The 54,948-nt window shown below is 53.7% G+C and carries 64 protein-coding genes and 2 pseudogenes (2 of these 66 cut by a window edge); 33 read left to right on the top strand and 33 right to left on the bottom strand.

The window, feature by feature from the left end; genetic code table 11:
* From J9253_RS18630 to J9253_RS18615, 4 genes and pseudogenes are all read left to right on the top strand, one after another.
* Positions 1-814: pseudogene (locus J9253_RS18630) on the top strand (ISNCY family transposase) (it extends 660 nt beyond the left edge of the window).
* Positions 815-1,113: 299 nt separating this feature from the next.
* Positions 1,114-1,908, top strand: coding sequence for a metallophosphoesterase family protein (locus J9253_RS18625; RefSeq protein WP_210222349.1), 795 nt, complete (start codon positions 1,114-1,116; stop codon positions 1,906-1,908).
* 39 nt (positions 1,909-1,947) lie between these two features.
* Complete coding sequence (locus tag J9253_RS18620; protein ID WP_210222348.1) at positions 1,948-2,520, top strand: DUF1415 domain-containing protein; 573 nt, start codon at positions 1,948-1,950, stop codon at positions 2,518-2,520.
* Positions 2,517-3,086, top strand: a complete 570-nt coding sequence (locus tag J9253_RS18615; protein ID WP_210222347.1) for a rhomboid family intramembrane serine protease — start codon at positions 2,517-2,519, stop codon at positions 3,084-3,086. The genes J9253_RS18620 and J9253_RS18615 overlap by 4 nt, the downstream gene beginning before the upstream one ends.
* On the opposite strand, the gene J9253_RS18610 is transcribed toward J9253_RS18615, so the two are convergent.
* The 8 genes from J9253_RS18610 to J9253_RS18575 all read right to left on the bottom strand — a co-directional run bounded on the left by J9253_RS18610 (position 3,058) and on the right by J9253_RS18575 (position 9,739).
* A complete protein-coding gene (locus tag J9253_RS18610; protein WP_210222346.1) occupies positions 3,058-3,474 on the bottom strand; it encodes a CBS domain-containing protein in 417 nt (138 codons plus the stop codon). The genes J9253_RS18615 and J9253_RS18610 overlap by 29 nt on opposite strands.
* Positions 3,475-3,503: 29 nt before the next feature.
* Positions 3,504-3,695, bottom strand: a complete 192-nt coding sequence (nqrM, locus tag J9253_RS18605) for a (Na+)-NQR maturation NqrM (protein ID WP_084260462.1) — start codon at positions 3,693-3,695, stop codon at positions 3,504-3,506.
* 177 nt (positions 3,696-3,872) lie between these two features.
* On the bottom strand, positions 3,873-5,093 hold the full coding sequence (nqrF, locus tag J9253_RS18600; RefSeq protein WP_210222345.1) for an NADH:ubiquinone reductase (Na(+)-transporting) subunit F: 1,221 nt from the start codon (positions 5,091-5,093) through the stop codon (positions 3,873-3,875).
* 10 nt (positions 5,094-5,103) lie between these two features.
* Positions 5,104-5,700 (bottom strand): NADH:ubiquinone reductase (Na(+)-transporting) subunit E, encoded by a 597-nt coding sequence (nqrE, locus tag J9253_RS18595; protein ID WP_210222344.1) that lies wholly within the window; start codon positions 5,698-5,700, stop codon positions 5,104-5,106.
* 1 nt (position 5,701) lies between these two features.
* A complete protein-coding gene (locus J9253_RS18590; protein ID WP_210222343.1) occupies positions 5,702-6,364 on the bottom strand; it encodes an NADH:ubiquinone reductase (Na(+)-transporting) subunit D in 663 nt (220 codons plus the stop codon).
* Positions 6,361-7,173, bottom strand: coding sequence for a Na(+)-translocating NADH-quinone reductase subunit C (locus J9253_RS18585; RefSeq protein WP_210222342.1), 813 nt, complete (start codon positions 7,171-7,173; stop codon positions 6,361-6,363). Before J9253_RS18585 ends, J9253_RS18590 begins: the two co-directional genes overlap by 4 nt.
* Positions 7,170-8,396: an NADH:ubiquinone reductase (Na(+)-transporting) subunit B gene (locus J9253_RS18580; RefSeq protein WP_210222341.1), complete on the bottom strand. Its 1,227-nt coding sequence runs from the start codon at positions 8,394-8,396 to the stop codon at positions 7,170-7,172. The genes J9253_RS18585 and J9253_RS18580 overlap by 4 nt, the downstream gene beginning before the upstream one ends.
* 2 nt (positions 8,397-8,398) lie before the next feature.
* Complete coding sequence (locus J9253_RS18575; RefSeq protein WP_210222340.1) at positions 8,399-9,739, bottom strand: Na(+)-translocating NADH-quinone reductase subunit A; 1,341 nt, start codon at positions 9,737-9,739, stop codon at positions 8,399-8,401.
* Positions 9,740-10,000: 261 nt separating this feature from the next.
* Here J9253_RS18575 and J9253_RS18570 point away from each other — a divergent pair, with 261 nt between their 5' ends.
* The 3 genes from J9253_RS18570 to J9253_RS18560 are packed head-to-tail and all read left to right on the top strand — an operon-like array spanning position 10,001 to position 12,146.
* Entirely contained in the window at positions 10,001-10,441 is a 441-nt protein-coding gene (locus J9253_RS18570) for a bacteriohemerythrin (RefSeq protein ID WP_210222339.1), read from the top strand.
* Between the two features lie 3 nt (positions 10,442-10,444).
* Positions 10,445-10,960, top strand: coding sequence for a DOMON-like domain-containing protein (locus tag J9253_RS18565; protein ID WP_210222338.1), 516 nt, complete (start codon positions 10,445-10,447; stop codon positions 10,958-10,960).
* A complete protein-coding gene (locus J9253_RS18560) occupies positions 10,944-12,146 on the top strand; it encodes an exo-beta-N-acetylmuramidase NamZ family protein (RefSeq protein ID WP_210222337.1) in 1,203 nt (400 codons plus the stop codon). Before J9253_RS18565 ends, J9253_RS18560 begins: the two co-directional genes overlap by 17 nt.
* 11 nt (positions 12,147-12,157) lie before the next feature.
* Here J9253_RS18560 and J9253_RS18555 read toward each other — a convergent pair whose 3' ends face one another.
* The gene (locus tag J9253_RS18555) at positions 12,158-13,015 is read right to left on the bottom strand and encodes a transglycosylase SLT domain-containing protein (protein ID WP_228291430.1); all 858 of its coding nucleotides are present in this window, start codon (positions 13,013-13,015) and stop codon (positions 12,158-12,160) included.
* A pseudogene (locus J9253_RS21450) lies at positions 12,996-13,187 on the bottom strand (IS1 family transposase); the annotation flags it as partial. The gene J9253_RS18555 and the pseudogene J9253_RS21450, both read right to left, overlap by 20 nt.
* 147 nt (positions 13,188-13,334) lie before the next feature.
* On the opposite strand from J9253_RS21450, the gene J9253_RS18550 reads away from it, so the two are divergent.
* Positions 13,335-13,829: a hypothetical protein gene (locus J9253_RS18550; RefSeq protein WP_210222336.1), complete on the top strand. Its 495-nt coding sequence runs from the start codon at positions 13,335-13,337 to the stop codon at positions 13,827-13,829.
* Positions 13,830-13,855: 26 nt separating this feature from the next.
* Here the strand turns inward: J9253_RS18550 and J9253_RS18545 are convergent, their stop codons facing one another.
* Genes J9253_RS18545 through cysD form a run of 4 tightly spaced genes read right to left on the bottom strand, consistent with a single transcriptional unit; the run spans position 13,856 to position 18,005 of the window.
* Positions 13,856-14,008 carry a hypothetical protein gene (locus J9253_RS18545; protein ID WP_210222335.1) on the bottom strand — a complete coding sequence of 51 codons (153 nt, stop codon included), beginning with the start codon at positions 14,006-14,008 and terminating at the stop codon, positions 13,856-13,858.
* A gap of 23 nt (positions 14,009-14,031) precedes the next feature.
* Positions 14,032-15,798 (bottom strand): SLC13 family permease, encoded by a 1,767-nt coding sequence (locus J9253_RS18540; protein WP_210222334.1) that lies wholly within the window; start codon positions 15,796-15,798, stop codon positions 14,032-14,034.
* A 12-nt stretch (positions 15,799-15,810) separates the two neighbouring features.
* The gene (cysN, locus tag J9253_RS18535) at positions 15,811-17,079 is read right to left on the bottom strand and encodes a sulfate adenylyltransferase subunit CysN (protein WP_210222333.1); all 1,269 of its coding nucleotides are present in this window, start codon (positions 17,077-17,079) and stop codon (positions 15,811-15,813) included.
* Positions 17,079-18,005, bottom strand: a complete 927-nt coding sequence (gene cysD / locus J9253_RS18530) for a sulfate adenylyltransferase subunit CysD (protein WP_210222332.1) — start codon at positions 18,003-18,005, stop codon at positions 17,079-17,081. The genes cysN and cysD overlap by 1 nt, the downstream gene beginning before the upstream one ends.
* 114 nt (positions 18,006-18,119) lie before the next feature.
* Between cysD and J9253_RS18525 the strand changes: the two genes are divergently transcribed.
* The gene (locus tag J9253_RS18525; RefSeq protein WP_210222331.1) at positions 18,120-18,632 is read left to right on the top strand and encodes a hypothetical protein; all 513 of its coding nucleotides are present in this window, start codon (positions 18,120-18,122) and stop codon (positions 18,630-18,632) included.
* On the opposite strand, the gene J9253_RS18520 is transcribed toward J9253_RS18525, so the two are convergent.
* On the bottom strand, positions 18,615-20,342 hold the full coding sequence (locus J9253_RS18520) for an NADPH-dependent assimilatory sulfite reductase hemoprotein subunit (RefSeq protein ID WP_210222330.1): 1,728 nt from the start codon (positions 20,340-20,342) through the stop codon (positions 18,615-18,617). The genes J9253_RS18525 and J9253_RS18520 overlap by 18 nt on opposite strands.
* Positions 20,342-21,076, bottom strand: a complete 735-nt coding sequence (locus J9253_RS18515) for a phosphoadenylyl-sulfate reductase (protein WP_210222329.1) — start codon at positions 21,074-21,076, stop codon at positions 20,342-20,344. The genes J9253_RS18520 and J9253_RS18515 overlap by 1 nt, the downstream gene beginning before the upstream one ends.
* A 190-nt stretch (positions 21,077-21,266) precedes the next feature.
* Between J9253_RS18515 and J9253_RS18510 the strand changes: the two genes are divergently transcribed.
* From J9253_RS18510 to J9253_RS18500, 3 genes are all read left to right on the top strand, one after another.
* Entirely contained in the window at positions 21,267-21,599 is a 333-nt protein-coding gene (locus J9253_RS18510) for a helix-turn-helix transcriptional regulator (protein WP_210222328.1), read from the top strand.
* Positions 21,586-22,827 (top strand): type II toxin-antitoxin system HipA family toxin, encoded by a 1,242-nt coding sequence (locus tag J9253_RS18505; RefSeq protein ID WP_228291429.1) that lies wholly within the window; start codon positions 21,586-21,588, stop codon positions 22,825-22,827. The genes J9253_RS18510 and J9253_RS18505 overlap by 14 nt, the downstream gene beginning before the upstream one ends.
* Before the next feature lie 98 nt (positions 22,828-22,925).
* Positions 22,926-24,689: an assimilatory sulfite reductase (NADPH) flavoprotein subunit gene (locus tag J9253_RS18500; RefSeq protein ID WP_210222327.1), complete on the top strand. Its 1,764-nt coding sequence runs from the start codon at positions 22,926-22,928 to the stop codon at positions 24,687-24,689.
* A 10-nt stretch (positions 24,690-24,699) separates the two neighbouring features.
* On the opposite strand, the gene purU is transcribed toward J9253_RS18500, so the two are convergent.
* Genes purU through gpmI form a run of 5 tightly spaced genes read right to left on the bottom strand, consistent with a single transcriptional unit; the run spans position 24,700 to position 28,853 of the window.
* Complete coding sequence (gene purU / locus J9253_RS18495) at positions 24,700-25,560, bottom strand: formyltetrahydrofolate deformylase (protein ID WP_210222326.1); 861 nt, start codon at positions 25,558-25,560, stop codon at positions 24,700-24,702.
* Between the two features lie 13 nt (positions 25,561-25,573).
* Positions 25,574-26,263 carry a tRNA (guanosine(46)-N7)-methyltransferase TrmB gene (gene trmB / locus J9253_RS18490; protein WP_210222325.1) on the bottom strand — a complete coding sequence of 230 codons (690 nt, stop codon included), beginning with the start codon at positions 26,261-26,263 and terminating at the stop codon, positions 25,574-25,576.
* A gap of 15 nt (positions 26,264-26,278) precedes the next feature.
* Entirely contained in the window at positions 26,279-27,061 is a 783-nt protein-coding gene (locus tag J9253_RS18485) for a thiazole synthase (protein ID WP_028488302.1), read from the bottom strand.
* A gap of 17 nt (positions 27,062-27,078) precedes the next feature.
* Positions 27,079-27,279 (bottom strand): sulfur carrier protein ThiS, encoded by a 201-nt coding sequence (gene thiS, locus J9253_RS18480; RefSeq protein WP_028488303.1) that lies wholly within the window; start codon positions 27,277-27,279, stop codon positions 27,079-27,081.
* Between the two features lie 2 nt (positions 27,280-27,281).
* Positions 27,282-28,853 (bottom strand): 2,3-bisphosphoglycerate-independent phosphoglycerate mutase, encoded by a 1,572-nt coding sequence (gene gpmI / locus J9253_RS18475; RefSeq protein WP_210222324.1) that lies wholly within the window; start codon positions 28,851-28,853, stop codon positions 27,282-27,284.
* Between the two features lie 168 nt (positions 28,854-29,021).
* Between gpmI and J9253_RS18470 the strand changes: the two genes are divergently transcribed.
* Positions 29,022-29,780 carry a BPSS1780 family membrane protein gene (locus tag J9253_RS18470; RefSeq protein WP_210222323.1) on the top strand — a complete coding sequence of 253 codons (759 nt, stop codon included), beginning with the start codon at positions 29,022-29,024 and terminating at the stop codon, positions 29,778-29,780.
* Here J9253_RS18470 and tatC read toward each other — a convergent pair.
* From tatC to J9253_RS18430, 8 genes are all read right to left on the bottom strand, one after another.
* Positions 29,772-30,839, bottom strand: a complete 1,068-nt coding sequence (tatC, locus tag J9253_RS18465) for a twin-arginine translocase subunit TatC (protein ID WP_210222322.1) — start codon at positions 30,837-30,839, stop codon at positions 29,772-29,774. The two genes, J9253_RS18470 and tatC, sit on opposite strands and share 9 nt — an antisense overlap.
* Positions 30,823-31,122 (bottom strand): Sec-independent protein translocase protein TatB, encoded by a 300-nt coding sequence (gene tatB / locus J9253_RS18460; RefSeq protein ID WP_210222321.1) that lies wholly within the window; start codon positions 31,120-31,122, stop codon positions 30,823-30,825. Before tatB ends, tatC begins: the two co-directional genes overlap by 17 nt.
* Positions 31,123-31,145: 23 nt before the next feature.
* Positions 31,146-31,385: a Sec-independent protein translocase subunit TatA gene (locus J9253_RS18455; RefSeq protein WP_210222320.1), complete on the bottom strand. Its 240-nt coding sequence runs from the start codon at positions 31,383-31,385 to the stop codon at positions 31,146-31,148.
* Positions 31,386-31,402: 17 nt separating this feature from the next.
* Positions 31,403-31,723 carry a phosphoribosyl-ATP diphosphatase gene (locus J9253_RS18450; protein ID WP_210224665.1) on the bottom strand — a complete coding sequence of 107 codons (321 nt, stop codon included), beginning with the start codon at positions 31,721-31,723 and terminating at the stop codon, positions 31,403-31,405.
* Between the two features lie 16 nt (positions 31,724-31,739).
* Positions 31,740-32,261: a hypothetical protein gene (locus tag J9253_RS18445; RefSeq protein WP_210222319.1), complete on the bottom strand. Its 522-nt coding sequence runs from the start codon at positions 32,259-32,261 to the stop codon at positions 31,740-31,742.
* 17 nt (positions 32,262-32,278) lie between these two features.
* Positions 32,279-33,052 (bottom strand): imidazole glycerol phosphate synthase subunit HisF, encoded by a 774-nt coding sequence (gene hisF, locus J9253_RS18440; RefSeq protein ID WP_210222318.1) that lies wholly within the window; start codon positions 33,050-33,052, stop codon positions 32,279-32,281.
* Positions 33,052-33,447 (bottom strand): site-specific DNA-methyltransferase, encoded by a 396-nt coding sequence (locus J9253_RS18435; RefSeq protein WP_210222317.1) that lies wholly within the window; start codon positions 33,445-33,447, stop codon positions 33,052-33,054. The genes hisF and J9253_RS18435 overlap by 1 nt, the downstream gene beginning before the upstream one ends.
* Before the next feature lie 140 nt (positions 33,448-33,587).
* On the bottom strand, positions 33,588-34,688 hold the full coding sequence (locus tag J9253_RS18430; protein ID WP_210222316.1) for an RNA-guided endonuclease InsQ/TnpB family protein: 1,101 nt from the start codon (positions 34,686-34,688) through the stop codon (positions 33,588-33,590).
* 6 nt (positions 34,689-34,694) lie between these two features.
* On the opposite strand from J9253_RS18430, the gene J9253_RS18425 reads away from it, so the two are divergent.
* Positions 34,695-34,838 carry a hypothetical protein gene (locus J9253_RS18425; RefSeq protein ID WP_210222315.1) on the top strand — a complete coding sequence of 48 codons (144 nt, stop codon included), beginning with the start codon at positions 34,695-34,697 and terminating at the stop codon, positions 34,836-34,838.
* Positions 34,839-35,020: 182 nt separating this feature from the next.
* On the opposite strand, the gene J9253_RS18420 is transcribed toward J9253_RS18425, so the two are convergent.
* Positions 35,021-35,365 carry a hypothetical protein gene (locus J9253_RS18420; RefSeq protein ID WP_210222314.1) on the bottom strand — a complete coding sequence of 115 codons (345 nt, stop codon included), beginning with the start codon at positions 35,363-35,365 and terminating at the stop codon, positions 35,021-35,023.
* 64 nt (positions 35,366-35,429) lie between these two features.
* On the opposite strand from J9253_RS18420, the gene J9253_RS18415 reads away from it, so the two are divergent.
* The 7 genes from J9253_RS18415 to J9253_RS18385 all read left to right on the top strand — a co-directional run bounded on the left by J9253_RS18415 (position 35,430) and on the right by J9253_RS18385 (position 40,460).
* Positions 35,430-36,575 carry a protein kinase family protein gene (locus J9253_RS18415; RefSeq protein WP_210222313.1) on the top strand — a complete coding sequence of 382 codons (1,146 nt, stop codon included), beginning with the start codon at positions 35,430-35,432 and terminating at the stop codon, positions 36,573-36,575.
* 70 nt (positions 36,576-36,645) lie between these two features.
* Positions 36,646-37,476, top strand: coding sequence for a DNA/RNA non-specific endonuclease (locus J9253_RS18410; protein WP_210222312.1), 831 nt, complete (start codon positions 36,646-36,648; stop codon positions 37,474-37,476).
* 10 nt (positions 37,477-37,486) lie between these two features.
* Positions 37,487-37,738: a hypothetical protein gene (locus J9253_RS18405; protein WP_210222311.1), complete on the top strand. Its 252-nt coding sequence runs from the start codon at positions 37,487-37,489 to the stop codon at positions 37,736-37,738.
* 180 nt (positions 37,739-37,918) lie between these two features.
* Complete coding sequence (locus J9253_RS18400; RefSeq protein WP_210222310.1) at positions 37,919-38,914, top strand: IS481 family transposase; 996 nt, start codon at positions 37,919-37,921, stop codon at positions 38,912-38,914.
* Positions 38,883-39,290: an RNA-guided endonuclease TnpB family protein gene (locus J9253_RS18395; RefSeq protein ID WP_266097353.1), complete on the top strand. Its 408-nt coding sequence runs from the start codon at positions 38,883-38,885 to the stop codon at positions 39,288-39,290. Before J9253_RS18400 ends, J9253_RS18395 begins: the two co-directional genes overlap by 32 nt.
* A 40-nt stretch (positions 39,291-39,330) precedes the next feature.
* Positions 39,331-39,927: an FMN-binding negative transcriptional regulator gene (locus J9253_RS18390; RefSeq protein WP_210222309.1), complete on the top strand. Its 597-nt coding sequence runs from the start codon at positions 39,331-39,333 to the stop codon at positions 39,925-39,927.
* Between the two features lie 77 nt (positions 39,928-40,004).
* On the top strand, positions 40,005-40,460 hold the full coding sequence (locus J9253_RS18385; protein WP_028488322.1) for a DUF695 domain-containing protein: 456 nt from the start codon (positions 40,005-40,007) through the stop codon (positions 40,458-40,460).
* On the opposite strand, the gene J9253_RS18380 is transcribed toward J9253_RS18385, so the two are convergent.
* Complete coding sequence (locus tag J9253_RS18380; RefSeq protein WP_323128852.1) at positions 40,435-41,070, bottom strand: alpha-isopropylmalate synthase regulatory domain-containing protein; 636 nt, start codon at positions 41,068-41,070, stop codon at positions 40,435-40,437. The two genes, J9253_RS18385 and J9253_RS18380, sit on opposite strands and share 26 nt — an antisense overlap.
* Here J9253_RS18380 and J9253_RS21050 point away from each other — a divergent pair.
* The 7 genes from J9253_RS21050 to J9253_RS18345 all read left to right on the top strand — a co-directional run bounded on the left by J9253_RS21050 (position 41,026) and on the right by J9253_RS18345 (position 45,204).
* Complete coding sequence (locus J9253_RS21050; RefSeq protein WP_308898114.1) at positions 41,026-41,121, top strand: hypothetical protein; 96 nt, start codon at positions 41,026-41,028, stop codon at positions 41,119-41,121. The two genes, J9253_RS18380 and J9253_RS21050, sit on opposite strands and share 45 nt — an antisense overlap.
* A 35-nt stretch (positions 41,122-41,156) precedes the next feature.
* Entirely contained in the window at positions 41,157-41,411 is a 255-nt protein-coding gene (locus tag J9253_RS18370; protein WP_210222306.1) for a UPF0175 family protein, read from the top strand.
* Positions 41,411-41,884 (top strand): DUF3368 domain-containing protein, encoded by a 474-nt coding sequence (locus J9253_RS18365; RefSeq protein WP_210222305.1) that lies wholly within the window; start codon positions 41,411-41,413, stop codon positions 41,882-41,884. The genes J9253_RS18370 and J9253_RS18365 overlap by 1 nt, the downstream gene beginning before the upstream one ends.
* 103 nt (positions 41,885-41,987) lie before the next feature.
* Complete coding sequence (locus tag J9253_RS18360) at positions 41,988-42,290, top strand: hypothetical protein (protein ID WP_210222304.1); 303 nt, start codon at positions 41,988-41,990, stop codon at positions 42,288-42,290.
* A gap of 3 nt (positions 42,291-42,293) precedes the next feature.
* Positions 42,294-44,414, top strand: coding sequence for a tetratricopeptide repeat protein (locus J9253_RS18355; protein ID WP_210222303.1), 2,121 nt, complete (start codon positions 42,294-42,296; stop codon positions 44,412-44,414).
* 206 nt (positions 44,415-44,620) lie between these two features.
* Complete coding sequence (locus tag J9253_RS18350; RefSeq protein WP_210222302.1) at positions 44,621-44,854, top strand: DUF433 domain-containing protein; 234 nt, start codon at positions 44,621-44,623, stop codon at positions 44,852-44,854.
* Entirely contained in the window at positions 44,851-45,204 is a 354-nt protein-coding gene (locus tag J9253_RS18345) for a DUF5615 family PIN-like protein (protein WP_210222301.1), read from the top strand. Before J9253_RS18350 ends, J9253_RS18345 begins: the two co-directional genes overlap by 4 nt.
* A 34-nt stretch (positions 45,205-45,238) precedes the next feature.
* Here the strand turns inward: J9253_RS18345 and J9253_RS18340 are convergent, their stop codons facing one another.
* Both J9253_RS18340 and leuA read right to left on the bottom strand, forming a co-directional pair.
* Positions 45,239-45,964 carry an ATP-binding protein gene (locus J9253_RS18340; protein ID WP_210222300.1) on the bottom strand — a complete coding sequence of 242 codons (726 nt, stop codon included), beginning with the start codon at positions 45,962-45,964 and terminating at the stop codon, positions 45,239-45,241.
* Positions 45,965-46,040: 76 nt separating this feature from the next.
* Positions 46,041-47,711: a 2-isopropylmalate synthase gene (gene leuA, locus J9253_RS18335; protein WP_210222299.1), complete on the bottom strand. Its 1,671-nt coding sequence runs from the start codon at positions 47,709-47,711 to the stop codon at positions 46,041-46,043.
* Between the two features lie 238 nt (positions 47,712-47,949).
* Here leuA and hsdR point away from each other — a divergent pair, with 238 nt between their 5' ends.
* The 5 genes in view from hsdR to J9253_RS18310 are tightly spaced (at most 46 nt apart) and all read left to right on the top strand, a layout consistent with a single transcriptional unit that may run on beyond the window.
* Positions 47,950-51,309 (top strand): type I restriction-modification system endonuclease, encoded by a 3,360-nt coding sequence (hsdR, locus tag J9253_RS18330; RefSeq protein WP_210222298.1) that lies wholly within the window; start codon positions 47,950-47,952, stop codon positions 51,307-51,309.
* A 46-nt stretch (positions 51,310-51,355) separates the two neighbouring features.
* Positions 51,356-51,592: an AbrB/MazE/SpoVT family DNA-binding domain-containing protein gene (locus J9253_RS18325; protein ID WP_210222297.1), complete on the top strand. Its 237-nt coding sequence runs from the start codon at positions 51,356-51,358 to the stop codon at positions 51,590-51,592.
* A complete protein-coding gene (locus J9253_RS18320; protein WP_210222296.1) occupies positions 51,589-52,005 on the top strand; it encodes a type II toxin-antitoxin system VapC family toxin in 417 nt (138 codons plus the stop codon). The genes J9253_RS18325 and J9253_RS18320 overlap by 4 nt, the downstream gene beginning before the upstream one ends.
* Positions 52,006-52,026: 21 nt before the next feature.
* Entirely contained in the window at positions 52,027-53,520 is a 1,494-nt protein-coding gene (locus tag J9253_RS18315) for a class I SAM-dependent DNA methyltransferase (RefSeq protein ID WP_210222295.1), read from the top strand.
* A 1-nt stretch (position 53,521) separates the two neighbouring features.
* Positions 53,522-54,948 carry the 5' portion of a restriction endonuclease subunit S gene (locus J9253_RS18310; protein ID WP_210222294.1) on the top strand. The gene runs 193 nt beyond the window's last position, so 1,427 of the gene's 1,620 nt are visible here — the first part of the coding sequence; the start codon lies at positions 53,522-53,524; its stop codon lies beyond the right edge, outside the window.

Below are 54,948 nucleotides of genomic sequence, written 5' to 3'. Positions count from 1 at the left end.
TCAAGCACTCCAGCTCCCAAGACCCGGACAAGCAGGCCACCCGGCAACAGGCCATCCGTGACGCCCACCACACCTACCTGGGCCTGTGCGCCGCGCTGTTGTCGAAAGTGGAGGAAACGGTGGCTGACCTGCCCCTCAGCCTGCTGGACAGCCGGTCGGGCAACGACCTCCAGCGCTGGCTGGGGTACGGGTGGCATCAGGTTGACCTGGTGCGGCGGCGGGTGCTGGACGGGGAAACCATCCCCACGGCGACAAGATCTTCTCCCTCTTCGAGGATTACAGCGAATGGCTCAGCAAGGGCAAAGCCGGTGTGCCGGTGGAGCTGGGCCTGAACGTGTGCGTGATGGAATCGGCTGACGGCTTCATCCTCCACCACCAAGTGATGCAACACTGCCCCGACAGTGAGATTGCCGTGACCATGGTTAAGCAAGCCAAAGCGCTGTTCCCCTCCCTGAGCGCGTGCAGCTTTGACAAGGGGTTCCACTCACCGGCCAACCAGCGCGAACTGGCCGAACTGCTCGACCGGGTGGTGTTGCCGAAAAAGGGCCGCTGGAGCCAGGCGGACACTGCCCGTGAAACCGACCCGGCGTTTGTCCAGGCCAGACGCCAGCACTCAGCGGTGGAATCCGGCATCAACGCACTGGAAGTCCATGGGCTGGACTATTGCCCCGACCGGGGGCTGGAACGCTTCAAGCGCTATGTGGCACTGGCGGTGGTGGGCAGGAACCTGCAAAAGGTCGGGGCCATTTTACAGGCCAGGGCGTTGGAGGCCTTGCAGAAGGATGAACGCCGACGACAGCGCCAAGCCGCCTGAACCACCCCACAACGCCGACCGATGAGGGAAAATGCCGGGAAGGCAGGGCAGCCCCTGCACCGAAGGCAAGCCTGCGCTGCCAGCCATGCCTTGAAACCCAGCGTTTTACCCTCGTGCTTGCCAGAAGGTGGCGGGGAAAACGGCTGCATGGACTAAAATTGGGCACTCGTGGCGGCAGGAAGGCTTTTTCGGTCAGACACTATCTAGTTAATTTTTAAGGCATCAATTCTAAAAATTTCCTGTTTGCCAATATTTGGTTGATGATAAGCCTTATCAAAATCAATAACCAAATTGGTACTATGACAACCATTGCCCATATTTCCGACCTGCATTTTGGCTGTGAAGCACCCATGGTGCGCGAAGGCTTGCTGGAAGCGTTACACCAAGTCAACCCGGACTTGGTGGTGATCAGCGGCGATGTGACCCAACAGGCCAAACGCCGCGAGTTTCAGGCTGCTCATGCCTTTCTCGCAGCACTGCCCTACCCCCATCTGATCGTACCCGGCAACCACGATCTTGTCGAAAACAACTTGCCGGAACGTTTGCTGTTCCCGTGGAAAAAATGGCGGCACTACATTTCCCGCGAACTCGAACCGGTGAAGCAGGATGAAGACTATGTTGCGATAGGGATCAATACTGCCCGCCGTGTCAGTTTGCACCCTGACTGGTCGCGCGGCAGCATCAGCCGTCTGCAAGTGGCACGCATCCAGCGACAACTGCGCACCACCCCGGAAACTAGCCTACGCTTGCTCACCGCACACCACCCGTTCTGGTTACCGCCACTGTTTGCTCATCGCGAACTGGTTAAACGCAGCCAACCGGCTTTACAAGCCTTTCAGTCGCAAGTCGACATTATTCTCAGTGGACATGTACATCTAGCCTACGCGCAAGTGACGCAAGGGGTGATTGTCTCACACGCGGGAACCACACTGTCAAACCGCTTGCTACTGCATCACACCAACAGCTTCAACGTGATTCGGGGTGATCGCGAACGCCTCAGCTTAGAATTGATGGAATGGGGCAACCAACGCTTCCGACTATCACGCCAACAAGTATTTCAGCGGCTGGATGATGGCTGGCATCAGCAGCAGTAGTGGTATGATAATCACCCGATTACCACGACCCTTAAGCGCATGAAACACACCAACGCCACTTACATCGCCCAGACCCGTTGCTGGCTGGAAAACGTCGTCCTCAAGCACAACCTATGCCCGTTTGCCCATAAGCCGTTCAAGGGCGGACAAATCCGTTTCGTTGTCACCGATTCCGCCCGCCCGGAATTCCTGCTGGAAGATTTGCAACACGAACTCGAACAGCTCCGCGCTACCCCAGTGGAAGAAGTGGAAACCACCCTGCTGATCCACCCCGGTACGCTGGAAGATTTCCATGATTATAACGACTTCCTCGATCTGGTGGATGCGCTGCTGGTAGAAGGTGGGTTTGAAGGCGAATTTCAGGTGGCCAGTTTCCACCCCGACTACCAGTTTGACGGCACACGCCCGAAGGATGCGGAAAACTACACCAACCGTTCACCCTGGCCGATGCTGCACCTGATCCGTGAAGACAGTTTAGAGCAAGCTGTTGCCAGTTATCCTGATGTGGATGCTATTCCCGAGCGTAATATCGACACCATGAATACGCTGGGGACAGCACACCACCGCAAGGTGCTGGAAACTTGTTTGCAAACTGGAAAAGCGACTGAATGAAAGACCACATCCACCGTATTCGTGACGAATTACCCGCTGTCCTGCTGTTTCTTGCGGCTATTTGGGGCGTATTCCTGCTGGATCGCGTCCTACCACTGGAACGTTTCGGGCTAATTCCACGTGACTGGGGTGGTTTGATGGGCGTGGTAACCATGCCCTTTTTGCACGCCGATTTCACCCATTTGCTCAACAATACCGTGCCGCTGGCGGTATTGCTGACCTTGCTGGCAGGCTCACGCGCCAATTCACGCACGGCAGTGTTACTGGTCACGGTGTTGGGTGGCGTGTTGCTGTGGCTGTTCGGGCGGGGGCATTCGCTGCACATTGGCGCCAGCGGGCTGGTCTTCGGGCTGGCAGTTTTTCTGATCGTCTCGGGAATTCTGGAAAAGCGCACCGTGCCGCTGCTGGTGAGTATCTTCGTAGCATTTACTTACGGCACGACCTTGCTGGCAGGCATACTACCGTGGCAGCAAGGCGTCTCGTGGGATGGGCATCTGTTCGGGGGTATCGCAGGCGGCTTGGTCGCCTGGTTACTGTTTAGACCGGTACGCCCGACGCGCCAATAGTACGCAAGGCTTTCAGCACATCCAAGCGGGTAATCACCCCAATCACGCGGTTATCATCCAGCACCGGGTAACGGCGGTAGTGGTCATCCATGAACATTTTCGCCACATCAAGGATGTTTTCGTCAGCATCCACGGTGCGGATGTCACGCGACATGCGTTCCCCCACCGTACCGCGCCAACCGGAGTGATAACCAGAACGCAAAGCCACATCAATACAGTCAGTGACAGAAAGGATTCCCACCAGATTCCCAAGGTTATCCACCACCGCGCCACCGAACAAATTACGTTCAGTGAAAATTTTCACGGCTTCACGCATATCCTGCTTCTCATTCAGGGTTGCGAGACGGTTTGACATATAGTCCCGTACCGACAGCGACACATTTGGCATAAATCCTCTCCTCCAAGGTTATTTTGGCATTATTGCTTGAGCATTTGTTTTCTACGCTTCTCACAAGGATTAGAACAGGAACAGTCGCTCTTTGCTATACCGGGAATACTGGAAAGGCCTCCGCAACTGCCTTTTAACACTTTACTGTTAAACAACCAGCCGATAGCCAATCCCAAGACTGCCAACAAAAAAATCAAAAAGGTTAAAAGGAAAATTTCCATTACTATTTACCGTTAATCTTAGTAAATCCGAATATTATCATGCTGCACTGCAAAAATATTTCATCTTGGTGACTTTTAAGATACTATTGCGCTGGGTCATATCTTTGACCCATTTCCTCCTAGCGGTTCGGGGTGGGTATTCCACCCCGCTCTTTACAAGAGAATCAATCACTTGTACTAACCGCCGAAATCATCCAGCAAAATATTTTCACGCTCTACACCAAGATCCAACAAAGTGCGCACCACTGCTGCGTTCATCATTGGCGGGCCACACAAATAATATTCACACTCTTCTGGAGCCGGGTGATCCTTTAAATAATGCTGATAAAGTACGTCATGGATAAACCCAACATACCCTTTCCAATTATCTTCCGGCTGTGGTTCCGATAAGCCCATATGCCAAGTAAAGTTCGGGTTTTCTGCGGCTAACTGGTCAAACTCGTCGACGTAAAACGCTTCACGCAAACTCCGTGCACCATACCAAAATGACATTTTACGGGTACTTTTCAAGCGGCGTAATTGGTCATAAATATGTGAACGCATGGGCGCCATTCCCGCACCACCACCAATGAATACCATTTCATTATCGGTCTTACGGGCGAAAAATTCCCCGAATGGTCCAGAAACCGTCACCTTGTCACCCGGCTTCAGGTTGAAAATATACGACGACATTTTGCCTGCTGGCACATCGTTCTTGCCCGGTGGTGGTGTCGCAATCCGCACATTGAGCATCACAATGTCATCTTCTTCCGGGTAACTGGCCATCGAATAGGCACGCAACACGGGTTCTGTCACATGCGACTCAATATCCCACAGCTTGTACTTGTCCCAGTCATCGCGGAATTTTGGCGGAATATCAAAGCTGGAATACTTCAGGTCATACGGTGGGCATTCGATCTGGATATAACCACCCGCGCGGAAGTCGATCTTCTCGCCCTTGGGCAATTCCACCACCAGTTCCTTGATGAAGGTCGCCTTGTTATCGTTGGAACGCACCGTGCATTCCCACTTTTTCACGCCGAACACATCTTCAGGGACTTCGATCTTCATGTCCTGCTTGACCGACACCTGACACGCCAAACGCTCACCTTCTGCTGCCTGACGACGGTTAATGTGGCCTTCTTCGGTCGGCAGCAACGTACCGCCCCCTTCCAGCACCTTGACACGGCATTGTGCGCACGTACCGCCGCCGCCACAGGCCGACGACACGAACAGCCCTTTTTCCGCCAGCGCCCCCAGTAATTTGCTACCGGGTTTCACCACCAGATCCTTTTCGCCATTCACCAAAATGTGAATATCACCAGTAGCCACCAGCTTGGAACGTGCAAATAAAATGCCGTACACCAAACCAATGATCATCAGGGTAAACAACATTACCCCTAATAAAACGGTTGTCATTGCCCCACTCCTACAACTGGATGCCTGAGAAGGACATGAAGCCCAACGACATCAGCCCTACGGTAATGAAAATAATGCCCAAGCCTTGTAAACCGACTGGGACATCGCTGTATTTGAGGCGTTCACGCACACCTGCGAGCACCACGATAGCCAACATCCAGCTAAAGCCGCTGCCGAAACCGTAGACCACACTTTCGACGAAGGTGTAATCACGTTCCACCATGAACAGCGTACCGCCCAGAATCGCGCAGTTCACTGTAATCAAGGGTAAAAATACCCCCAAGGCTTGGTAGAGGGCTGGCACGTATTTATCCAGCACCATTTCCAGCACCTGCACAATCGCCGCAATCACCGCGATATAACTGATCAGGCCGAGGAAACGCAGATCCACCCCTTGCAACAAGACGCTATCTTTCAAAAATACGTTCAGGATCAGGTTATTGGCAGGCACGGTAATCGCCTGCACAATCACCACGGCAATCCCCAAACCCACCGCTGTTTCGATCTTTTTGGAGATGGCGATGAACGTACACATCCCCAAAAAGAAGGTCAGTGCCATGTTCTCAATGAACACGGACTTGATGAATAGACTTAATAACGCTTCCATATCAACGATTCCCCAAGCCATGTTTCTCGTGAATCTTGAAGTCATGGACTTCGCACTGTTCCGGGTGTTTGGTGCGGATAATCCAGATCAACATCCCGATGATAAAGAAGGCGCTAGGCGGTAACAGCATCAGGCCATTCGGCACATACCAGCCACCGTTCTTGGTCAGCGCAAGGATTTCATAGCCCAGCAAAGAACCAGAACCGGACAGCTCACGAATCACCGCCACCACGATCAGGATCAGGCTATAACCCAAGCCATTGCCAATACCATCGAGGAAACTCATCCCCACCGGGTTCTGCATGGCGTAAGCTTCAGCACGCCCCATGACGATACAGTTGGTGATGATCAGGCCGACGAAAACCGACAACTGTTTCGCCGTATCAAAGGCATAAGCTTTCATCAACTGGTCAACCACAATCACCAGCGAGGCAATGATGGTCATCTGTACAATAATGCGGATACTGCCAGGAATGTGGTGGCGAATGGCACTGATGGAAGCATTCGAAAATGCCGTGACCGTGGTCAACGCTGCCGCCATCAACAAGGCGGTTTTCAGGGAACTGGTGACAGCCAGTGCTGAACAGATACCCAGAATTTGCAAGGTAATCGGATTATTCGCCACCAAAGGGCTAGCAATCACATTACGGACTGCACTGTTCATGAAGCACCTCCCGGAAGACTTGTGCGGAATTGTTGCAGGTAAGGGCCAAAACCGTTCTCACCCAACCAGAAGTGCAGCAGGTTATCCACCCCACGGCTGGTCAGGGTTGCACCGGAAAGCGCATCCACTTCATGTAACGCTTTCGGGTCGCCATCGGGAGCAGCACCTTTCATGACGCGAATGGCCACTTGCCCGTCAGCATTGAAAACCTGCTTGCCCGGCCATTTGGCTTTCCATGCCGGATTATCGACTTCACCGCCCAGACCGGGGGTTTCAGCGTGTTCATAGAACCCCATGCCCACGACGGTATTCGCATCAGATTTCAGTGCGAGGAAACCGTACAAGGTTGACCACAAACCGTAACCGTGGATCGGCAGGATGACTTTTTCTACCTTGCCTTGCGGGTCTTTCACCAGATACACCGTGGCGTATTTGGCGCGGCGCTTGATCGAGGCAATATCCTGTTCCTTGGTCAGCACCACGTTTTGCTTGGGGTCTACCGAAGCCGCACGCGCATCGAAGGTATTAGGATCAATGCCATCCACGTATTGCCCGGTTTGCAAATCGACTACTTTAGCTTCCACTTGTTTGAAAGCCTCTTCCACCGACTGACCGGGTTTCTCCAAGCCTGCGATTTGCAGGATATTGCGTTTTTTGTACAGCAGCTTGTTCACATCCTGTACCGGCTTCAAAGCCACCGCCGCCGTGGATACCGCAATGGAACACACCAAACACAATACCAAAGCAACCCCAATGGTTTTCACCTTACTGTCATTGGGCAATGCCAGAAATTGCTGAACCTTATTCATGATTTAGCCTCCCCAGCAGCCTGACGCTTGAGGCGGCGCTTGATATTGGCTTTCATCACCGCGTAATCCATCAACGGCGCAAACATATTGGCAAACAGGATGGCAAGCATCATGCCTTCCGGGAACGCCGGGTTGACCACACGGATCAGGATAACCATCACGCCGATCAGCACCCCGTACCACCAGCGCCCGCTATCGGTATGCGCCGCTGTTACCGGGTCAGTCGCCATGAACATCATACCGAATGCAAACCCACCCGTGACCAAATGCCAGTACCACGGCATCGCAAACATCGGGTTGGTGTCACTGCCAATGGTATTGAACATAATCGTCGTCATGATCATGCCGAACATCACCCCGGACACAATTCGCCAGTTGGCAATTTTGGTGAACAACAGGAACGCCCCACCAATAAAGATCGCCAGCGCCGAAGTTTCACCCAAAGAACCGGGTTCGATACCGATGAAAGCATCCCACCAGCTCAGCCCGCTGTTTGCCACGGCTTGCATACCGCCGGTCGCGGCGGTTGCCAGGGTGGTTGCACCGGAATAGCCATCCACTGCCACCCATACCGAGTCACCGGACATGAAGGCCGGGTAAGCAAAGAACAGGAACGCACGCCCTGCCAGTGCCGGGTTAATGAAGTTTTTACCCGTACCCCCGAACACTTCCTTACCAAGAATAACCCCGAAGAGGATACCCATCCCCACCATCCACAACGGAATGTCCGGCGGCAGGATCAAGGAATACAGAATCGAGGTGACAAAGAAACCTTCGTTGACCTCATGCCCACGCACCAGCGCAAACACCACTTCCGCGATCCCACCCACAATGAAGGTGGTCATGTACACCGGCAGGAAATACAGTAACCCGTGAAAGAAGTTATCGAAAAAGCTCTTCGGGTCGTAGCCGATCATATCCATGATCACCCCACGCCAGCCTTCCGCGTGTTCCAGCCCCATGCCTTGCATTGCCAGATTCGCTTGATAGCCTGTATTGAAACAAGCCATGAACATCACCGGGAAAGTGGCTAGCCATACATACCCCATCACCCGTTTCAGGTCGAGTGCATCGCGCACATGCGGCGCACCGATAGTACGGTTGGGTGGGCTGTACAACAGGGTATCGACCATTTCAAACAGGCCGTAGTACTTGTGATATTTACCGCCACGGGCGAACTTGGGTTCGACCTTATCCAGTAAGCGGCGCAGTTTATCTGACATGGTTACTCCCCCTTTTCCAGCATTCGCAGGCATTCGCGCAAGGCGGGGCCGTATTCGTATTTGCTGTGGCACACAAACGTACACAGCGCGAGGTCGTCCTCATCCAGTTCCAACGCACCAAGCTGTTGCGCCATCACCGTGTCACGTACTAGCAAGGAACGCAGCAATTGCGTCGGCAAAATATCCAGCGGCATCACTTCCTCGTAATTGCCCAGCGGCACCATTGCCCGATGGCTACCATTCTGCGTGGTGGTCATGGCAAAAGACTGACCGCGCAAACTGGGGCGCAAGAACACATTAAACAGGGAAAACTGTTTTAGCAGCGGATTCAACCAGTGCATAAACACACGCGACTGGCCTTCCGCCACCACCGCCACTTGTACGGTGTAACGCCCCAGATACGCACTCCAGCCCGCTGCACGGAAACCCGACAGCAAAGAACCGGCGATGACGCGGCAAGCTTGGCAATCCAGTTGCCCATCCACAATATCATCCGTGCTCGCTCCCATGCGGGTACGAATCAGACGCGGCTTCAGCACCGTGGGTCCCGCCAGGGAAATAATGCGATTCACGTACAGCTTACCGGTGGTAAACAGTTTGCCAATAGCAATCACATCCTGATGGCCGATATGCCACACGGTTTTGTGCTCGCTTACTGGGTCAAGGAAGTGGATGTGCGTACCCGGCAAACCTGCCGGATGCAGCCCCGCAAAGCCGGTGTAGGTCACATTACTGGCTTCAAAACGCGGTATGTCCGCACCGTCCTTGTAATTGACGAATACCTTAGGCGCCAGCTTGCTCAGCAGTTGCAAACCTTGCTGGAAGGCTTCGCGTTCCTCACTGATAACCACCATCGGGTCGGCAGCCATCGCATAAGTATCGATAGCGGTGACGAAAATGGAAGCGGGTGTACTGTCAGCTTTAGGAACTTTGCTGTAAGGGCGAGTACGGAAGGCAATCCACTGCCCGGAATCCAGCAATTGCTGCCGAATAGTAGCGGCATCGAGAGTCGACAATTGTGCGGGGGTATAAGCGGGGAAGGTAATGTCTTCTTCATCATCATCCAGCGCAATGACGACCGAGTTCAACACCCGTTTCGCCCCCCGGTTAATCTTTTTGACCACACCGCCGCCCGGTGAGGTGAAATTTACGCCCGGACTCTTGCGGTCAGTGAACAGGACTTGTCCACGTTTTACCCGATCCCCTTCCTGAACCTGCAACGCGGGGCGCAAGTCGTGGAAGTCTCGCCCCAATACGGCAACCGTCTGGGGGGCAGGATGTGCATAAACCGCTTGTTCCGGCTTTCCCGCGATGGGTAAATCCAGACCTTTACTGATTTTCATGTGCTGCAACAACGCTCTTGAGGAGAAATGCGCCCGCACCCTAAGCAGACGCTAAAGATTGCGAATTATCATTAAATGTCGACAATGTTGCAAGCGAACACGCGAAATAATGCCATATTCTGCATTTGCGTATCAGTAAGTGTCAGCACTTTACACTAACGGGCGCAGCACAAAGCACGACAGCAAGGACAATTGCAATTACCAGCGGCCTGTTACACACTTTGCGGCACTTTTTTCTGGAATTTTACGGTACTGTCACCCATGCCCATGCAAATCGACGCCAATACCTTCATGCCCATGGAAATCCCCGCCATGACGCAAGTGCACGAGGAAGAACGGGTCATGCTCAATGACATTTACGCCCTGCTTGCGCAAGCGCAACCTGATGCGCCACTCATCGACGCCCGGCTGGATGCGTTAATCCACCACACCACCGCGCACTTCGAGCAAGAAAACCGCAATATGCTACTGATCAACTTCCCGCCATACCCGGTACACAAGGAAGAACACGACATCGCACTGGCAGGCATGAAAGCCGCCTTCGACCACTGGAAAACCAGCCGCGACCTGCCCGCCTTGCGCCAATACCTCGAAACCGACTTGCCCGCCTGGTTGCAACAACACATTGCCACGATGGACATGATCACTGCCCGCTTCCTGAAAATGCATCAGGACAAAGGTGGCGCACTCGACTTCGCCTGAGAGATGACCTTACTGACGTTGCATTGCCACCCGGCGACACCTTGCACAGCGGTGCATTCGCTACAAGTCACACTGAAACGCGGGGTGGACGGCAGCTTGCACCTGCAATACATCCTGCGCGGTGATCTGGCACACATCCGCATCCCCGCCCTGCAAGCCCCGGCAGCGACCGATGGCTTGTGGCAACACACCTGCTTCGAGGCATTCATCGGTGTGCAGGGTGACAGCCGCTATCACGAATTCAATTTTTCGCCGTCGCGCCAATGGGCGGCGTATGCCTTCAGCGGCTATCGGGAGAGGTTGGCGTGGACGGGGCATGTTTCCTCACTTCCTGACTGCCAAGCCATCATCCCCACTGCCGCTTTCCCCCCAAACCCGCAAGAAAAACCCTTGCAGCTAGCCCTGACTGCCGTCATCGAAACCATAACAGGCGAAAAATCATACTGGTCGTTGTATCATCCTACTGAACACCCGGATTTTCACCATCGTGATGGATTTACACATGAAATTTGGCCTTGACCGCTTCCTCGAAGACACCACTTTGCGCACCCCACTCGCTGGCAAACGTATTGCCCTGCTTGCCCACCCTGCTTCCGTCACGCCCGACCTGACACACGCGCTAGACGCTATCGCAGCCTTGCCTGACATCACCCTGAGCGCTGCTTTTGGCCCCCAACACGGCATCAAAGGCGACAAGCAGGACAATATGATGGAATCGCCCGACGTCATCGACCCGCAGCACGGCATCCCGATTTTCAGCTTGTATGGCGAAGTGCGCCGCCCCACCGATGCGATGATGGATACCTTTGACGTGCTGCTGGTGGACTTACAGGATTTGGGCTGCCGCATTTACACCTTCATTACCACCCTGCGCTACGTGCTGGAAGCCGCCACACAACACGGTAAATCCGTGTGGGTGCTGGATCGCCCCAACCCGGCAGGCCGCCCGGTGGAAGGTTTAACCTTGCGGGCGGGCTGGGAAAGTTTCGTCGGCGCGGGAGCCATGCCCATGCGCCACGGCTTAACCATGGGCGAACTCGGCCTGTGGTTCATCCATGCACTCAAGCTCAATCTCGAATACCGCGTGATTGGCATGGAAAGCTGGCGACCGAACAACGCCCCCGGCTACGGCTGGCCGCTGGGAAGGCGCGAATGGGTCAATCCCAGCCCCAACGCCCCTAACCTGTCGATGGCACGCTGTTACGCCGGAACCGTGATGCTCGAAGGCACAAGCCTCTCCGAAGGGCGCGGCACCACTCGACCGCTGGAACTGTTCGGCGCACCCGACATTGATGCCCGCGCCGTGATCCACACCATGCAAGCGCTTGCCCCACACTGGTTGCAAGGCTGTATCCTGCGCGAATGCTGGTTTGAGCCGACCTTCCACAAGCACGCGGGCAAACTGTGTGCCGGAGTGCAAATCCACGTCGAAGCGCCCCATTACGATCATGCTGCCTTCCGCCCGTGGCGTGTCCAAGCGCTGGCCTTCAAAGCGATTCGCCAGCTCTACCCCGACTACGCCCTCTGGCGCGACTTCCCTTACGAATACGCTTTCGGCAAGCTACCCATCGACGTTATCAACGGCTCGCCGCTACTGCGCGAATGGGTGGATGATGCGCAAGCCGTGCCCGCTGATCTGGATGCGCTGACCGTGCCAGATGAACAGGCATGGGAAGTAACCCGCCAGCCTTTCCTGCTGTATTGAACGGACTATCGCTATTTGTCAGCCCCAATCAACTGCGCGATATTCCACAAGCTCGGCACGTACTCCGTCGCTGCCCGTAGCGATACATCGCCGGGATTAGCTTGGTGGGCGGCGTACAAACGGTGGTAGAAATTGGCAAAGTTGGCTTCAACACCTTCGCTTTCCATGTCAGCGATCATGCGTTTCACATTGCCCGCCCCCCAGTTGAAGGCCGTAAAGGTCAGTAACCACGCATCACTTTCCGAAAACTTGGCAACATTGGCAAAATAGAAATGGTAACGGTGCAAATGCACTTGCGCCGCCTGCGTGCTGAGGCTGGCATCGGCACGCAATTTGTTGATATGGGTGGTTTTGAGGATAGCAGGCACGTAATCCAGCGACTGGATTTCCTTCAACACCTCCGGTGTGAGCTGCCAGTAGCCGTAATCGGCCGATTTTTTACCCTTTTTACCGTGCCACTGCGATTCCAGATACGCGATCAGCAGGATGCTGTCGGGCATTCCCTGCAAATCCACCGTGGCGGCGAACGGGTAAGAGCGCACGAAAGCCTCATGGTAAATGTTCGTACCGCTGCCATTGCGCCACATGATTTTGTTTTTGACGCGCTGGCTAACCGCTTCAAAATCCTTTTTGCCCTTCCCGTGCAAGGCATTTTTCACAAAAAAGGCAAACAGCTCGTGGTGCTTGTGTGCCAGATGGGTCAGCGGAGATTCCGCCACTGGAACCTGATAAACCACCTTGTGCCATGCCGGTTCATTGGCGTGCGCCACGCCCATGCCCGTCACAGCAATCAGTAACACTAACAGCAAATGCTGCACAGGGGGATAAGGAAAAAAAACCGGTAGTGGGTTAGACCTGAGTTTTAGCATGAATATCAATTCCGAATTCCACTTTGTTGATGAGCCATCCAATCATAAGAACCCCAGCCATCGGTATAGTAACGGGCAATCCCAAAGGGATCAAGAAGCACTGTTAGCTGCTTAAAAAGACATCTTTTCGTCTTCCAAATACATAGGCAATAACCGTATTGGTCGCATGGTCGCGAACATTTTTAGAGGGTTACTTATCGGGTTTGATTCAGGATGCTCGACATGATTTTACACCATTCGTCAATGCGCAAGTCTTATTAAGTTAAAAAAACAATATAATTACGTATTAATATCTAAAAAAGATTAAGAGGAGGAAAAAATGCCAACTGCTGTCTTTATTAAAACCCCCAAAGGTGTTGAGGAAGTGGAAACCAAAGCGAATGGCTTATCCATGATCCAGCGCTGGGTGCTCATTTCCATTGATGGCAAGCGTACCTTTGAAGATCTCAAGACCTTGCCGCGCGTGAATGACCTGAGTGGCATCCTTGTCTTGCTGGAAACCGGCGGCTATATCACCCCGGTCAAGGCTCCCGTCAATTTAGCCCCTCCCGTCGCCAACCTTTCTCTCTTTCGTGCGTTACCTGCAACCTTTGACCCCAAGACGTTTAGCATGGCAAAGCACTTTATGATCAATACCTTAAATGCCTTTAAGGGGCCTTATGATGCAACCAGTCTGGTGAGGAATATTGACCACTGCCAAACCCATGAAGAACTTCGTGCCCTGTTTGAGCAGTGGCATGAGGAGATTGGCAATACTCGCCAAGGGCAAAAACAGGGTAAGGATTTGCAGAAAAAGCTACTGGATGTGCTTTGAGCCGAGCAAATCTTGGCATTCCGGGTCTACTTGAATACCACGGTTTTGTTGCCATCCATGAATACGCGGCGTTCGATGTGCAGGTGCACGGCTTTGGCGACCCAGTTTTCTGCGGTCATGCTCGTGATGCCTACGCCGCCCGTTTGCATCCGTGCAGCCAGCAGGCTGACGAAGAGCACTGCTTCTCAACAGAACCCTAACGTTACAATGGCCAAAACCACAATATCACCGGAATGGATACGCACCCTGCCAGAATATTCATCGGAATACCGATCTTCAAATAATCCATCACCCGATAACCGCCGGGCCCATACACCATCAAATTGGTTTGGTAGCCAATCGGCGTCATGAAACTGGCGGAAGCCGCAAACATGATGGCAATCGCAAACGGCATAAAATTCACCCCCATCTGCTCCGACACGGCACTGCAAATGGGGAACATCAACACGGCGGCCGCATTGTTGGTAATAACTTCGGTAAACAGCGAAGTCATCACATAAACCATCACTAAGGCCATCAGCGGGGTGAGATGCCCACCGGACATCAAGCCTTCCGCAATCCATTGGGCAGCTCCGGTTTTATCCATCGACTCACCCAGCGCAAACGAAGCACCGACGACCGTTAACACCGTAAAATCAATGGAACGGCGTGCTAACCCCGCATTCAGGCAGCGGGTGACTAACATCACGCCTGCCGCCAGCCATGCTGCTTGTAAAATGGGAATAATTTCCAAGGCACTGAGCACCACCATTGCGGCTAAAATGCCCAGTGCCAGTTGGGCTTTCTGAAAATTGGGCGGGCTGGAATCTTCCAACGCACTGACCAGCAGAAAATCCTTACGGAAGCTGTACTGTTTGGCGAACTCTTTTCCCGCCTCCATCAACAGGGTATCGCCCACTTGCAAATGGGCGTTCAAGCCCTTGTCAGGCAAGGTATCGACACCGCCGCGTGAAATGGACAGTACCACCGCCTGATAAGAGCCGAGGAAATCGCATTCTTGCAAAGTCATCCCCAGAAACGGGAATTCAGGGCCAATAACGGCTTCCACCAAGCGGCGTCTGAAATGCACAATACCGAGTTTGTGGATGTCTTCATTGGCAGGCTTCAAGCCCTGAATGCTGCGCAATTCGTGGGCGCAACGCGGTGCGCCAATGAACGAGAGCCGATCACCCGCTTGCAGGATGAAATCCCCCGGCGGACTTTGAGTCACTTCATCGGCGCGTTCCAGTTCTGCCAAATAACCGTAGCCGAGGTTGCTCAAGCCCGCCACGGATAAGGATTGCCCATGCAATGCCCCGTCTTCGACAATCATTTCGACGTGGTATTCACGCACTTTGTCCAAGCCTTCTGCTACGCCCGCGCTGTCGGGCAACAGGCGATTGCCGAAGAGCAACAGGAAGCCGCCACCCACCAATAAGACGATCAGCCCCACGCCGCTAATGTCGAATACGCCTAAGCCCTCGTGCCCGCTTTTTTGCAGCAAGCCATTTACCACCAGATTGGTGCTGGTGCCGATTAGGGTGCAAGTTCCCCCCAGAATGGCGGTATAACTGAGGGGTAACAACAGTTTGGAAGGCGGGATTTTCAAACGTTGACACCATTCCTGAATGGCAGGAATCAACATCGCCACCACCGTGGTATTGTTCAAAAAAGCACTCAAGGCCGCCGTCGGCAATAACATGCGGAACTGTGCCCCGCGCACACTCGACGGTTGCCCCAGCAAGCGCCGGGTAATGCACTGGATAGCGCCAGTTTCCCGTAACCCCGCAGCCACAATGTACAGCGCGGCAATCGTCATTAATCCTGTATTCGCAAAACCCGCAAAGGCTTCTTCCGGTTTGAGTACGCCGCTTACCATCAGGATGATGAGTGCGGCCATCAGGATCAGGTCGGGGGAAATCCGCGACAGCGCCAGAAAACCCAACACGCCCAATACCAAGCCAATCGCTAGAATCCCTTCCCAACCCATGCTTGATCTCCTTTAGCCGACCATTCCGGCACCGACTGTATTATTCGTGCTCTCATCAATCACGATGAATGCACCCGTGCCACGATTATCCGCATACGCATCCACAAACAGCGGTTGTGCCAGCTTGAAGGTGACGTTGGCAATGTCATTCATCGCCAACTGGTTCACTGGCTGCTTATCCAGCGTATTCACATCCACGCGCCAGGCAATATCGGCGACTTTGGCCTTGGTGTCGCGGGTGGTATGGCGGATCAGGTAAGTACGCGCCCGATCCAGCGGGCTTTCCGCTAACCAGCAGACGGTGGCGTTCAGTTGCTTGGTCTGCGTGGGCAAGTCAGTGGCTTTCACCAGCATATCGCCGCGTGAAATGTCGATTTCATCCGCCAATAATACGGTGACGGATTGTTCGGTTTCCGCTGTGGTTAACGGTGTTCCACCCAATTCAAGCGCTTTGACCGTGCTAGAAAGGCCGGAGGGCAATACCGTCACACGCTCGCCCACACTCAGGCTGCCGGATTCCACTCGCCCCATGAAGCCCCGGTAATCATGCAACTGTGGATTGCTGGCATCCTGCGGGCGGCACACGTACTGGACGGGGAAACGGAACGCCGCTGCGTGGCGTTTTTGCGCACTTGGCGTGGTTTCCAGAATATCCATGAGTGTTTGGCCTTGATACCAATCCAGCTTGTCGCCACGCTCCACCACCATGTCGCCATTGAGGGCGGAAAGCGGCATGAATTGCACGTCACGGATACCCAATTGTTCGGCAAAATCCAGATAATCCCGCTGGATTTCCTCGAAACGCGCCTGGCTGTAATCCACCAAATCCATTTTATTCACCGCCACCAGCAAATGCGGAATCCCCAGCAGATGCGCCAGATACGAGTGCCGCCGGGTCTGGGTTAAGACACCTTTCCGCGCATCCACCAGAATGATCGCAAGGTTGGCGGTGGAAGCCGCCGTCACCATATTGCGGGTGTATTGCTCATGCCCCGGCGCATCGGCAATGATGAATTTGCGCGTGCCGGTGCTGAAATAGCGGTAAGCCACGTCAATGGTGATGCCCTGTTCACGTTCGGCTTGCAAACCATCGGTGAGCAGCGACAGGTCAACCTCCTGCATTCCGCGCCGTTGCGAGGTTTTGGTGATGGCACTCAAGGTGTCCGCCAAAATGGCTTTGGAATCGAACAGCAAACGCCCGATCAGGGTACTTTTACCATCGTCGACACTGCCGCAGGTCAGCAGGCGCAACAAGCCGTGGTCTTCAAGCGGATGTGTCATTAGAAATAGCCCTCTTTTTTACGTTGTTCCATCGCGGCTTCGGAGGCTTGGTCATCCAGCCGGGTAGCGCCGCGTTCGGTAAGGGTGGTGGTCGCGGTTTCGGCAATGATTTTTTCAATTGAATCTGCATCAGAAATCACGGGTGCAGTGCAGGTAATGTCGCCGACAGTACGGAAGCGTACTTGCAGGTCGATGATTTCCTCACCCGCTTGCGCCGGGGTAATGTCGGTCACGGGTACGATCGAACCTTGGCGGTACACAATCGGGCGGGTGTGGGCAAAGTAAATGCTGGGTAATGCCAATCCTTCGCGCTCGATGTATTGCCACACATCCAACTCTGTCCAGTTGGAAATCGGGAAGGCGCGGATGTTTTCACCCTTATGGCTGCGGGCGTTGTACAGGTTCCAGAGTTCCGGGCGCTGATTTTTCGGGTCCCATTGCCCGAATTCGTCGCGGAAGCTCATGATGCGTTCTTTGGCGCGGGCTTTTTCCTCATCACGGCGTGCACCGCCAATGCAGGCATCGAAACCGTGTTCTTCAATGGCTTCCAACAAGGTGACGGATTGGTGCTTGTTACGCGATTCCGTCGGTGATTTGAGCACGACCGTGCCGCGCAGTATAGAGTCTTCTACGGAGCGCACGATCAGGCGTTCACCGATGTCAGCGGCTTTGCGGTCACGGAAGGCGATGACTTCGGGGTAATTATGCCCGGTGTCGATATGCAGCAAGGGAAAGGGGAAACGTCCGGGGCGGAAGGCTTTTTCCGCCAGACGCAGCAGACAGATCGAATCTTTGCCACCGGAAAACAGCAAAGCCGGATTACTGCATTGCCCTGCTACTTCGCGTAGGATGTGGATGGCTTCAGCTTCCAACCAATCGAGGTGGCTGAGAAGCCGCCGCTGTGGTTTGAGTGTGTTGAGGAACATGGCGTTATATCCTGAGTAAACGTGAATACGGCGTAGTATCCGGGAACTTCTTAAGTTAAAAAAACGATATAATTAGATGTTAATATCTAATAAAAAGATTAAGAGGAGGAGAAAATGACAACTGCTGTCTTTATTAAAACCCCCAAAGGCGTCGAGGAAGTGGAAACCAAAGCGAATGGCTTGGCGATGATCCAGCGTTGGGTGCTCATTTCCATTGATGGGAAACGCACCTTTGCAGATCTCAAGACATTGCCGCGCGTGAATGACTTAGAGGGTATTCTGACTTTCTTGGAGACAGGTGGTTATATTACCCCGGTCAGTACCCCAACAAGCGTGGGTTCCGACATGGCTAAGCAAGCGCCTAATACAGCCCTTTCTATCTTCCGACCCTTACCGGCCACCGTTGATCCCAAGACGTTCGGCATGGCAAAGCATTTTATGATCAATACCTTAAATGCGTTTTGTGGCTCGTATGGCGCCACTGCCTTGGTAAGAAGTATTGACCAGTGCCAAACCCATGAGGAGCTGCGTGCCCTGTTTGATCGCTGGCATGAGGATATTGCTAATACCCGCCAAGGACAAAAACAGGGCAAGGATTTGCAGAAAAAGCTACTGGATGTGCTTTGAGGCAAGGTAGCCTTTGCGTACTACAAAATCCCCAAACGGTTCACTTTCGATGCGTTTGGCGGCGAATTCAGCCAGCAAACCATCCAGTGTGTTGAGGATAGCGGCTTCATCCAGATTCTCGCGGTACAGCGTGTTGAGCCGATCACCGTTGAAGCTGGCACCGAGATAAAGGTTGTAACGCCCCGGTGATTTGCCGATCAGGCCGATTTCACCTAACACTGAACGCCCGCATCCATTGGGGCAGCCGGTCATGCGGATTTTGATTTCATCATGACGCAAGCCGTGTTTATCCAGCGACACTTCCAGTTTGCTGATCAGTTCTGGCAAATAACGTTCGGCTTCGGCCATGGCTTGCGGGCAGGTATTCAGTGCCACACAGGCGATGGAGTTACGCCGCAAGCCGGATAAGTGGCTGGCATCTGAGGCATAGCCGTGCGTTTGCAGAATACTTTCCACCGTGCCGATGTGTTCTTCGGATACTCCGGTCAGGATCAGGTTCTGGTTGCCTGTCATGCGAAAACCGCAGATATTTTGCGCGGCGATTTCTCGCAAGGCTGTTTTCAGGTGATGGGTGTCATTATCCAGCACGCGCCCGTATTCCAGCCGTAAACCCAGGTGCCATAAGCCATCGGTGGTGGAACGCCAGCCGAAACGGTCGCCCGTGGTCTCAAATTCAAACGGACGTACTTTGCCCAGTGCAAACCCCAGACGGGTATTCAACTCCCGCTTGAACCAGTCCAGCCCGTGCCGGTCGAGGGTGTATTTGAAACGCGACAGTTTGCGGTCTTGGCGATTGCCATAATCACGCTGGATGGCCACGGTGTGGAAACACACGTCCAACACTTGTTCCGGCGTGCAAAAACCGATGGTGGATGCCAAGCGTGCGTAAGTATCCTCGCGCCCAAACGTAAACCCCAAACCGCCGCCGACCGCGACATTGAAACCAGCCAGTTTGCCGTTTTGTTCAAGCGCTATCAGGCCGATGTCGTTGGCGAACACATCCATGTCGTTGAATGGCGGAATCGCAATGGCAATCTTGAATTTGCGCGGCAGGTAATGCTTGCCGTACAGCGGCTCGATTGCTTCCGCTTCACCGCCTGCTACCAGCGTTTTGCCTTGTTCCTCGTCCAACCAGATTTCGTGGTAGGCACGCGAACGCGGCAGCAAATGGTCGCTGATCTTTTGCGCCCACGGGAACACTTCCTCATGCAATGCCGACAGCGTGGGGTCGGGTGTACACATCACATTGCGGTTCACGTCGCCACACCCGGCAATGCTGTCCAGCAAAGCTGCATCCATCGCCTTGATGGTGTTCTTCATGTCAAACTTGATAATGCCGTGAAATTGCAAGGCTTGGCGCGTGGTAATGCGCGAGGTGCCATTGCCGTAACGGTTGCTGATGTCGTCGAGTTTGACCCATTGCTCAGCGCTCAAATCGCCGCCCGCCACCCGCAGGCGGATCATGAAGGAGTACGCCGGTTCGAGCTTTTTATCCTGCCGATGCAGGCGCACATCGCGGTTATCCTGCATGTACGAGCCGTGGAATTTCACCAGTTGTACATTGTCTTCGCTGATCGCGCCGGTGATCGGGTTGTGGAAATCGTCCACCAGATTGCCGCGCAAGTAGTTGCTGCTATCCTTGATGTGTTCGACCGCAGACCCGTTGGGGGCAAGCGTGTTGAGGGGTTTGGGTGTCGCTGTATGTTCCATTAGGCTGCCTTTTTCAAGGGGTTGCGTGTGCCATCGTGCAGGCCGCATTCCTGATTGTGGGATTCCCACCACCAGCGCCCGGCGCGTTCATCTTCGCCGATTGCCACGGCGCGGGTGCAGGGGGCGCAGCCAATACTGGGGAAAAGCTCATCATGCAGCTTGTTGTAAGGGATGTCGTATTGGCGGATATAGCCCCACAATTGCGCGGTGGTCGTATTCAGCAGCGGGTTGAATTTCACCAGATCGCGTTGTTCATCGCGCTCAAACAAACCCATGTCAGCACGGAAACTGGATTGTGTTGCCCGTAACCCCGTGATCCATACCTGTGCACCGGTGAGTGCGCGGTTGAGCGGTTCAATTTTGCGGATGGTGCAGCATTCTTTGCGATTGCCGACCGATTCGTAAAGCGCGTTGATGCCTTTGAGGGTGACGTAATGCTCAATCGCGGCGGTTTGCGGGTAAAACACTTTGATCGGCTTGCCGTATTTTGTGCGGGTTGCGTCAAGTGTGTCGTAGGTTTCTTTGAAATTGCGCCCGGTATCCAGCGTGAATACCTCGATGTCGAGATCGTTACGGAAGATGGCATCAGTAATCACCTGATCTTCCAGCCCCAGACTGGTGGAAAAAGCAATGCGTCCGTCGAAGCGTTGGCGCAGGGCAAGCAGGGCTTCATCCAGCGTCAGGTCGTGGAAATCGGCGTGCAAGGTTTGCAGCGGTGCGGTTGTTAATGTCATGGTCTTGTGCCTCATGGAAAGTGGATGAGGCGCAGTATCCCTGAAACGTTAAAGCGAAAAAAACGATATAATTCGATATGAATATCTTGAAAATGGATTTGTTTAAAAGGGGGTATTGAAAGTGAAAAGATTCCATCTTGCGCATAATGATTGCTATAATTAACATTAAGTCAGTTTGAGTCTGTTATATATGGCAAAATTACTCAGTCTATCTACCCGTACCCAAACGGTGCTGCAAGTCTTTGCGGGTATGATCCGTGCGGCGCGGCTGGAACGTAAAATGCCGCAACAAGACTTGGCAGAACGTTTAGGCGTGAGCCGTCAGACCATCAGTGCTATCGAAAAAGGGGATGCCAAAGTTGCTATCGGCACGGTATTTGAAGCGGCTGCTATTGTGGGTATTCCGTTATTGGCGGAAAGCAGTCGTGACTTGCAACGTTTATCCACCACGGTTGCAGGGCTAACCAGTTTGTTACCAGAACGCGCCCGTGTGCCGCAAGTGGAGCTGGATGATGATTTCTAAGTCACAATCTGCTGATAATGCCTATGTTTGGGTTTGGCTACCCCAACAAGCTGAACCCGTCGTTGCTGGACGTATTGTCAAACAGGGGAACTTGCATCACTTTACCTATGGGCGTAGCTACCGTGAACGCGAAGATGCGATGGCGCTATCAGCGTTTGAGCTACCGTTGCGCAGCGGTACTTTTCAACCTGAGGGGCTGAACAACATCCATTCCTGTCTACGGGATGCCTCCCCGGATGCGTGGGGGCGGCGGGTTGTCAGTTATCAGTACACGGGTTTCACCCCGGATGAGCTCGATTATTTGTTATTGTCTGGCAGCGACCGAATCGGGGCGTTGGATTTTCAGCACAGTGGCACTGTTTACCAACCGAGGCAGACGCAACAGGCTGATTTACAGGAGTTGCTATTGGCAGCAGACCTGATCGAAAAGGGTAAGCCATTACCGCCTGAACTGGATATTGCTCTACGTCACGGTACCAGCGTCGGCGGAGCACGCCCCAAGGCACTGATCAGGACGGAAATGCACAGTTACATTGCCAAGTTCAGCACTTCGACGGATTACTATGACATCGTGAAAGCTGAATACGTCGCTATGCAACTGGCGAAGCAGGTAGGGTTAAGCGTGGCTGATACACAATTGGTTTCAGTCATGGGTAAGGATGTGCTATTGGTGGAGCGGTTCGATCGTATTCACCAGGCCAGCCAGACCTATCGCCGTCTTTTGTTGAGCGGTCTGAGCCTGTTAGGGCTGAATGAAATGGAAGCACGCTATGCAAGTTATCATGATTTTGCTGACTTAATCCGCCAGCAATTTGCAGACGCCACGGCAACCTTACATGAGCTCTTTCAACGCCTGGTGTTCAACGTTTTGATCGGTAATACGGATGATCATGCCCGTAACCATTCCGCTTTCTGGGATGGGAAAACCTTGCAACTCACCCCTGTCTACGACCTTTGTCCACAACTGCGTTCAGGGCGTGAAGCGACCCAAGCCATGCAAATCGGTGGTGTTCAGGGTAACTTTTCAACGCTAGCAAATGTTTTGTCTGTTTGTCCTGTGTTCCAACTGACAACAGCAGCCGCGCAAGAAAAAATTGACCAACAGGTTACTACCATCCAACAAAACTGGAAGGAAACCTGTGATGCAGCAGGTATGGGAGAGGTGGAGCGTAATCGTTTGTGGCAACGGGCAGTGTTTAATCCGTTTTGTTTTGATTGGCCTTATTAGCTCTTTTTAAGATATTCATATCAGATAATATCACTTTTTTCGCTCTAACGGTTCATGGATACTCGGCGGCATTCATCACTTTTGAAGGAGTGGCACACATGCTGCTAAGCCCACAACAATTCCAGCAAGTATCCGGTGCTGTCCGTGATCTCACACCCACGCAACTGGCTTGGGTCAGCGGTTACCTCTCCGGTTTAACGACCCAGCAGGCATTGCCGACCCCTGCTATTGCCGCCCATACCCTGAAAACCACCATCCTTTACGGTAGTCAGACGGGGAACGGCAAGCGGGTTGCCGAGCAGTTGTATGCCCGCTTGCAAGCCCAGACTGCTGAGGTGGCGTTGTACGATGTGAAAACCTATCGCCCACAGCAACTCAAGCAGGAACAGCGTCTGATTCTGGTGATCAGTACCCACGGCAATGGTGAACCGCCGGATGATGCCCGTGCGTTTTTCCAGTTTCTGCACAGTGAGCGTGCACCACGCTTGGAAAAGTTGGAATACGCCGTGCTGGCCTTGGGTGACAGCAGTTATGAGGATTTTTGCCAGACCGGCCTGTTATTGGATCAGCGTCTGGCGGAACTGGGTGCAACCCGTTTACTGGAGCGGGTGGATTGCGATGTGGATTTCAGCACCACAGCCAGTACGTGGCAGCAGGCCGTGCTGGAGAAAACCCCCACTGCTGCTGCCGATAACAGCATTCACTTTGCCCGTAACCCGTTGGCAGCCGCGATTGCGCCTGTGTCTGCGCCAGCGTACACGGCGGAACACCCGTTTCAGGCTGAAGTGCTGGGGCGGGTGGTGTTAACCGATGATGATTCCGCCAAAGAGGTGTTGCATCTGGAATTGTCGCTGGAAGGTTCTGGTATCCACTACCAACCCGGCGATATTCTGGCGGTCAGCGTGCCGAACCCCCCGGATTTGGTGGAGAAGGTCTTGGCTCTCAGCGGTTTGCACGGCGGTGATGCGGTGCTGGTGCGGGGCGAAACAAGGACGCTGCAAGAGGCTTTGCGTGGGCATTACGAACTTTCCCACCTGACTCGGCGGCAAGTGCAAGCCTATGCCAAGTTGATTGCCCACTCGGCATTACAAGCGGCGGCAGAGGATAAAACGGCCTTGCAAGCGTGGCTGGCAGCGGCTGATTGGGCGGATTTGCTGCACGAATTTCCCGGCAAGCTGGCGGCGCAAGCGCTGGTGGATGTGCTGCGCCCCTTGCAGGCACGCCAATATTCGATTGCTTCCAGCCCTGTCGCGCACCCGGATGAGGTGCATTTGCTGGTCAAGCGGGTACGCTACGATTTTCAGGGACGTACCCATTGGGGAACCGCATCCAATGCGTTAGCGGGCTTGCAAAGTGGTGATGCGGTGGCAGTGCATTGGTTGGCGAATCCGCATTTCAAGTTACCGACGGACTCGGAGACACCGCTGATCATGATTGGGGCGGGTACAGGTGTGGCACCTTTCCGCAGTTTCTTGCTGGAACGTGAGGTGCAGGGGCTGCGTGGCAAAACGTGGTTGTTTTTTGGGGAGCAACGTTTCCGCAGTGATTTTCTGTACCAAACCGAATGGCAGCAATTGCTGGCCAATGGCACGCTGGAACGCCTGAGCGTCGCGTTTTCGCGGGATCAGGCGGAAAAGCAGTATGTGCAACATCGGCTACGCGAAGCAGCGCGTGAGGTGTATCAGTGGTTGCAAGCCGGGGCGCACGTGTACGTGTGTGGTGATATGCACGGCATGGCGAAGGATGTACATCAAGCTTTGCTCGACATTGTGGCAGAGCAGGGTGGGCTGACTGCCAGTGCCGCCGCTGCCTTGCTGGAACAATGGATAGGCGAGCGACGTTACCAGCGGGATATTTATTAAGCGTTAGGGCTTATTTGAATACCACGGTTTTATTGCCATCCATGAACACGCGGCGTTCGATGTGCAAGCGCACGGCTTTGGCGAGGGCGCTGTTTTCCAGATCGCGACCGAGGGCGGCGAGGGCTTCCGGCTGGTAGCTGTGGTCGACGCGCTCGACGGATTGTTCAATGATGGGGCCTTCGTCAAGGTCGGAGGTTACGTAATGCGCGGTTGCACCGATCAGTTTCACGCCTCGATCATAGGCTTGGTGGTAAGGGCGTGCGCCCTTGAAGCCAGGCAGGAAGGAGTGGTGGATATTGATGCATTTGCCGGTGAGTTTGCGACAGGTGTCGTCGGACAGGATTTGCATGTAACGCGCCAGCACGACCAATTCGGCTTGGGTGTCGGCGACGATTTCCAACATGCGGGCTTCCTGTTCGGCTTTGTTGGTTTTGTCGACGGGCAGGCAGATGAAGCGGATGCCTTCACGTTCTACCAGCGAGCGCAACTCCATGTGGTTGGAGACCACGCAGACCACGTTCATGTTCAGGTCGCCCTTGTTTTTGCGGTACAGCAAGTCCACCAGACAGTGGTCGGCTTTGGATACCATCAGGATGACGCGAGTCGCACGGGTGGCGTTGGTAATGTGCCATTCCATCGCGAAGTTGCTGGCAATCGCTGTAAATTGCTGGCGCAGTGCGTCGATTTCAGGCGATAACGCCGCAGCGGGGCGGAACATGATGCGGCAGAAAAACCGTTGGGTCATTTCATCATCGTATTGCGACATTTCGGTGATGTAGCACTGCGATTCCGCCAGAAAGCCGGTGATGGCGGCGACAATGCCGGTTTTCGCCGGGCAAGTGACGGTGAGGATATAGGTTTCTGCTGTCATGGTCTTGATGCCGTTAGGTTATTTTCTTGTAGAGTAAATCCCAGACGCCATGCCCCAGTTTTAAGCCCCGATTCTCAAATTTAGTCAGGGGGCGGGTATCAGGGCGCGGTGCGTAAGGCGGTTCCGGCGCAAGATTAACAAAGTCGGGGCTGGTTTGCATGACCTCAGCCATGTGGACGGCGTAGTTTTCCCAATCAGTGGCCATGTGGAATACACCGCCGGTTTGCATCCGCGAGGCCAGCAGGCTGACGAAGGGCGCTTGCACGATGCGGCGTTTATTGTGCTTGCTTTTGTGCCAAGGGTCGGGGAAGAACAGTTGCACCCGCTCCAATGAGTTCAGCGGGATGCGCTTTTGCAGGATCTCGACCGCATCCGAATTCAGCAGGCGCAGGTTTTGCAAGCCTTGTTCGCTGATCAGTTTCAGCAAATGCCCGACGCCGGGGGTGTGAACTTCAATGCCGATGAAGTCACGTTCCGGCGCGGCGCGTGCCATTTGTGCGAGGGAATCACCATTGCCAAAGCCGATTTCCAGCGTCACCGGGGCAATCCGCCCGAACAGGCTGGGGAAATCCAGTGGCGTGTCGGCGGTTTCAATCCCGAAGACTGGCCATAGGTTGGTCAGGGCTTCTTCCTGCGCCTTGGTGCGGCGACCTTGGCGCAAGACGAAACTTTTAATGGTACGTGGGTGTTCTGCTGATTCCATGATACTGCCCGTTGCTTAGAAAAACGTACCTTCCAGCGGGGAAGACGCGGATGCGTAACGCTTACGCGGCATCCGCCCTGCCAAGAAGGCTTCACGCCCGGCTTCAATGGCCTTTTTCATCGCGGAAGCCATCAGCACTGGGTTTTTCGCACCGGCAATCGCAGTGTTCATCAGCACGCCGTGGCAACCCATTTCCATCGCAATCGCTGCGTCGGAAGCAGTGCCGACACCTGCATCGACAATGATCGGCACTTTGGCATTTTCAATGATTTCTAGGATATTGTACGGGTTGCGGATGCCAAGGCCAGAACCAATCGGTGCGGCCAGCGGCATAACGGCAACACAGCCGATTTCTTCGAGTTGGCGGGCAATCAGCGGGTCATCGCTGGTGTAAACCATCACGTCGAAGCCGTCTTTTACCAGAATTTCAGCCGCTTTCAGGGTCTGGATGGTGTCTGGGTAGAGGGTTTTGACATCGCCGAGCACTTCCAGCTTGACCAGATTGTGGCCGTTGAGCAGTTCGCGTGCCAAGCGGCAGGTGCGCACGGCGTCGTCGACGTTGTAACAGCCTGCGGTATTCGGCAGCAGGGTGTATTGGTCGAGCGGGATGACATCGAGCAGGTTGGGTTCATCCTTGTTCTGGCCGATATTGGTACGGCGGATGGCAACGGTGATGATTTGCGCACCACTGGCTTCCGTGGCGGCTTTGGTTTCTGCTAGGTCTTTGTATTTGCCAGTGCCGACTAACAGGCGTGAAGAATATGCCTTGCCTGCAATGGTGAGGGTGTCATTTTGCATAATGGGTGCTTCCTTGTTTAGCCGCCGCCGATGGCGTGGACGATTTCAACCGTATCCTGAGGCTGGAGGATAACGTTGTCAAATTGGCTGCGCGGCACCAGTTCTTGATTGACTTCCATAGCCAGACGCTTGCCTTGCAAGTCAAGAATGACCAGCAATTGCGCCACTGTCGTGCCTTCCGCGATGAGGTGCGGGGTTCCGTTGACGAGTATTTCCATGCTTAATAGGCTCCGCCGCCGCTCTGGCCTTTGGGGAGTTCTTCCAGCAGCAGGGATTTACCGCGCATTCCGTCTGGTTTGGGCAAGCCCATCAATTGCAGCACGGTGGGGGCGAGGTTACTTAAGCCGCCTTCGGTGGACAAGCGCCAGTTGGATTTGTCCATAATCAGGCAAGGAACGGGGTAAACGGTGTGCTGGGTATTGGGTTCGCCGCTTAAGGGGTCAATGTATTCGTCACAGTTGCCGTGGTCAGCCGTCAGGATCACGGAATACTCATGGGCAACGGCGCTATCCAGCACACGCCCAACCTCACGGTCGAGTGCTTCTACCGCTTTGATGACCGCACCCGGCACGGCGGTGTGGCCTACCATGTCGCCGTTGGCGAAATTCACCACGATGAAGCAGTATTTGTTGTGTTCAATCGCGTTGATAATGGTATCGGCAACTTCCTTGGCGCTCATTTCGGGTTGTTCGTCGTAAGTTTCCACATGGGGGGAAGGGATCACAATGCGCTCTTCACCCGCGTAAGTGCGTTCGCGCCCGCCATTGAAGAAGAAGGTGACGTGGGCGTATTTTTCGGTTTCCGCACAATGCAGTTGCTTCAAACCAGCGAGGCTGATGGTTTGCGCCAGATTGGTGGCAGGGCGTTCCGGTGAGAAAATAACCGGAGCCAGCAGGCGCTTGTCATATTCGGTCATGGTGGTGAGCGATACTGACTCGAAATCACCCCGGTTGAAATCACTGAAGTTTTCATCCGCCAAGGCTTTGGCCATCTGACGCGGGCGGTCATTGCGGAAGTTGAAGAACAATACCGTGTCATTGCTCTGGATGAGTTCGGCATTCGGCATAATGCGCGGCTTGATGAATTCGTCAGCTTCCCCGGCGGCGTAAGCATCGTCAACGGCTTGCAAGGCACTGCTGGCGGGTGTGCCCATACCGCGCACCATGGCATTCCAGGCCAGTTGGGTGCGTTCCCAACGGTTATCACGATCCATTGCGTAAAAGCGCCCGGTCACGGTAGCAATTTCGCCGCCCGTCATTTCCATCACGCTCTCGATTTGCTTAATGAATTGCTTGGCGATTTTGGGGGCAGTATCACGACCATCGGTAATGACGTGCAGCACAGGTTTGACACCGTGTTCCATGCAGGCTTTCAGCAAGGCGATGATGTGCGTCATGTGGCTGTGGACACCACCATCGGAAACCAGACCCAACAGGTGCAAGGGGCGCTTATCAGCTTTGGCACTACTTAGCGCATTCAACAGGGAATGGTTTTTGTAGAAACTGCCGTCTTCGATGGCGTCTTCGATGCGCACCAGATCCTGGCGTAAGACCGAGCCACAGCCAATGGTCATGTGCCCGACTTCGGAATTACCCATTTGACCGTCCGGCAGACCCACTGCCCGCCCGGAGGCTTGCAAAGTAGTGTGCGGATATTGCCCGAAATAGCGGTCAAAATTGGGTGTATCGGCTTCATGTACCGCGTTGAAACGTTTGCTCGGGTTAACCCCGAAGCCGTCGAGAATGACCAGAATGGTTTTACGGCGTGGAACGTTTGGGTGTCTTGATCTCACTGGTTGCCCTCATTAATACAGTCCGTCGTGAAGTCGCGCATTGTAGCAGGTAATCGGTTAATTTTGCTTGTGGAATTGACTTTCAGATATTTTTACGATAGTAAATGAACTATCACGTAATCGGTTAATCATAGCAATAACAATAACTTTACTGAAAAGGGCTACCCCATGAAAATACAGTTGGTTGATTTTCGCCGTGCATTCATCTGGCTGGGTGCGGGCTGGTACGCATTCAAAACCAGCTTGGGGACGTGCTTGGCACTCTCTATTACATTCCTGCTGGCGGTGATGTTGCTAGGCATGTTGCCGTTTGTAGGCATTCCGCTGATCGCCTTGTTTATCCCCTTGTTATTGGTTGGCTTGCTGGTGACGGCGCACAAATCCCTGACCGGGGCATTGGCACAGGTTGAGGATGGTTTGCTCGGTTTCAACGATCCGCGTTTTAGCAAACCCTTGCTGCTGTTGGGGGCGATGATGGTGGCAGGCTTATTGTTATTGTTTGTGGTGTTGTATCCCTTGAGTGGAGAAATATTCAAAGCCCTGTATTTGCCGGGCAGTGAAACCAGTGTGATAGTGACACTAGCGCAGATGGCAGAATCTTTCCCCTTGGGTTTACTGCTGCAAGTGGGACTGGTAACGGTGTTTTTGATGGCTTTTTTCTATGCCACGCCCTTGGTGGTGTTTGAAGGGCAAGCACCGCTGGAAGCGGTATCCGCGAGTTTGCTGGCTTGCTTGCGCAATATCGTGCCCTTAACGCTGTTTGGCATTATGACGCTATTGTTGGGAATACTGGCATCGTTTGTGTTTGGCTTGGGTTATCTGGTGCTGATCCCGGTACTCACGGGAGCCAGCTATGCCAGCTTCCGTGATGTGTTTGACCCGGTGGAACCCGGTGAGAGCAACCTGTTGGATGCTTCCTCAGTCTGATTTACCTTTGTCCTGCTTGTCTTGTTCTTCCTTGCGGAACTTGTCTTCCATACGCTTGAACTCCTCATCCATGCGCTCCAGCTCCGCTTCCATTTCCTCATCGGTCAGGGGGTGGAAAGCTTCATCGTCAGTGGATGGTGTCGGAGTGGTTTCCTCGAAAATGTGCCGGTCGTTTTCCCATGCGCTAGTGTCATTCGAGGTTGCGCCTGTTGTAGTGGTGGCGGCACTGGATGTAGCAGGAGGTGGCGGTGGTGGCTTAATATCGTGTTGGTCTTCCGCCATGTCGCGGGCATCCCTTGCGGCACTGGCCTGTTTTAGTTGTTTCTCGAACAGGACACTGGCGAGCAAGCCCACTTCAAACAGTAACCACATCGGTACTGCCAACATTACTTGTGACAAGACATCCGGCGGGGTCAGGAACATGCCAATAATAAATGCACCCACGACGACATAGGGGCGTGACTGTTTCAGGGTTTCGCGGCTGGCAATGCCGGTGCTGATCAGCAGCAGGGTGGCAACGGGCATTTCAAAACCAATACCAAAGGCCATGAACATCATCATCACAAAATCGAGGTATTCGGCAATATCGGGGGTGACATCGACATTGCTGGGGGCGAAGTTTGGCAGGATGCTGAACATCATCGGTAGCACGACGAAATAGGCAAACGCCATGCCGAGATAAAATAAGGCAACACTGGAAACCAGCAGCGGTGTTACCAGTTTCTTTTCATGCTGATACAGGCCGGGGGCGATGAAACCCCACAACTGGTAAAGCACGTAAGGCAGTGCCAGCACAAACGCCACCATCAGGGCGAGTTTGTAAGGGATAAAGAAGGGGGAAGCTACCCCAACCGCAATCAGTTTCTGGCCTGCGGGCAAGTGCCGAACCAATGGGTCGGATAACAGGTTGTATAAGTCCTGTGCGAATGGCATCAGGATCAGGAATACAATTCCAATCGCCAACACCATGTGTAACAGGCGGTCACGCAACTCAAGCAGGTGCTGGAGGAAACCCAGTTCCTCGCCTTCGGGGGAAGGAGGGTTAGTGTTTTTCGTCATGTGGCTTGGTGGCGTCTTCGATGCTGTGGCGAACGTCAGTGGTGTTTTGTTGCATCAGGTCACGCAGGGCGCGAATTTCATCTTCCTGTTTGTTCAACATGCTGCGCATTTCTTCGGTGCGCAACTCACGTTCAAGGTCGGTGCGGGTGGTGGCAATGAATGCCTTTGCTTTGCCGAGTAGTCGCCCAGCCTTACGCGCCAACCCCGGCAAGCGCTCAGGACCAATGACCAGCAGGGCGACAACCCCTATCAGCAACATTTCAAAGAAACTGGTTTCAAACATGGCGTTTACCGGTTGTCAAAGGGTTAAACCTTGTCTTTTTCTTTGGCTTCGGCGTCGATCACGCGCCCACCGGGTGGTGGTTGCTGTTGAGTCACTTGTTCGCTGCTTGTTTCTGCTTCACCGTCTTTCATGGACTTTTTGAAGTTTTTGAAGGTTTCACCCAAGTCGCTGCCCATGTTGCGCAGGCGTTTGGTGCCGAACAATAGTAAAATGATAGCTAGAATCAGTAATAATGACCAAGGGCTGATGCCACCTAAACCCATTTCGTTTCTCCTTGAAGTTAATCGTTGCGGTTGGCTTTTTCCACCAGACCTGACATACCGAAGCGGCGTGCGAGTTCTTTCAGCACATCGTCGGGGTGCAGGTTCTGCTGCGCCAATAGTACCAGCGTATGAAACCACAAATCCGCGACTTCATACACAATTTTATCTTTTTCGCCGTCTTTTGCGGCCATCACAGTTTCGGTGGCTTCCTCGCCGATCTTTTTGAGGATGCTGTCCAAACCCTTGGCGTAGAGCTTGGCAACATAGGAACTGTCCGGTTCCGCTTGTTTGCGGCTTTCCAGCACCTCGGCGAGTTGAGTGAGTACGCTATCGTTCATCATGGGGTCAGTATACCTAATTCAATTGGTGTGCGGCGACGGGTGAATGTGTTTCGGTAATGTTTGGTAATAATGACGACATTTTCCATTCAGATTGTTGCGCCGCATCGTCCAGCAGCTTGCATAGCAAGTGTAGCAGGTCGTGTGTCAGGGTAAGGTCTACGCCTTCTTCGGCGACATTTTTCAGCGAAAGTTGTAACGCGCCATTGGCTTGGTGGCGGAACCCGGCTTTGGACACCAGTAGCGGGTCTTTTCCCAGTGGCAGCTTGTCAGCTTCGCGGAAAGGGTTGTTGAACTGGGCTTTGCTTTGCGCCTGCTCGTGTTCAAACGCCATGATCGCCTGACGGGAATGGATGTCGCTGTGCTGTTTTACCGCAGGGGATGACATGAGCGCCTCCTGCAACACCGGCCACAGGCGTACCAGAAAGCGGTGTGTCAGCCAGAAGCGGTATTCCTCTTCGGCGAGGGTATTCATGCGCATCAGGATGCGGTCTTCTTCCTGAATGTAACGAACCTGGACTTGTGCGGGTGCTGCCATAATCTTATAACCTCTCTTTACAGCCTCATCTCGATGCCTTGCGCCGCCATGTAACGTTTGGCGTCGCCGACGGTGTATTCGCCAAAGTGGAAGATGCTGGCGGCCAGTACCGCATCCGCCCCGCCCTTGAGCACACCATCTGCCAAGTGCTGCAAATTACCCACACCACCCGAGGCAATCATGGGAATGTTTACCCGGTCAGTAATGGCGCGGGTTAACCCCAGATCGAAGCCAACTTTGGTGCCGTCCCGATCCATACTCGTGACCAGCAATTCACCTGCGCCGAACTGTGCCATTTTTTCAGCCCACGCAACTGCATCAATACCGGTGCGCTTGCGTCCGCCGTGGGTGAAGACTTCCCAGCGGTCGGGTTCGCCGGGTTCGTTGACACGCTTGGCGTCGATGGCGACCACGATGCATTGCGAGCCGAAATAGTCGCTGCACTCGCGTACCAAGTCGGGGTTGGTGATGGCTGCTGTGTTGATGCCCACCTTGTCGGCTCCGGCATTCAGCATTCGGCGCACGTCTTCTGGCTTGCGGATGCCGCCACCCACGGTCAGCGGGATGAACACCTGCGAGGCGACCGCTTCCACCATGTGGACGATGGTATCGCGGTTGTCGGAACTGGCGGTGATGTCGAGGAAAGTGATTTCATCCGCGCCCTCACGGTTGTAGCGGGCGGCGATTTCCACCGGGTCGCCAGCATCGCGGATGTCGACGAAATTCACGCCTTTGACGACGCGACCATTGTCCACGTCAAGGCAGGGGATGATGCGTTTGGCTAAACCCATTATTTCTTTTCCACAAAAAGCGTAAAGTCAGTATTACTGGTTGTAAACAACGGCAATGTATGGGTGTTTGATGGTGTATTCACAAAATCTCCCATACGTTCCGTACCCACTTCAAAACGGCGCAACATGGTTTTGATGGCCTCATCGCTACGGTCAACCCCGATCCAGCGTCGCCCAAGGCTTGCTGCGCTTGCCAAAGTAGTACCAGAGCCAGCATAACAATCCAGCACGAGATCACCGGGGTTGGAGGATGCTTCAATAATACGTTCCAGCATATCAGGGTTCTTTTCTGTTGGATAACCCGTGATATGGATATTCTGGTTATGGGCATCTTTCATGTCTAGCCAGATGTCTTGTACGGGAATGCCCGCGCTGTTTTCAAGGGCGACAAGCATCGCTCAGGATGTCGGGATAATATTCGCCCGTTGCTAGCGTAATCCAAGCGGCTGCTTCGTGTTTATAATCACGGAAAGTGCGTTCATCTGGCATCGTGCTTTGTCATGGCCTGTGTCGTTAGTTTGACATCCCCCCCGCCCTAAAGGACAGGGATTCCTCCTGCGAGACGGCTATATCCAGCCGCGAGATGGTTTCTAGCCGCATTGACATCTCTATCATGCAGCGTCCTACAGTCAGGACATAACCATTCCCTTATTCCAAGTCCTGTTCTACCTTTCGGACTATTGATGGAAATACTTCCACAATCCGAACAGGCTTGGGTACTGTACGCTTCGTTGACTTCGAGAAACACCACTGACCGCGCCATCGCTTTGTATTTCAGTTGGGTTTTCAGCATGAACCAGCCTGCATCCAGGACACTTTTTGCCATCTTGGTTTTGGTCAGGGCGGAACTGCTTACATCGCCGACAACGATTAATTCATTCTCACGCACCAGTTGGGTGGTGAACTTGTGTAGCGCATCTTTACGCCGATTTTTGATCTTGGCATGAATCGCTTTCACACGCTTTTTCTGGTTGGCGCGTTGAGCTATGCCTAACTTGGCTTCGAGTTTGCGGTAGAAATCACTGCGTTCTAGCTTGTCGCCATTGCTGCATGTGGCGGTTTCCTTCAAGCCTAAATCAATGCCAATATGGGCTGTGCCGCTGGCTTTCTCTACAGCGACTTCGACTACCACATTGAAATACCAGCGTCCCCGCGCATCCTCCGAGAATGAACCCGCACGAAAGGCATATTGTGACAAGCCGTGGCTATCCCACACCTTGAAATGGTAGCCAGCAAAACGGACTTGCCCATTTTTCCATTGGGCAGCACCGGATTTGAAGGGGATCCAGCCTAACGAGCGTCTCGCACCACCACTGACTCGCCAGCGCAATTTGTCTTTTTTGAACTGCTTGCGGGACTTGGCATGAACGGCGATCACTTCCTGAACGGTGGTGGAGTGGATGATGAAACCGAGTGCTTGTTTGATGCCCTTGAGCTGCTTTTGCAGGTCGAAGGCGCTGATGTTAGTGCGTATCCAGCCCACTTCCGGCACGGGGATATAACATCCATCGGCGGTTTCAGCGTTGGCAGCATTCCACACTTGATTCGCCTCAAACGCCATGCGTGACAGGATCGCCGCGTGTTTGTCGCGGACTCTGACCGATAGCGTTTTGAGGGTAGTTAGTGGGGTATTCATGATGGCATGATGCCTCGTTTAGCCGCTGCTGACAACCAAGAAACCGTGCCAGTGGTGCAGATTAATGCACTGGCGGGTATTAAGAAAACGTTAGCCAAAAACGCTTACAACCCCGACCTGAAGGACGGGGCTTTACGCGAATACGGGTAAAAACTCAAGCCCGTATCCTATGCTGATTGACCGCTAGTAGGCAATGTTTTGACGTTCATCCTGTTTTGATTGGTTGGTAACACTGGCTTGGTGACAGAGTGCCTGTCAATGGATGTTGATAGGGTGATGAACCCGGACGCACTCCAGAAGTCGAGTACTTTTTAAATCAATGTAAAAGGAATTTACATCATGACTAGCATCTCAAATGTAGGCAGCAGCGCTTGCGCACCTATTACTTCCAGCCCATCACAGGGTTCTTCCAGCAACGGTAGCCAATCTTCATGCAATGGATCCAGCCCGCAAGGCTCATCTTCTGCATGGGGCAATGTTGCTGGGCAGCAATGCGGCAGCATCGGTGGTAGCAAAGGCGGTTCCGGTTCTAGCTCTAAAGCTGGTTCAGGCAAGAGCAGTAAAGCTGGTTCCGGTTCTAGCTCTAAAGCTGGTTCAGGCTCCAAGTCAAGCAGCAAAGCTGGTTCCGGTTCTAGCTCTAAAGCTGGCTCCGGCTCCAAGTCAAGCAGCAAGTGCAAATAACAGACTTGCCTAATGGAAGGAGGGGGAACGTCCCCCTTCTTCCTTTATAGGAACTTGATCATGAGTGATCTTTCTACCCACTTTCCCGATTACCTTGCAGGTTACCGTGAGACGCCCTGTCAATTCTGGTCAGGCAATATTGCGCCACACCCTCTCAAAAATAGCGCCACCACGACACCACCAACGCAGCCCCGACAATGGCAGGATCGCCCGTATTTTTGCGATAACCTTGCCCGCTTGTGTGAAGAAAATCTGGGTGGGCGTGTCAGTGACATCACCTTTCCGGGTGGTGCAGACCGTAGCGCCTGTTTGGTGCGTTGGGAAGACGGCAGAACCGCCATTGCGAGTTTTCGGGGCGAAACCGGGCGGGCGCGGCTGGAAGAGCGTGTTTTGCATCATTTGAATCAATACGCAGCCCCTGTTCCCAACGTGCTGTTTTTTAATGGCATTGTAATGCTTCAGGAAACCTTAGCGGGGGAACGTTTATCTACTTTGCTGGCTGGAGCAGAGGCTGCCCCCCGCTACACCTTGCTAGCCAGTGCTTTGTCCAGTTTGCATCAGATTCACCTTGCCGCTGCACAGGCGGGGATTGATCAAGCCGTTCCCGTTATCGGCGGCGAAGAAGACTGGATTGCCCGCCATATCCGCCAATTGCGCAAAATCGGCGATGCCTTTGACATCCCCGTACCAGCGCTGGATAAAGCGTCTCTTCAAGACATTTTGCTTCCCCTCAAGCCACGCTTGGTGAAATGGGATGCCCGCCCCGGTAATGCGATGGTGGATCCAACAGGCAAGGTGTCATGGTTTGATTGGGAACATTGCGGGGCGCGTAATCGGTTGGACGATCTGGTGTGGCTATTGTGCGATGAAAGTGTGCCGTTTTGCAGCACTACCGAACAAGCCTTATTGACGGAGTTTGTGCCGTTATTTGCCGACGGCGCACCGCCCGAAGTGGCGCATCGCTACGCGGCGGTGGCGGGTGTGCTGCATTGCACTGCCCGCTTGGGGCTGATTTTGCATAAGCAGCAGGGCGAAGAAGGCTGGTGGGATAGGCAGGAAATCCTCGATTACGATTACATCGGCGTTACCTTGCCACAAGCACAGCAGCTTTGTGCGCGTGCCGCTGACTGGGCGAGCCGCGAACCGCTGGTTGCCAGCCTTGTGCCGTGGTTTGCGGATGTGGCGGGGCATATTGAAACGCTGTAGTCAGTACTTGGTGTTACCGTGATAGACCCCTACAATGCTTGCTTAATCCGTTTGCATTAAGGAATTCACTTTGAAACCAAGCCCCGTGACCCAAGCACTTGCCACGCTGTTTATCCTGTCCACCTTGACGGCGTGTGCGTCGACCGGCACCAGTGGCATCAATACGCCGACTACGCCTGCCACAACAGCCATTGGTTCGGGTGCAGCTTCTTCTGATGTCGCTTGTGCGGCGCAATACGTTGACGGTACGCAGCCTGAACTTACCAATACCAAACTGGCCGCGAAAACCCGACCATTATGTTTCTCGGCTTATTCTGTATTGCATTCAGGGGTGACGCGCACGCCATTGTGGGCCAGTGAACACCTGACCTACGCCGGGTTATTGATGAATATTGACCGCAAAGACAATTTCCACGCTGAAAAGTCCTTGCCCGAAGACGAGCGTGCCGAACTGGCGGATTACGCAGGCTCTGGCTATGACCGTGGACACCTTGCCCCAGCAGCCGATATGCCTTCGGTCGAAGCCATGAGCGAAAGCTTTTCCCTCGCAAACATGACACCGCAAAACCCCACCAACAACCGTGGTTTGTGGTCGAGCATTGAGTCAAAAACCCGCGATCTGGCGATGCAACGCGGTGAATTGTATGTGGTTTCCGGTGCTATTTTCGCGGGTGCATCACTCCAGCGCATCAATGACCGGGTATTGGTTCCCACCAGCTATTTCAAAGCGGTTTACGACGCGAATACGGGCGAAAGTGGGGCGTATTGGGTCGCCAATGATGCTACCAAAAACTATAAGATGCTGAGTATCGCTGAATTGACGCAAACGGCAGGGATAGACCCTTTCCCCAGCATTAGTCAATTCAGCAAAAATAGCCTGATGGCCTTGCCGCAACCCTGAGTTAACCCTGATGGACTTTTTCAAGAACGAAGCGGAAACCCGCATATTAAACGAGCTGAATATTGAAAACCGGCTGGATCGGGTATCGCTGTATGGCAGCCTCGATATTACCCACGATGCTGCCGGGCTGGAATTGGCGCTGAAACTGCAAGCCATGCTGGACGGCATGGTGGCAGTATTGCAGGCGGAGCAAGCCAGCGGGACGTTGCCGGATCACATTACCCTTGCAGCGGGGGATGCGGTGGATAATCCGTTTTTGTGATCCATTAGGCGATTGGGGATTCGGGGACACTAGGTAATACTTCCCGGCGAACTGAACATCCCGTTTGCTGATTTGTCATGTCCCATGGGATCATATTCCCTCAAGGAGCTACCCATTATTCAAAGCACGGGCTATCCTTGAAGGCATCTTATCCACCCATGGCTACAAGGCAAAGCGTACATGAAACTGCATCCCGAAGCACGGACAACCCCGAAATTACGGAGTGAAATCAAGGCATCGCCGCTCACACAAGCAGAACTGGCGAAACAATACAATGTCAGCCGCCTGACGATCCGCAAATGGCAGAACCGTGAGGAGATGACCGACAAATCGCACCGTCCCGATACGCTGCACACCACGCTGACTGAGGTACAGGAATGGTTGGTGGTGGAGCTACGTAAGACCCTGCTGCTGTCGCTGGATGACCTGACCCACATCACCAAAGAATATATCAATGCCGCCGCCAGCCGTTCGGGTATAGACCGCTGCCTGCGTCGTCATGGGATCGCCAACCTGGCGGTAATGAAGCGGGAACTGTATGGCGAGGAGCCGCCACCGAAAAAGGTGTTCAAGGACTACGAACCCGGCTATATCCATATTGACATCAAATACTTGCCGAAGATGCCCGACGAAAAGGAACACCAATACCTGTATGTCGCCATCGACCGTGCCAGTCGTATGGTGTGCCTTGCCATTTACCCCGACAAAGCGGCTGCCAGTACAGCGGATTTTTTGGGTAAAGTAGAGCAGCGCTTCCCCATCAAGGTGCAATACGTGCTGACCGACAATGGGAAGGAATTCACCGACCGCTTTACCCGTAAAGGGGAACGTGACCCCACAGGCAAGCATAAATTCGACAAAGCCTGTGAGCGCATCAAGGCTGAACACCGCCTCACCAAGCCACGCCACCCCCAAACCAACGGCATGGTAGAACGCTTCAACGGACGTATCAGCGACTTGTTGCAAACCACCCGTTTCGCCTCATCCAATGAATTGGCTGACGCGATCAAACATTATGAACGGCTCTACAACCACTGCATTCCCCAGAAAGCACTGGGATACAAAACCCCTATTCAAGCACTCAAGGAATGGCAGAAAAAGAAGCCAGATTTATTCAAAAAGAAAGTATATGATCTATCGGGACTTGACACACAAGTTGTCCCGCAAACTGATTAACGAGAACCAAGTGGTTTGTGCTGAAAACCTCGCCGTGAAGAACATGATTAAGAACCCAACGTTAGCCAAGCACATTGCGGATGCAAGTTGGGGTGAGTTCACTCGCCAGCTTGCGTACAAAGCTGGCTGGTACGGGAGGACATACGTTGAGATAGGGAGATTCTTCCCGTCCACTAAACGCTGTTCCTGCTGTGGGTTCGTGAAAGAAAACATGCCGCTGGACGTGCGATCGTGGGAGTGCCCCGAATGCGGCACAACCCACGACCGTGACGTGAATGCAGCACGTAACATTTTAGCCGCCGGGCTGGCGGTGTTAGCCTTTGGAGAGAATGTTAGTGGCGATGGCATTTCGGTGTCGTCGTCCTGTTCTCGGTGAATTAGGAATCCCCCGGCTTTAGCCGTGGGGAGTAGTCAATATGCACATTCCCAAATACTTTGCCGAACACGACCAAGCCGAAATCTTGCACTTCATCGCTGCCCACGCCTTCGGCACGCTGGTCACGGTTGACGCAGGCGTTCCCTGTGCCAGCCACATCCCGTTTTTGCTGGAACAGGGCGAAACGCTGACGCTTTCCGGGCATCTTGCCAAAGCTAACCCACAATGGCAGCACTTGGCCGCAAATCCGCAGGTGTTAGCGATGTTCCAAGGCGCACATGCCTACGTTTCACCGACATGGTACGAAGGAACAGGCGTACCCACCTGGAATTACACCGCCGTACATGTTTACGGCACGGTTCGCGTCATTCACGATACCGCATGGTTAAAAGCGCAGGTGGAACACCTTAGCCATTACTACGAAGGCGATACCCCCAACGCATGGATTCCCGCTTACCCCGACAAAATGTTGGAAGCCATCGTTGGTTTTGAAATCACCATCGAATCCCTACAAGCCAAATACAAACTGAGCCAGAATCGCAGCGCGGCAGATCAGCACAATGTTATGCAAGCCCTCGAAGCCAGCAGCAGCGAAAACGAGCGCAGTGTGGCGGCATTGATGGCACAAAGACTTTGATGTAATAGCTGTAATACTTGCACAGGCTCCGTTTTAACCTAAGATCACGTGTTTGCAGCCAGCCCGGATAAATGATCATGTCAGAAAATCACAGCACCCCCACCGAACCCGAGTGGACAGTTGTCCAACAAGCTGCCGCTGATGACGGTTTACACCTGTTACGGCTGCTGGATGTGGGCGCGAATTTCCCCTTCCGTAATTACCCGGAACGCTTCAGCGTCTTGTGGGAGTTCGCCGAACTCGACGCAGAAGGCTTGCCCAGCGCGGCCGAGCTTACCCGCATGAAAGACTTTGAAAACGCCTTGTGCGCGGTGATGCAAGCCGACCATGCCGCGTTACTGGTGATGGTGTTCACCGAACCTGCTCACCGCGAATTTATCTTGTTGGCGCGGAATAAATCAGCCTTCCAGAACCGGCTGAATTCGGCGGAAGGCTTAGGGGAAAAACTCCCCATCAGCCTCGACCATGAAACCGACGCGCAAGGCGAGTTTTACTTGTCGTATGCGACTAAAGTGCTGAAGCGTTACGGTTAACCCCGCTCACCAAGGCTTTGATGGAGGCGGTAATAATATTGCCGTCGATCCCCACGCCATAGTGTTCGGCGCTGCCATTCACTGGCCGCAACTCGATGAAAGCACAGGCTTGGGCATTGCCCGCCTCGTCGCTAGCACCGATGGAACGTTCCTCGTAACTGCGCACTTGCACGCGGATACCTACTCCCTGTAAGGCATGGACTGCCGCATCAATCGAACCATTACCTTCGCCAGTCAGCTCGTGCTGAATGCCGTTTTGCTCGATCACCAAGCGGATGCCTTGCGCCTTACCGTGCTCAAACAAATGGTGTTCGCAGTAACGCACGGGCGTGGCAGTTTCCAGATACGTTGCGGCGAAAATATTCCAGATGTCGTTGGCGTTCACCTCGCAACCTTGCTGGTCGGTGTGGTCTTTCACCACGCGGGAAAACTCGACCTGCAAGCGGCGCGGCATGACGATGCCGTAAGCACTTTCCAGCAAATACGCAATCCCGCCTTTGCCCGACTGGCCACCGACTACCAGCTCAAGGTGGTGGTCAAGGATATGGATGCGTTTCAGGAATTGCTGCTCAACCGCATTACGCGAATTCTGGGGGTGAGCGGGGTGCATTCCAGCTTTGTGCTGTGTCGAGTGGTGGATAAGACGGCGTTGCCTATATAGAATGGAGGCAGCATCTTTCTACGAGGAATAATGACATGCAAATCACAATGGACATCCCCGAATACTTTGGGCTGGATAAGACCAAACCAGAAATTGCCAGCACCCTCAAGCTATACGCAGCCCTTGCCCTGTTCCAAGCCGGAAAACTGTCCGTAGGTGCTGCAACCGAACTGGCAGGCGTTGACCGCTACACCTTCATGGCAGAGTGCAAAAAACACGACATTCCGACCATCAACTACACGCCCGAAGACTTGGAAGCCGAGCTGGCTGATTTTCGGTTAGCCTGCTGATGCTGGTTATTGCCGATACCTCTCCACTGGTTGCCATAGCTGCGTGCGATGGATTGAGCTGGCTGGATACTTTGTTTGCAGATGTTCGCGTGCCTCAAGCGGTGTTTCAGGAAGCGACTGTTCAAGGTAAACCGCAAGCGGACAAACTACGGCTCTACTTGCAAGATAAAGTGCTGGCGATTGATTTGCATGATTTCGTTATTACCACCGAGGGATTGGGTAATGGTGAACTGCAAGCAATGGCTTTGTATAAAAAGCAACATGCCGATCGCCTGCTTATTGATGACTTACGGGCACGGAAAGCCGCTTTACGCAACGATATTCACATTATCGGCAGTGTCGGTATCTTGTTGTTAGCCAAAGAAAATCAACTAATTTCCACCATTAAGCCTTATCTGCACATCATTCAGCAAACCGATGCTCATCTCAGCCCCAAGCTGATCGACAAGGCGTTGTTGATTGCTGGAGAATGACAGCCTTGCCCATCGCACTCCATTGAAAAAACTATAAGCCCCTGCGAATATTGCTACAATCTTTGGCAATACAAATTTTACGAAGAGGCTTACGATGGACATAATGGAATTAACCAATTTTGCGTGGAGTGCCATTGCGGGTGGTGTGGTCGGCAATGCGGCTTACGATGGCATCAAAACACTGACGGGCGCAGGTTTTGCGCGGCTCTCTGGCTATACTGCCAACAACCAGCAAATTGAATTCGAGATTGCGTTACAGGCAATGCTGGAAACCAATCAAGCATTACGCGACAGTCTCACGCAATTGGCGATGGGTGGTACGGGCGATATTAGCGCCATTACCACGGGCAATATCTCGACCACGGGCGGTTCGGTGATTGTTGGTAATCGCAACAGTATAGGCTGAGACATGGCAGCATCCGACATCCACATGGGCAGTATCACCACGGATGGCGGTCATGCCATTGTTGGCAACGATAACCAAATCATCCAAAACCTCTACCATTCCGCATCCTATCAAGCAATGGAAAGCCAGCGGCAGAAACTACAACAGAAAGTAGCACAATACCCCGCCGACCCTGACTTCCGGCAAGATTTAGCGCAATTACTTCAACAGATGGAAGACTTCAAGCGCGATGTGCTAAAGCTGGCGGAAGATTTCCAACGTATCCCACTCAATACCAAGCGGCTGAAGTTAGCCAAGCAACATTTTGAAGCGGGTGAATACGTGCAAGCGCGTGCGGTGCTGGATGCGGAAAGTATCACCCAAGAACAAGATGCCCTGCTTGACAAACAGCAGCAGCTACAGGAAGAACAGGCAACCATCACCGCCCAACTTGATGACAAAGCCAACGAATGGCTATTGAAAGCAAGCCTGACGGCGATTGACTACAGCTTGGGCGGTCAACGCATTGCCCAAACCAGTGGCTATTTTGAAAAAGCACTCAAATCCGGCAGGACACCCGACCGCCTGTTTACCTATGCCAAGTTTTTGCAGGACAACAACCAATACCGCGCCGCCGAAACCCTCTTCACCGAGGAACTCACTCTCCGCCGCCAACTCGCCAAGGACAACGCAGCGGTGTACCTGCACGCAGTGGGAAGCACGCTGAACAGCCTTGGTCTTTTGGTGGCTGCTGACAGCCAGCGGCGCAAGGAAGCCGAAATCCTTTACACCGAGGCACTTACCCTTTGCCGCCAGCTTGCCAAGGACAACCCAGCGGTATACCTGTCCGACCTGGCAATGGCGCTGAACAACCTTGGTCTCTTGGTGGCTGCTGATAGCCAGCGGCGCAAGGAAGCCGAAATCCTTTACACCGAAGCACTCACCATCCACAGCCAACTCCCAGCAGTGTACCTGCACGACCTGGCGATGACGCTGAACAACCTTGGCATCTTGATGAAAGCTGACAGCCAGCGGCGCAAGGAAGCCGAAACCTTCTTCACTGGCGCACTGACCCTCCACCGCCAACTCGCCAAGGACAATCCAGCGGTGTACCTGCGCGACGTGGCGTTAAGCCTGAACAACCTTGGTGCATTACTGATGGCTGACAGCCAGCGGCGCAAGGAAGCCGAAACTCTCTTCACCGAAGCACTCTCCCTCCTCCGCCAACTCGCCAAGGACAATCCAGCAGCGTACCTGCCCGACGTGGCAAACACGCTGAACAACCTTGGTGCATTAGTGATGGCTGACAGCCAGCGGCGCAAGGAAGCCGAAACCCTCTTCACCGAAGTACTCACTCTCCGCCGCCAATTCGCCAAGGACAACCCAGCAGTGTACCTGCCCTCCGTGGCAGGCACGCTGAACAACCTTGGTGCATTAGTGATGGCTGACAGCCAGCGGCGCAAGGAAGCCGAAACCCTCTTCACCGAAGCACTCACTCTCCGCCGCCAACTCGCCAAGGACAACCCAGCAGTGCACCTGCCCGACGTGGCAATGACGTTGAACAACCTTGGTCTCTTGGTGAAAGCTGACCGCCAGCGGCGCAAGGAAGCCGAAATCCTCTTCACCGAAGCACTCACCATCAACCGCCAACTCCCAGCGGTGTACCTGCGCGACGTGGCGGCGACGCTGAACAACCTTGGTATCTTGGTGGCGGATGACAGCCAGCGGCGCAAGGAAGCCGAAACCTTCTATACCGAAGCACTCACTCTCCGCCGCCAACTCGCCAAGGACAGCCCAGCAGTGTACCTGCCTGACGTGGCAATGACGCTGAACAACCTTGGTATATTGGTGAAAGCTGACCGCCAGCGGCGTAAGGAAGCCGAAACCCTCTTCACCGAAGCACTTACCCTCTTCCGCCAACTCGCCAAGGACAACCCAGCGGTGTACCTGCCCGACGTGGCGAATACACTGGCGGCATTTGGCATAACATATCTGGGCTGGAACGAACCCGCCAAGGCACTGCCTCTGCTGCAAGAATCCGCCCAACTGTTCGCGCCGCTCGCTGAGCAAGCCCCCGGCGTATTCGGGGAAAAGTACGACTATGGGCTGCAACTGATTGAGAACGCCAAAGCCGCCAAACGCTAACCCACACATTCATCGCCCGCTCATGCGGGCTGCCAATCAATACAAAAACCCAAACAACCACAGCGGAATTTTCCCCCCCACCCCACAACCAGCCCATCCGCTACTACCCATGCGACCATTCCGACTTGGAAATGATGCTGAACCAACTACCTCAAACTCATCATCCTTGTGGTATCCTTACCGAATAGCACCCAAGAGGCATTCCGATGAACCTAAACAACCGCATCACTATCGACCCTGCTATCTGTCACGGCAAACCCACCATCCGTGGCTTGCGTTACCCTGTTGAAATCATGATGGAATTATTCAGTTCTGGCATGAGCATCGAAGAAATTCTTGATGATTATGAAGACCTAGAACGGGCAGACCTGTTAGCGGTACTGGCCTACGCCACCCGTCTTTCCCAAGTCAAACGCATTGAAATGGCTCAAGCTGCATGAAGTTTCTGGTAGATGCTCACCTGCCCCGTAAGCTGGCTATCCAACTGAAAGACATGGGCTACGACACGCGCCATACACTGGGTCTGCCGCTTGGCAACCGTACTACGGATCAGTTCATCAATGAACTTTCCATTGCCGAGCAACGCATTGTTATCACGAAGGACTCTGATTTTGTCGATTCCTTTTGGCTGCAAGATCAGCCGTGGAAATTGCTGCTGGTATCAACCGGAAATATTCGCAATGACGAACTCAAAGCCTTATTCAGCAACAATATGGAAAGAATTCAGGCGGGCTTTGCGGAGTTTCGCTTCATCGAATTGACGCATGATAGATTGATTTTTCATGTGTGAAGGAATGTTTTGCAGTCCACCAATACGGCTTCACTCAATACAAAAACCCAAACAACCACAGCGGAATCTTCCCCTCCACCCCAATTTCCAACCCATCCGCCACCACCCAAGCCGTCGTTTCATCCTTGATCTGCTTCTTCGATTTGGCTTTGCCGCCAACCTCAAACACATACTGCCCATCCACCAAAAAATCCCCGCTTTTGGGATAATTCAAAGTGTGGTGATAAGACAGCATCGAAGCAAAAAACGTCTCGCGCAGCGTTCCCGCTTTAGGCTGGTTACAAAAGATGGCAAACAGATTGGTGTTATCCAGATACAGTTTTTCCGGCTTGGAAATAATGCTGACCCCGCTGGATTTCGCCCCCAACAGGCGCAACAACCCGCCCGCCTGTAACAACCCAAGGTATTTGTAGAGGGTTTTCTGGTTCAGCTCCACCGCGCCGCACAGCTTGGACACATTGATGTCGTCAGGCTCGCTTTGGCACAACATCACCATCAGCTTTTTCAGCGCATTCACCTTGTCGTAGTCAACTGAGTGAAGCGCGGGGATGTCCGTCTCGATCACCTGCATCGAAGCATTCAGCAAGCGCGGCAAATAGGTCGACCCTGCCTCGCGGTAAAACGGGTAAGCACCGTGTTCCAGATACGCGGGCAAATACGCCAGCGGTTTGATTCGGCTGACAGTTTCTATCGCCAATTGCGGATGATGCTGGAGCAGTGAATCCAGCGTCACCGCCTCAAAGGTTTCGCCCGTTTCCAATTCCAGAAATTCGCGGAATGTGACCTTGAGGTTGAAAAAGCTGTCCTTGCACCAAGATTTTACTTGTCGTATGCGACTAAAGTGCTGAAGCGTTACGGTTAACCCCGCTCACCAAGGCTTTGATGGAGGCGGTAATAATATTGCCGTCGATCCCCACGCCATAGTGTTCGGCGCTGCCATTCACTGGCCGCAACTCGATGAAAGCACAGGCTTGGGCATTGCCCGCCTCGTCGCTGGCACCGATGGAACGTTCCTCGTAACTGCGCACTTGCACGCGGATGCCCACCCCTTGCAAGGCATGGACTGCCGCATCAATCGGACCATTGCCTTCGCCAGTCAGCTCGTGCTGAATGCCGTTTTGCTCGATCACCAAGCGGATGCCTTGCGCCTTGCCGTGCTCAAACAAATGGTGTTCGCAGTAACGCACGGGCGTGGCAGTTTCCAGATACGTCGCGGCGAAAATATTCCAGAGGTCGTTGGCGTTCACCTCGCAACCTTGCTGGTCGGTGTGGTCTTTCACCACGCTGGAAAACTCGACCTGCAAGCGGCGCGGCATGACGATGCCATAAGCACTTTCCAGCAAATACGCAATCCCGCCTTTACCCGACTGGCTGTTGACGCGGATCACTGAATCGTAACTGCGCCCCACGTCCGCCGGGTCAATCGGCAAGTACGGCACGTTCCAGTGCGCATCGGCTGCTTGGGCGGCAAAGCCTTTCTTGATGGCATCCTGATGCGAGCCAGAAAACGCGGTAAACACCAAGTCGCCCACATAGGGGTGACGCGGGTGGATCGGCAATTGCGTGCAATATTCCGCCGTCCGCGCCACCGCGTTGATGTCGGAAAAGTCCAAGCCGGGGGCAATGCCTTGGGTGTAAAGGTTCAAGGCCAAGGTCACGATGTCGACGTTGCCGGTGCGTTCGCCACTGCCGAACAAGCAACCTTCCACCCGGTCAGCGCCTGCTAATAAGGCCAATTCCGTTGCTGCCACTGCCGTGCCTCGGTCATTGTGCGGGTGCACGCTGAGGATCACGCTGTCGCGGCGAGCCAGTTCGCGGTGCATCCATTCAATTTGGTCGGCGTACACATTCGGGGTGGACATTTCGACCGTGGCGGGCAGGTTGATAATCACCGGCCTGTCGGGGGTTGCGCCCCACGTCTCTGTTACCGCGTCACACACGTCGCGGGCGAAATCCAGTTCGGTGGCGCTGAAGGTTTCCGGGCTGTATTCGAGCACCCATTCGGTTTCCGGCTGTGCTTCGGCCAAGTGTTTGATCAACGCTACCGCCGACACTGCCATGCCCAACACGTCCGCTTTGCTCATGTGAAACACGCTGTCGCGGAACGGTTGGGAGGTGGCATTGTACACATGCACAATCGCCCGGCGTGCACCGCGCAAGGATTCCATCGTGCGACGGATCAAATGTTCTCGCGCTTGCGTCAACACTTCGATGGTGACATCGGCGGGGATGTGCTGGCCTTCGATCAATTCGCGCACGAAATCAAAATCGGTTTGCGAGGCGGAAGGGAACGCCACCTCGATTTCCTTGAAACCAATCTGACACAGGGTGTGGAACATGCGCCGTTTGCGCTCGGCATTCATCGGCTCGAACAGGGCTTGATTGCCGTCACGCAAGTCGGTGCTCATCCAGATCGGTGGCTGAGTAAGGGTGCGGCTCGGCCATTGGCGGTCAGTCAAGGCGACTGGCGGGAAGGGGCGGTATTTGGTGGCCGGATTCGTCAACATGGCAATCTGCTCCTGTAAGTGATGCCGATAGATTAAGGCAAAGCGTGTGGCAGGCGATTGCGTTTTGAAGCCCGATAACTCGATTTATTGATAGAATATTGCTTTAAATTAAGATTTATTGGTGTTTTATGCCTAATTGGAATGAACATCTGCATCACGCCGAACATGCCCCCTCTTGTTGCTGCTATATTCGTGATCTATCCGCACCACGCGGTAGCGAATGGCAGGGGCATGGTCAATGGGCAGCAACAATACCAACTTTGGTTTTCTCAAGCATCACGATGCATTATTGGCGCGTTTGGCAGAAACCGCTGAAAGCTGCTTCGTTCCCGACCCCAATACCACCCTGATCAAAATGCGCCAACTCGGTGAAGCCCTCGCGCAAACGCTGGCAGCACGGGTAGGCGTAGCCTTTGGGCAGGACATCAAGCAAATCGACCTGCTGCGCGACCTCGATGACACCCTGCGGCTTGACCCGCGCATCAAGGATGCTTTCCACACCTTGCGAAAACTGGGCAATGCCGCCAACCACGACATTACCTCCAGTAACCACCGCGACGCTTTGCAAGCCTTGCAGGTCGGCTATGCGCTCAGTGCGTGGTATCACCAAGCGTTTGGCGGTGACAAGGCCAAAGGTTTCAAGCCCGGCGCTTATGTCAAACCACCAGACCCCTCGGCAGAGGTGCGCCAATTGGAAGCCGCCTTCAATGAGCTGCAACGCCAGCAAAAAACAGCGGCAGAACGGCTGGAAATCGCCGAACAGCTCAAGCAGGTCGAAGCCGAAAAAGCCGCCGCCGAACGCAAACGTGCCGAACAAATGGCCGCAGAAAGCCAAATTTGGGAAGCACTGGCGGCTGAAAATGAAACCCGGCTGGCGGCCTTGCAAGCGGAAATGGCGGCTGCCAATACCGCCTACAAAACCCGCTTTGAGCAGCAGGATCAGCAAACTCAGGCTGCCGAAATTGCCCGCGTCGAAAAGTCAGTGTTCCAGCTCAGCGAAGCCGAAACCCGCGTGTTGATCGACCAGCAACTCAACGAAGCCGGTTGGCAGGCCGATAGCGTCAACCTGCGTTATGGGAAAGGCGCACGCCCGCTTGCCAATGAAAACCGCGCCATTGCCGAATGGCCGACCGCCTCCGGCCCGGCGGATTACGTGCTGTTCATGGGACTAACGCCGGTGGCGGTGATCGAGGCGAAAAAGAGCGCCAAAAATGTTTACAGCGCCATCGACCAAGCCAAGCGTTACGTGAGCGGTCTGGATGTTTCCGTGCCGCTGGTCTTCGCCACCAATGGCCGCCCTTACCTCAAGCAACTGGAGCAGGAAAGCGGCATCTGGTTTCTGGATGTGCGCGACGCCGCCAACCGCCGCAAAGCGTTGAAAGGCTGGTACAGCCCGCATGAAATCAAAACTTTTCTGCGCCAGACCCCGCAACAGGCCGAGGTCGCATTGGACAACATGGGGTTTGATTACGACCTGAAATTACGCGACTACCAGATTGCTGCCATCAAATCGGTCGAAACCGCCATCAAGCAAGGCAAGGATAAAGCCCTGATCGCCATGGCGACCGGCACCGGCAAAACCAAAACCGCGATTGCGCTGGTGTACCGCTTGCTCAAGGCTGAGCGTTTCCGGCGCATTCTGTTTCTGGTTGATCGTGCCGCACTGGGCGAACAAACCGCCAATGATTTCAAGGAAGTGCGGCTGGAAAACCTGAATACCTTCGCCGACACCTTTGGCCTGATGACGCTGGATGACAAGCAACCTGCCGACGACACCAAGGTGCATGTCGCCACGGTGCAAGGGCTGGTGAAGCGCGTCCTCTATCCGGGCGATAATGACAACAAGCCGGGTGTCGGGCAGTACGACTGCATCATTGTCGATGAATGCCATCGCGGTTATTTGCTGGATCGGGAATTGAGCGACACCGAAATCCTGTTCCGTAACCAGAAGGATTACCAGTCCAAATACCGCAGCGTGATTGATTACTTCGATGCCTTCAAGATTGGCCTGACCGCTACGCCTGCGTTGCATACCACCGATATTTTCGACGCGCCGGTCTTCAGTTACACCTACCCGGAAGCGGTGCTGGATGGCTACCTCAATGACCATTTACCACCGATCCGGGTACACACCAAACTGGCGGAACAGGGTATCCATTACGGCGTGAATGAGGAAGTGCAGGTGTACAAGGCGGACAGCCATACGCTGGAAACCTATAACACCCCGGATGAGCTGGACTTCGACATTACCGAATTCAACCGCCGGGTGATTGCGCCCAACTTCACCAAAGTGATCACCCAATGGCTGATTGAAAGCGATGCCATCGACCCGTATTCACAGGCTAAGACGCTGATTTTCTGCGTGACCGACAAGCACGCCGACGAGGTGGTGGAAGCGCTCAAGGAAGCTTGCACCCACTACCACGGCGAAGTCGATGATGATGCCATCCAGAAAATCACCGGGGCGAGTGATAAGCCGCTGGATAAAATCCGTGCCTACAAAAACGACCGCTTGCCGAACATTGCAGTGACGGTGGATTTGCTGACCACAGGTGTGGATGTTCCCAGCATCAGCAATCTGGTGTTTTTACGCCGGGTGAACAGCCGCATCCTGTTTGAGCAAATGCTGGGGCGGGCGACACGGCTGTGCCCGGAAATCGGCAAAGGCCCGTTCCGTATTTACGACGCAGTGGACATTTACAAGCAGCTCGAAGACGTGAACACCATGAAGCCGGTCGTCACCAAGGTGGACATCAATTTTGGGACGCTGGAACAGGAAATGCGCCGCGACGATGAACCCGCTTTGCAGGAGCTGGCGAAACGCCAATTCATCGCCAAATTGCAGGTGAAGAAAAACTTCCTCAGCGAGACGCAGGCCAGCCAGTTTGAAACCATCGTCGGTCAGTCGCCCACCGATTTCGCCAAGGCACTCAAAGCGATGCCGCCGCAACAGGTCGCCGCGTGGTTTACCCAACACCCCGGCTTGGGTGAGCTGCTCGACAGGAAAGTGCAGGGCAGTGGCAATCGCCCCGCCGTGGTGATTTCCAGCCATGAGGATGAGGTCATTGCTGTCACTACCGGCTATGGCGATGGGCAAAAACCGGAAGATTACCTGCAAGCTTTCAACGATTTCATCAAGGCCAACGGCAACCGCATGGTAGCGCTGCAAACCGTGGTGCAAAAGCCGTGGGAACTGAGCCGCGCCGATTTGAAAGTGCTGGCGGTGGAACTGGAGCGTAACCATTTCCGCGAACAGGATTTGCAAACTGCCTGGAACGAAGTGAAAAGCGAAGACATCGCCGCGCGCATTATCGGTTTCATCCGTCAGGCAGCACTCGGCGAGGCGCTGATTCCGTGGGAACAGCGTGTCGATCAGGCACTGGCAAAAATGCTGGCGCAACAGCCGTGGAAAACCCCGCAAAAGCAATGGCTGGAACTGATCGCCAAGCAGATGAAAGCCAACCTGATCGTCGATGAAGCGGTGCTGGATCAGGGCGTTTTCAAGCACCAATTTGGCGGTATCAAACGCGCCAACAAGCTGTTTGACGAGCCGGTGGGCGCGGTGTTGCAACGCTTTAATCGGGCGTTGTGGTCTTGATTATAGGCATGATATTCTTACTTGGTATTACTTTGGAGTTAACATCATGGAAACAACATCAGTTACCAGCAAAGGCCAAGTGACCATACCGTTAAAAATCCGTCAACGTTTAGGCATTCGTAAGGGAAGCCGGGTGTCGTTTGTGCTGTCAGGCAACCACGTCGAATTGTGCGTCAGTAAAACGCCGGAAACCGTTACCAGTAATGGCTTTGGGATGCTGAAAAGCAGGCGCAAAGCCGTGCCGGTTGATTTTGATGTTGCTAGTTTGTTGAGTAAGTCATGATCGGATTGGATACCAATATTCTGGCTCGCTATTACGTTCATGATGAAGATGACGGCGAAGCCCAGAAACAACAGATTGCTGCCAAGCAACTGTTTGAATCCGGTCAGGCATTGAAGGTCAGCAAGACGGTCATGCTGGAGCTTGAGTGGGTGCTACGCGGTTATTACCACTTCGAGCCGGATGAAATTGTCCCTGTCTTTCGCCATTTGCTAGGGCAGTCGCATATCCATATTGAGGCGCGTGAAGAAGTGGAGCAGGCTATTGAGGGTCTGGAGGATGGGCTAGATTTTGCTGATGCTTTGCACCATGCCCATTATCAGGACTGCGAAGCCATGGCTTCCTTCGATGACCGTCGATTTGCCCGTCGCGTCAAACGGTTAGGGCTTGCCCCGCGTGTCATCATCCCCAAGTAACCATTTTTTGTCAGGAACCCCATGAGCACTCAAGATCTCGTCGCCAAACTCTGGAATCTGTGTAACCTGCTGCGCGATGACGGCGTGACTTATCACGAATACATCAACGAGCTGACCTATCTGGTATTCCTGAAAATGGTGGATGAAACCGGGCAGGAAGAGCACATCCCCGCCGGTTTCCGCTGGTCTGATTTGGAAGGCTATAACGCCGCGACCCGTTTGGAGGCGTATAAAAAACTGCTGATCCACCTTGGTTCGCACGGTTCGCTGATTACCAAGGCGATTTACGCTAATGCCAGCACCGTGATCCGCAAGCCTGCCACGCTCAATAAGCTGGTGTCGGAAATCGACAAGCTCGACTGGTACAGCGCCAAGGCGGAAGGGCTGGGCGATATGTACGAGGGGTTGCTGGAGATCAATGCGGGGGAAAAGAAATCCGGCGCGGGGCAATATTTCACCCCACGGGTGTTGATCAATGCGATGGTCGAGCTGATGAAGCCGCAGCTTGCCGATGTGATCGTTGACCCGACGGCGGGAACAGGCGGCTTTCTGATCAGTGCGCACCATTACATTATCGAGCATAACGATGTGGCATCGCTGGATGAAATCGCTTACGACAACTACCAGCACAAGACCTTTTTCGGCATGGAGCTGGTGCCGGATACGCGCCGTCTGGCGATGATGAATCTGATGCTGCACGATTTGGCGGTGGATGATCAGCACGCGGGTATTTTGTTTGGTGATACCCTTTCCAATGAAGGGCGGGCGTTGCCAGCGGCGAGTTTGATTCTGGCGAATCCGCCGTTTGGCACCAAGCAGGGCGGGGGCGTGCCGACGCGGGATGATTTGGTGCATTACACTTCCAACAAGCAACTGGCGTTTTTGCACCTGATGTATTTGCGGATGCTGAAACCCGGTGGGCGGGCGGCGGTGGTATTGCCGGATAATGTGCTGTTTGAGAGCGGCATGGGGCGCACAATCCGCAAGGATTTGATGGAAAAATGCAACCTGCACACGATTTTGCGGCTGCCGACCGGGATTTTTTACGCGGCGGGGGTGAAAACCAATGTGCTGTTTTTCTCCAAACCGGCGGATGTGCGTCAGGACAAGGGCAATACGCAGAACGTGTGGGTGTACGATTTGCGGGCGAATATGCCGCAGTTTGGTAAGCGCACAGTGTTCAGCCCCAGCCATCTGGCGGAGTTTTACCGCGCCGTCGGCGACGATTTGACGGTCGTGGATGAGGCGGCGCGGCAAGCGTTTGTGGCAGGCCACCCTGACGGTGTGGAGGGCTGCCGGATGCGTTGTTTCAGCCGGGAAGCGATTGCCGCCAAAGACGATTCGCTCGATCTGGCGTGGATACGCGACGACAGCACCGAAGACAGCGCTAACCTGCCTGAACCTGATGTGCTGATCAGCGCTGCGCTGGAAGAAATGGCGGGGGCGATGAGCGAATTACAGGCGATTCTGGTGGAGTTGGGCGTGGTGGAAGACGACAGTGCGGTGGGGGTTTGATATGACAAAGCATGGTGACATTGAACATGATTCCAAGAAAGCAAAGGGTTATGGTTCTGATGCGCTCACGGAAAGTGAAGCGCGTCATCTCGCCAATGACAAACCGGCTCAAGCCGTCAGAGATCGAATCATTGAAGAAGGAGATGCAGCAGTCAGCCGCCGAAATGGACAAGATGCTGGGTCTATAAAGAAACCCCTCCCCAACCCTCCCCTTATCAGGGAAGGGAGCGAAGAATCCGCGCCCTCTTATCCCTCCCCTGATAAGGGGAGGCTAGGAGGGGTTTCTTCGAGCAGCCAACTCCCCCCCGGCTGGATTGAAACCACTTTGGGTGATGTTGCTGATTACGGTAGCACCACAAAAGTTGAGTCATCAGTAATTGAAGATGATGCTTGGGTTTTAGAGCTTGAGGATATTGAAAAAGGTAAATCCAAATTAATTACCAAAGCAACTTATGCTGAACGTCAATCTAAAAGCACCAAAAATAAATTCAGCGAAGGCGATGTGCTTTATGGGAAATTACGCCCTTATCTCGACAAAGTGATCATCGCGAATCAAAGCGGTTATTGTTCAACTGAAATCATTCCCTTAAAGAGAAGTGATTACTTAGATAGTAGATATTTGTTTTACAATCTTAAAAGCAAAAAATTCATCGAATATGTAAATGAAATGTCTTATGGCGTAAATATGCCGCGATTGGGTACAAAACAAGGAAAAGAAGCACCATTTATTCTTGCCCCCCTCCCCGAACAAATCCGCATAGCCAATAAACTCGACAGCATTCTCGACAAAGTCGACAACGCTCAGGCTCGGCTGGAAAAAATCCCTACCCTGCTGAAACGCTTCCGGCAAGCGGTGTTGGCTGCGGCGACTTCGGGAGAGTTGACGCGGGAGTGGCGGGAGGATGAGGATTGTGATTATGCAGAGCGGATTTTTGGAGGCTTAATTCTTGAGTTGAAAAATGGGTTATCACCTAAGCCGAATGAAAATGCTGAAGGTTATCCAATTCTTAGAATTAATGCTATAAGATCGGGAAAAGTCTTCCAAGATGACATTCGGTATTTAGCTTGCGAAAAAAAGACACTAGATACATACAAGATTAAAGTTGGCGACTTGCTGTTTACACGCTACAACGGCAGTCTGGAGTTTGTTGGTGTCTGTGGTTTAGTTCGTGAGCTAAAACATGAATATTTGCTTTATCCAGATAAGCTGATGCGAGTTAGATTGACTCATGAAGTTCTACCTGAATATGCTGAACTTTATTTCGCATCATCTGAAGCTAGACGGTCGGTAACTGACTGCGTAAAAACCACGTCAGGTCAAAAAGGAATTTCTGGCAAGGATATAAAAGAACAAAAGATACTGTTACCGAATATTGAAGAGCAGGGGGAGATTGTGCGGCGGGTGGAGTCGTTGTTTGCGCTGGCGGA

The organism is Thiothrix litoralis (assembly GCF_017901135.1).
In the GTDB taxonomy this organism is placed as follows: Bacteria; Pseudomonadota; Gammaproteobacteria; order Thiotrichales; family Thiotrichaceae; genus Thiothrix; species Thiothrix litoralis.
The sequence above is the reverse complement of the archived record's forward strand: the minus strand, read 5'-3'. Positions and strand labels throughout refer to the sequence as shown.

Coding starts and splice junctions, on each gene's coding strand:
- J9253_RS18360 (WP_210222304.1), top strand. CDS start 41,988: ATGGAATTAACCAATTTTGCGTGGAGTGCCATTGCGGGTGGTGTGGTC.
- J9253_RS18355 (WP_210222303.1), top strand. CDS start 42,294: ATGGCAGCATCCGACATCCACATGGGCAGTATCACCACGGATGGCGGT.
- J9253_RS18550 (WP_210222336.1), top strand. CDS start 13,335: ATGCCAACTGCTGTCTTTATTAAAACCCCCAAAGGTGTTGAGGAAGTG.
- J9253_RS18435 (WP_210222317.1), bottom strand. CDS start 33,447: ATGCTTGTCGCCCTTGAAAACAGCGCGGGCATTCCCGTACAAGACATC.
- thiS (WP_028488303.1), bottom strand. CDS start 27,279: ATGGAAATACTCGTCAACGGAACCCCGCACCTCATCGCGGAAGGCACG.
- J9253_RS18585 (WP_210222342.1), bottom strand. CDS start 7,173: ATGAATAAGGTTCAGCAATTTCTGGCATTGCCCAATGACAGTAAGGTG.
- J9253_RS18570 (WP_210222339.1), top strand. CDS start 10,001: ATGCCCATGCAAATCGACGCCAATACCTTCATGCCCATGGAAATCCCC.
- J9253_RS18365 (WP_210222305.1), top strand. CDS start 41,411: ATGCTGGTTATTGCCGATACCTCTCCACTGGTTGCCATAGCTGCGTGC.
- cysD (WP_210222332.1), bottom strand. CDS start 18,005: ATGTTCCTCAACACACTCAAACCACAGCGGCGGCTTCTCAGCCACCTC.
- trmB (WP_210222325.1), bottom strand. CDS start 26,263: ATGGAATCAGCAGAACACCCACGTACCATTAAAAGTTTCGTCTTGCGC.
- J9253_RS18350 (WP_210222302.1), top strand. CDS start 44,621: ATGAACCTAAACAACCGCATCACTATCGACCCTGCTATCTGTCACGGC.
- J9253_RS18415 (WP_210222313.1), top strand. CDS start 35,430: ATGAGTGATCTTTCTACCCACTTTCCCGATTACCTTGCAGGTTACCGT.
- J9253_RS18520 (WP_210222330.1), bottom strand. CDS start 20,342: ATGGAACATACAGCGACACCCAAACCCCTCAACACGCTTGCCCCCAAC.
- J9253_RS18615 (WP_210222347.1), top strand. CDS start 2,517: ATGAAAGACCACATCCACCGTATTCGTGACGAATTACCCGCTGTCCTG.
- purU (WP_210222326.1), bottom strand. CDS start 25,560: ATGACAGCAGAAACCTATATCCTCACCGTCACTTGCCCGGCGAAAACC.
- J9253_RS18450 (WP_210224665.1), bottom strand. CDS start 31,723: ATGAACGATAGCGTACTCACTCAACTCGCCGAGGTGCTGGAAAGCCGC.
- J9253_RS18500 (WP_210222327.1), top strand. CDS start 22,926: ATGCTGCTAAGCCCACAACAATTCCAGCAAGTATCCGGTGCTGTCCGT.
- J9253_RS18575 (WP_210222340.1), bottom strand. CDS start 9,739: ATGAAAATCAGTAAAGGTCTGGATTTACCCATCGCGGGAAAGCCGGAA.
- J9253_RS18505 (WP_228291429.1), top strand. CDS start 21,586: ATGATGATTTCTAAGTCACAATCTGCTGATAATGCCTATGTTTGGGTT.
- J9253_RS18610 (WP_210222346.1), bottom strand. CDS start 3,474: ATGCCAAATGTGTCGCTGTCGGTACGGGACTATATGTCAAACCGTCTC.
- J9253_RS18320 (WP_210222296.1), top strand. CDS start 51,589: ATGATCGGATTGGATACCAATATTCTGGCTCGCTATTACGTTCATGAT.
- cysN (WP_210222333.1), bottom strand. CDS start 17,079: ATGACACATCCGCTTGAAGACCACGGCTTGTTGCGCCTGCTGACCTGC.
- J9253_RS18620 (WP_210222348.1), top strand. CDS start 1,948: ATGAAACACACCAACGCCACTTACATCGCCCAGACCCGTTGCTGGCTG.
- tatB (WP_210222321.1), bottom strand. CDS start 31,122: ATGTTTGAAACCAGTTTCTTTGAAATGTTGCTGATAGGGGTTGTCGCC.
- hsdR (WP_210222298.1), top strand. CDS start 47,950: ATGGGCAGCAACAATACCAACTTTGGTTTTCTCAAGCATCACGATGCA.
- leuA (WP_210222299.1), bottom strand. CDS start 47,711: ATGTTGACGAATCCGGCCACCAAATACCGCCCCTTCCCGCCAGTCGCC.
- J9253_RS18555 (WP_228291430.1), bottom strand. CDS start 13,015: ATGCTAAAACTCAGGTCTAACCCACTACCGGTTTTTTTTCCTTATCCC.
- J9253_RS18540 (WP_210222334.1), bottom strand. CDS start 15,798: ATGGGTTGGGAAGGGATTCTAGCGATTGGCTTGGTATTGGGCGTGTTG.
- J9253_RS18470 (WP_210222323.1), top strand. CDS start 29,022: ATGAAAATACAGTTGGTTGATTTTCGCCGTGCATTCATCTGGCTGGGT.
- J9253_RS18430 (WP_210222316.1), bottom strand. CDS start 34,688: ATGAATACCCCACTAACTACCCTCAAAACGCTATCGGTCAGAGTCCGC.
- J9253_RS18425 (WP_210222315.1), top strand. CDS start 34,695: ATGATGCCTCGTTTAGCCGCTGCTGACAACCAAGAAACCGTGCCAGTG.
- nqrF (WP_210222345.1), bottom strand. CDS start 5,093: ATGACAACCGTTTTATTAGGGGTAATGTTGTTTACCCTGATGATCATT.
- J9253_RS18515 (WP_210222329.1), bottom strand. CDS start 21,076: ATGACATTAACAACCGCACCGCTGCAAACCTTGCACGCCGATTTCCAC.
- J9253_RS18405 (WP_210222311.1), top strand. CDS start 37,487: ATGGACTTTTTCAAGAACGAAGCGGAAACCCGCATATTAAACGAGCTG.
- J9253_RS18400 (WP_210222310.1), top strand. CDS start 37,919: ATGAAACTGCATCCCGAAGCACGGACAACCCCGAAATTACGGAGTGAA.
- J9253_RS18580 (WP_210222341.1), bottom strand. CDS start 8,396: ATGTCAGATAAACTGCGCCGCTTACTGGATAAGGTCGAACCCAAGTTC.
- J9253_RS18510 (WP_210222328.1), top strand. CDS start 21,267: ATGGCAAAATTACTCAGTCTATCTACCCGTACCCAAACGGTGCTGCAA.
- hisF (WP_210222318.1), bottom strand. CDS start 33,052: ATGGGTTTAGCCAAACGCATCATCCCCTGCCTTGACGTGGACAATGGT.
- J9253_RS18390 (WP_210222309.1), top strand. CDS start 39,331: ATGCACATTCCCAAATACTTTGCCGAACACGACCAAGCCGAAATCTTG.
- J9253_RS18525 (WP_210222331.1), top strand. CDS start 18,120: ATGACAACTGCTGTCTTTATTAAAACCCCCAAAGGCGTCGAGGAAGTG.
- nqrM (WP_084260462.1), bottom strand. CDS start 3,695: ATGGAAATTTTCCTTTTAACCTTTTTGATTTTTTTGTTGGCAGTCTTG.
- J9253_RS18315 (WP_210222295.1), top strand. CDS start 52,027: ATGAGCACTCAAGATCTCGTCGCCAAACTCTGGAATCTGTGTAACCTG.
- nqrE (WP_210222344.1), bottom strand. CDS start 5,700: ATGGAAGCGTTATTAAGTCTATTCATCAAGTCCGTGTTCATTGAGAAC.
- tatC (WP_210222322.1), bottom strand. CDS start 30,839: ATGACGAAAAACACTAACCCTCCTTCCCCCGAAGGCGAGGAACTGGGT.
- J9253_RS18380 (WP_323128852.1), bottom strand. CDS start 41,070: ATGCACCCCGCTCACCCCCAGAATTCGCGTAATGCGGTTGAGCAGCAA.
- J9253_RS18345 (WP_210222301.1), top strand. CDS start 44,851: ATGAAGTTTCTGGTAGATGCTCACCTGCCCCGTAAGCTGGCTATCCAA.
- J9253_RS18325 (WP_210222297.1), top strand. CDS start 51,356: ATGGAAACAACATCAGTTACCAGCAAAGGCCAAGTGACCATACCGTTA.
- J9253_RS18385 (WP_028488322.1), top strand. CDS start 40,005: ATGTCAGAAAATCACAGCACCCCCACCGAACCCGAGTGGACAGTTGTC.
- J9253_RS18565 (WP_210222338.1), top strand. CDS start 10,445: ATGACCTTACTGACGTTGCATTGCCACCCGGCGACACCTTGCACAGCG.
- J9253_RS18445 (WP_210222319.1), bottom strand. CDS start 32,261: ATGGCAGCACCCGCACAAGTCCAGGTTCGTTACATTCAGGAAGAAGAC.
- J9253_RS18455 (WP_210222320.1), bottom strand. CDS start 31,385: ATGGGTTTAGGTGGCATCAGCCCTTGGTCATTATTACTGATTCTAGCT.
- J9253_RS18485 (WP_028488302.1), bottom strand. CDS start 27,061: ATGCAAAATGACACCCTCACCATTGCAGGCAAGGCATATTCTTCACGC.
- J9253_RS18370 (WP_210222306.1), top strand. CDS start 41,157: ATGCAAATCACAATGGACATCCCCGAATACTTTGGGCTGGATAAGACC.
- J9253_RS18560 (WP_210222337.1), top strand. CDS start 10,944: ATGAAATTTGGCCTTGACCGCTTCCTCGAAGACACCACTTTGCGCACC.
- J9253_RS18625 (WP_210222349.1), top strand. CDS start 1,114: ATGACAACCATTGCCCATATTTCCGACCTGCATTTTGGCTGTGAAGCA.
- J9253_RS18590 (WP_210222343.1), bottom strand. CDS start 6,364: ATGAACAGTGCAGTCCGTAATGTGATTGCTAGCCCTTTGGTGGCGAAT.